A 57,671-nucleotide genomic window follows, 5' to 3' on the forward strand; every position below is an offset into this window, starting at 1 on the left:
TATTAGGCACGCCGCCAGCGTTCGTCCTGAGCCAGGATCAAACTCTCCATAAAAGAAATTTGATTAGCTCAAATTGTTTTGCTGGCATCATGTTTGATGTCCAAAATTTTGTTTCGTTCACTAACTCGAGGTTAGTTACTAAAAACTTTATTGATTACGTTTTGCTTGTTCAGTTTTCAAGGTTCATTTTGTTGCTGTTTTCTCAGCAGCGACTCTTATATAATATCATGTCGCAACCTCAATGTCAACTACTAATTTATTTAACTTATTTGTTTTTTAGTAGATGTCTTAGCGACTTGTATAATACTACACCCATAATCTAAGAAGGTCAACACTTTTTCTGAAAAAGATTGAAAGTTTTTCATTTCATCGAGAAACTTCCTATATAAATAATTAAGAAAACATTTTTAATATAGACTCATAATTTGAAGTTAATTTAATGTTTTATTGTTATCCAAAATATAATTTATCATATTTTCTATACAAAAAGAGAATGGCACATAATTATTGTTTAAAGCAAAAAAAAAATTCACATTAGAAATGCGCGAGAAATCAACGTTTTTAAAATTGATTTCTCTTGCTTTTCTGATGTTTTGATCAGTTCTGTCCCAGCCTTCTTTTTAGAATGCAGTCGCCCGATAAACGAAAAAGCCGAAGCTCATATCCGTTTACTTGGAGCAGAGTTAAAACTTCTAAAAAGCATGGAAAGATAGACGAAGAACAGACATGTTAAACTTGCTGAGAAATACCACACGAGTAGCGAAACTATTCACTGCTATACAAATAAAAAATCTGACATGTTATCTTTGTGAAGCAGCAGGGTAAGTTCGGATGATTACTAAAAATGAGTAAGACGAAGTGAGCAGCACGCACTTAGAGAAGAATCAGATTATCGAGGTTACCTGTTACTGAAGCCGATTTACGACATAGTGAAAGGTAAAACCTGTTATAGTGGTTTTTTTATAGCTTTAGCAATGTACTTGAAACACCCGAATCATTTAAAGAGTAACTTCCTAGTTTTAACTTTATGTTTGATACACCTTCTTTATTAGCTTTCAAAACTTCACTAGATTTATTGATTGGGCGGTACATCCTGAAGTACCCATCTGATTGTTCCTTCATAAGCATCAGCCTTTGCGGTCCCGGCTCTCACGTCTAAGTAAAGTCCATCCCCATCCGGATTCCATGTGTCAGAAATATTGACTACTTCACTGTTTGTTGTTTCCTTTATATATATCTGTGCGGAAGCATCTTCAGTAAGGATTGAAACATTTCCATCATAGTTATAATGTAAGCTATCCAATAATCTAGAACCCGTCTTCTTCCCTGTTAGCTGCTTATCTAGCTTAGCTGTCATTGCCCAAGAAGGTTTTTTCGATAGCGAACGATTGTCTTTTACCGCTAAAGGCGTATCCAATTTGATAGGATAATACGTTTTATTTTTAGGTGAAATTGACAGTTTTTCTCCAAAGTCAATTTCTTGAGGTACCGAAACGAATTTCAACACACCCGTAATGATGATTTTCACTTCATCTATTGTCTTGTTGAATGTGTCACCTGTACTATAACTCCCTATTGCTGTCACCTGGCTTACAACATATTCTTTTTCTGCTGCATCTTCTTTCACTTCAGCATTAAAAGTGAGGTATATTTTCGTAGAGCGCGGCAGAGGAGGTGCTGGATTGAGGATTGCATCAATCCTATTTGAAGAAGCATTGTATGTTGCTTTACCGATTTCATCACCATTTTCATTAATTACTTTAAGGTCAGTTGGTGGTTTCAAATGTTTATTATCATATTTTTGCATAATTATACCTTGACCATATGTGACTGTATCTTTATAGCCGGAATCTACTATAGTCTTATAGTATAATGTTTCACCTGGTGCTATTTCTGTTAGCGCATTTCCATCTTTATCAAGCACTAGATTTTTAATGTTTAATTTTGGACGTATTTTTATACTTTCAATATTAGATTGTGACCCCTCTGAGTCTATCGCATAGACAGTAATATCATGATCAAATCCCTTTTGCATTTCATCACTCAGAATCGTATACTCCCACGAAACATCTGTATCGAAATTCGGATTTTCATAATCCCCGATCTTCTTAGGCTCACCGCCATCTACCGTATAATAAAGACTAATATACTCACTGTCTTTATCTTTCCATTTCCCTTCAATATGATAACCATTATCTGTATATTCACCATTATTGTCTAACCAAATCTCAGGCGGAACATTCGGTTTGTTAGTTATTGCAATCTCAAGATTCTCTTCTCTAATTTCGTTTGGCATTTGAAGTTTCATCTGCCATCTGAGTGCGAAGCCTGGATGCTCAACGTTGGGATACATATCACCCTTATCAGGATCATCAGCACCTGGGGAATTCATTAGGTTAAAGTAGTGATAGGTGTTGAATGGTTTGGATGTCGGAAAGTCAGTCGTTTGCAGAGCAACTGGATTATTCGCATAACCTTCACGTAAGAAATAAAGGAAATAATCTTGACCGTCCCCCATGTTCTTCTCATGAAAATAGAGCCCTTCATTATTTCCTAGCGAAAACAAGTTATCATCTCTATTCGTATGTGGCGTGTTAAGTATATCCTTATGAACTGAATATCCTAAATTTGTATAAGAGTTTACTGAGCTTAATTTCAAATATTTCATACTGACATTAATACGCCCTGCACTTTCATCCACAAGACTCATTTTGATTTTTACATATCCATCTACATATCGACCATTAATAACAGCTGCATAAGCAATCAATTGGTGTGTGTTTTCATTTTTATATAGCTTTAGAAGTGGCAAACGTGTAGATTGAAACATTACTCTACCATCTTCTCCACCTTGAGCAATCACAAGTCCATTACCATCTGCATTCACCGGATTTAGACGAGCTTGATAAGCCGGTCTTCCACTATTAAAATAGTATGTTATAATACCAGTATTTGGTACACTCGGGTCCTGAGCTAGAACTGTTGCTAGCGAAAAATTTTGCGCCTCTATATACGTATCTCCATCCACTAAACTTTTAAGTGTTGTATCCATGTTAGGTAACGGACGGCCCCAGTCATCATGGTATTTATTATAAAGATTCATATCTTCCAATGAGTTTACTGGCCGGCTATTGAAAATATCCCCGAAATACATGTAATGAGTTCTGCTGTTGTTCTCTCTAGTAGGAAATTCTAGCCCCTCATTTCTTGTCATTTGTGTAAATCCTGCTAGTTCATTCGGAGAATCATCCAACATCGAAAAATCAATATTGCCAATTCGACCAACGCTAGATATCAAATTTCCTAGAGCAGCACGAGGAGCAATACATTTAGGTGCTGATTTTTCTTTACTGTTAGACCCTGGCTTTTCCTCACTTTCAGTTACAAGCTCTTCTTCGATGTTAGACTCTAGCTGTCCCTCATCTTCAGCTGCCAGCTTTTCTTCGATGTTAGACTCTAACTGTCCCTCATCTTTAGCTGCTAGCTCTTCTTCGATGTTAGACTCTAGCTGTCCCTCATCTTTAGCTGCTAGCTCTTCTTCGACATTAGACTCCAGCTGTTCTTCACCTTCAGTTCCTAGCTCTTCTTCATTGCCTAAATATTCACCCTCCTCACATTTAATTTTTAGATTTTCGTCTTTTTCAGTATCTTCCGCTTCCTCACATTCAATTTCCATATTTTCTTCACTTCCAGACTCTAGCTGTTCCTCACATGCAAGTGTTAGATTTTCGTCTTTTTCAGACTCTGGCTGTTCCTCACCTTCAGTTGTTGGATTTTCTTCATTTCCAGACTCTGGGCGTTCTTCACCTTCAGTTGTTGGATTTTCTTCTTTTTCAGACTCCGGCTGTTCCTCACCTTCAGTTGCTGGATTTTCTTCATTTCCAGACTCTAGGTGTTCTTCACCTTCAGTTGTCGAATTTTCTTCATTTCCAGACTCTGGCTGTTCCTCATCCTCAGTTGTTAGATTTTCTAGACTTTCGGACTCTGGCTGTTCCTCACATGCAATTGCTGACTCTTCTTCCCCAACGGACTCTGCTTGTTCTTCACATTCAGTTGTTGGATTTTCATAACCAACAAACGTATCCGCCACATATACATTCAGCTCAGAAAAAACGAGGAGAATGACCATCATCACCACTGCTATTTTCTTCACTTTTACACCTACCTTACTACGCATATTCTTGATAGTTAGATTATTTTTATCAGGCATGTTGTTAGGAAGAATTACAAGTTTCTTAATGCCCAATCAAAGGTTATTGAATATCATATATATCTATTTTTAACTGATTTTACGAAGGACTCAGTGCTTCTGTCGCTTTGCTTAGGGCAAAGCTTCTCGCGGAAAAAGTGAAACATATGATACCCTGCACGGATCGATTGTTTTCTGTGCAAAAGCAAGAGCCCTTAGCTGAAAACAGCATTTTTCATAAAAGTGGATAAAATTATTTGTAGAAACGCCTGGAATTTTATAATGAGTAAACACATCTCAGAAAATATAAATTTTACCAAGATGGGGTAATGAGGGTTAATTCACAACTTCCAATAGAAAAGATTATTTTTACGTCAACTAATCATTTGATTTTTGTTCTTTTTCTTTTCCTATCTTCTTCTTGCTATAAAATATATACACTAGTAGTCCTATTACTAGAAAAAGTAGTAACCCTACCATATAAGCTAAATAACTCGGACCATCAATTGATACATCCTTTGCATTGAATTGCTTCGCTTCTTCTCCTTTGATGGTAAAATCCTTTGTGAATTCCCATGATTCTTTGCTAGACTTAGCCTTAACATGTAAAGTATATTTTCCAGATTTAAATTTTTCCCCATTCAGTTGAATAGGATAATCAAAGTTTGAGTTCGGTGCTACTTGCATGTCTTGTTTTTTCGATTTGTAGAGCACTTCTGTTTTCCCTTTTTCCGTCACTTCCGCATCCACTTCAAAGCTGTTTAAATACGTTGCCGTTGGATTTTGAAGCGTAGCATTAATAACATTGCGTGCATTCACTTGCCCTGCTTTAACATCATGTAATTTCAAATCTTGCTTCACTATTTCATCCGTCTCTTGTAGAGTAATTCCTACTACATAAGCATATTTATTTTCAATACTTAAACCTGTATTTGTGTCCTTCGTCTTTTCGGGCGATTCTTTCTTCTCTTCTAATGTAATACCGCCCGCTAAAACCCCATTAAATTCCTCTTCTGGCATAGTTATATTTAAATGCAACTCTTTACTACCTTTAGCTGGAATCCTAATTTCCTTATCTGTTTGAATTAAATCCCCTAGCTCATAAGGCAGTGTAGAATCACGTTCAGCTGTTGTAGGGCCATACTCTACAACACCATTAATGTTTGTCGTAGCTGAATGAATTTTAGGCTCAATGATAACATCATCTTCTGTATCATTTTTTAATTGAATCGTTAATGTTTGCTTTTGACTAGGCTCCATCTTTAAATTAAAATAAGATTTTTGTTTGTCAATTTGATTCTCTGGAATGACGGTATACACACCAAAATTAAATTGTGATGCAGAGGCAAATGGTGTAAACCATATTAGGCTTACTATCAATATTCCAAATAGGGTCCATAAAGTATTTTTGCGCATAATTTTCTACCATCCTTACTATTAACCTACTCTTATTATTTGATGGTAAAACCCGTTATGCTCTCTTCTAGTAGTATAGGAGCCACACGGGTTTTACCTGTATATCTATAATGTTACGAAACAATAACTACTTTTTTAGTACCTACTTTAAATTCTTATTTCCCATCTTGTCCAGGTACATCAGTCAGTGTCCATGTGAACGACGTAGAATATTGTCCTGCATACTTTGTAGTTTTACCTGGGACTTTAAGTTCAATACTTTTTGCTGCTACATCTTTGTTACCAAATACTAAAACGAAAGTACCGTTACCTTCACCTGCTTTAGCAGACATCATATTTTCAGCTTTTCCTGGAGTTAATGTATAGCTTTCTTTTACAATAGATGGTTTTTTCGATGAAGAGGCTGTATTCACCCAAGCATTTTTAAAAGTAATTTCAGCACCATCTAGTACCTTACCTTTCTCGGTCTCGAATTGACCATCTTGTATCACTTGCAGTGACCAGCCTTCTTCTGTTCCACGACTATCTGTCACTTGAACATAGTTCGGACCGTCGCCACGACCACCCTTAAATTTTTGTGCTTCTGCAAAGTAAGTTTGGTCTGTAGAAGTGATTTTTTGCTCACCAAAAGTTAAGCTAGAAGCATAGTCAATACTTAATGGACCCTTCGTTCCTTCCGGTATCTTACCATCTGGATCAGTTGGATCTTTTGGGTCTACTGGTTTACCTGGTTCTTCTGGATCTACTGGTGGTGTGAAGTCATCACTTGCTTTAAATTGGATAATTGCTTTACTTTTATATTCGCCACCATGCTTGTCTTCATCTTCTGCTGCGTAAGAAGTTACGCTTCCTCCCAATACGAAACCTGTTAACATTGTTGTTGCAACGCCTAGTGCTTTTAAATTAGTAGTAATCTTCATTTTTCATCATCCTTTTTTATTATTTGTTACTTGGAACGTCCGATAAGTTCCATGTTAATTTTGTGCTGTATTTAACGGCATCTTTTGGTATTTTCCCTAGAATAGTAAGAGAAATCGCATTGTTTTTTTGAATTTTTTCACCTTGGGTACCAGTCATTTCATCTACTGTCCCCCAATAGTTCACCCAAAGTCCAGCCCCCTCAGTTGGCTTTGCTGACATGATAACTGACTCAGCTCCATTTGGATCTAACGTAATTTCTTTCGTAGCTGTTGGTGGTGTCACCTCTGTTTTACCTTTGACAATCGGCTTAACAAATTTAATTTGCGACCCAGTTAGTTCTTTATGTTGTGTCATAACATTAGAAAGCTGACCTTCTTGTTTAACAGTCAGTGTCCAACCTGCATTTGTTCCACGAGTATCTGAGATTTGGACATAGTTTGGTACATATCTACTTTTCCCATCAGAACGTAAATCTAGTGCTTTGGCAGAGTAAGTCATATTTTTATTTGAAATTTCAATAGCATCAAAATCAAGTTTGGATGCGTAATCAATGCTTAGCGGGCTACCAGTTCCTGAGTTAGGCGAAACTACTGGATCCACTGGCTTTTCTGGATCAGGGTTTTCCGGATCTACTGGACCTGTCGAATATGAACCTGGATTAAATTCCACTGTTCCCGTTGATCCATAAGTAATTCCTTTGCCGTCTGCTGAAGCAAATGATGGTGTGATAACCATCCCGCTTAGTACCGCGGCAATCGCTGCAACTTGAATAGTTTTGTTATTCATAAGCTAACCTCCCCTCTCATTTTGTATTTTTTATATTTACGTGTCAGATAAAAATTCTGATACGGTAAATAACACTCCTAAAATTAGTTACATCACTGGTTGTGGATCTTCACAGCCGAGTAATCCTTTTTTTATAAAAATTGTAATATTATTACATTTTTTGAGCCGAAAAGGGCCCTTCACTTTAAAACATCTACCCATTTTTCATATTTTTATATTTTCGTATCAGATATAATACTGGTACGGTAAATATCACTCCAGAAAATAGTATTTTTAAATAAGATAGGTTCCTGATTTTTGGATTTTTTTCTTGGTCCATAGACTATGGATTTTTTTCCGAATCAAGAGCTTGCTATTGAGCATTAGAGATTTAGAAATATTTAGAAACCTGTTTCTCACTATCACAAATACAAATTTGTTTACTTTTTACACTTAACCTATACCTCAATTCGAACTTCTTTAAACCTATTTTTTCTTTTTTACTTTTCATCTCTTGCAATTACAGACTCTATCGCATCTTACAAAAGAATAAAAATCAACTTTTGTTGCTTTCTTAGCATAATTTGATAAAGATAAATTTTAAGTGAATTCTCTTTAAATCCGAACTTCGTTTAATGATTTTTTAATGAATACTATCGAAAACTATTATTCATCTGGTTATTGTATAATAATATGACGCTATAGATAGCGATGCTACCAACCTTTGTATTACTTGCAATAGTCGGATTATCAGAAACTATTTCTAAACTTCTTTTTTTAAAATATTCATTATTAAACCAAAACAAAAAGGATTCCTTTTATCAAGCAACCTTTTATCTCTTGCCGATTGTTGACTCTTTAAGGTTAGAACTTTCCAGAAAAGGATGCAAATCAATCTTTGCTTACTTTTGAACATATTTTGATAAACTTTTTATTTGCATTATTATGATTTTTATTTTTTAACCTTATATTGTGGGAGGCGAATAGTGTTTCCTTAGGATTATCTATCAATGATGCGTCCGAAATCGGCTTGTGCTTAGGCATGCATAAGGGCCGACACGATGTCAGTCATTTCAGTAATGCCACAGGACATGGCGTTTTTACCGATGAAGGTCAGTTAGCCGTTATCGCATGAATACGATAACGGCTAAGAAATCCTTTCTGACTAGGCGTTTTCCTAGGGGCGTCCTATGAGCCGCTTCGCTTCAAGGTCTTAGTATCGAAAAGCTGCGTAAAAAAGTTCATATACCATTCCCAAGAAGTCGCCCAGCCTCCACTCCAATCAACTTATATACAAGGCATACATTTTAACGAATATTCTTCCAATTTTGTGTTAAAAAAAAGCGAAGGACTATGGATTCTACCACATTCCCTCAAATATATATTATAAGCTTACAAAAAAACTGCTGGACTTCTTCATTAATATACCATCATTAGTTACTCCTCATTTTTTCTCTTCCTTATTAAGCATTAAGTGCCCTCTCCCGATTTATTAAATACACATAAAAACACTCTACTTTTAGATTAAAATTTTATCCGAAAAGAGATGTATCAAATTACGATACATCTCTCTTCATAGTAAGACTTATAAACCAAGCGCTCGATACATTAATGCTGTAAATTGTGCGCGTGTTAAGTTTTCATTTGGTCTAAAATTGCCGTTTTCATCACCTAGCGCAATGTTATGATCTGCTAGAGTGGCAATATAGCCACTCGCCCAGTGCGATGGATCGACATCCTTGAACGTACTATTGCCTTCTGGCGATAAGCCAAATGCAAGCACCATCATTTTTGCCATTTGGGCACGTGTTATTTTTGCATCTGGACGGAAAGCTCCGTTTGAACCATCCACGATACCCGCTCGTTGTAGTCGTGTAATTTGTTCATAATATATATGGTTTTTAGGTACATCCGAAAATGATATAGCCTCTCGAATTGGTGCTGGTCGTAACGCACGGTCAATCATAAGTACTACATGCTGACGTTTAGCCATATCATTTGGTCGGAAAGTGCCATCTGGATATCCTATAATAATGCATCGCTTGGCAATTTCTTCAATCATTTCTTGCGCCCAGTTATTGTCAATATCATTGAAGGTAATGTCACAGCCATTACTCTCCTGCATCCAACGAGCATATAATGTTAAGTCTTCTGTGACTACATCTTTTGCAAAATCCCATGCTTTTGTGAAGTCTTTATTTTTATACCAACCGATAAATATGTGGCCTTCCTTCGTTGGTTTAGAAGGGGCTTTCACTAAAGCTTTATGCGCCACTGTTTGCGAAGGGATTTTACTACCTCCATTGGAATCAAAAGTAACAATATAGCTACCTTCTGACACATTATCCTTTGTCCATTTCGCATACAACGTTATGTCCGCTGTTACTTTATCTTTCGTAAAGCCCCATGCATTTTTAAGCTCCGCATCCTTATACCAGCCAGTAAATTGATAGCCATCCTTCACTGGGGTAGATGGGACCTTCACTAGGTCATTAAATCCAACTGTTTGTGGCGGTACTTCACTCCCACCATCGGAATCGAAAGTGACAGTGTTTAGATGCGTCCAGCCAGATCCTCCACCGGAACCTCCACCCGATGTATGATCCTTTGTCCATTTCGCATACAATGTAACATTTTTAGTCACTACGTCTTTTGCAAAATCCCATAACACTGTTAATTCTTTATCTTTATGCCAGCCGTCGAATGTATAGCCTGCTTTTACTGAAGTGGATGGAGCTTTTATCAATTTACCATATTCTATAGATTGGGATGGAACTTCGCTTCCGCCATTGGCATCAAATGTAACGATATAGCTTTCTTTCGACCATTTAGCATATAGCGTGATATCTTTTTCTACCCTATCTTGATTGAAATTCCATACTTTTGTCAGCTCGTTGTCTTTATACCAACCTCCAAATGTGTACCCTACTTTCACTGGAGTGGATGGAGCTTTTATCAATTTACCATATTCTATAGATTGGGATGAAACTTCGCTTCCGCCATTGGCATCAAATGTAACGATATAGCTTTCTTTCGACCATTTAGCATATAGCGTGATATCTTTTTCTACCCTATCTTGATTGAAATTCCATACTTTTGTCAGCTCTTTGTCTTTATACCAACCTCCAAATGTGTACCCTACTTTTACTGGAGTAGATGGTGCTTTTACTAACTCTTTATATCCCACTGTTTGCGATGGAACTTCGCTTCCTCCATTAGTATCGAACGTAACAGTATAGCTTGAGCTTACTTTCGACCATTTAGCATATAGTGTAATATCTCTTTTCACTACATCCTTATCGAAGTCCCATACTTTTGTTAACTCTTTGTCTTTATACCAACCTTCAAATGTGTAGCCTTCTTTTACAGGGGCGTCAGGAGCTGTTACTAATTCTCCATATACTACCGGTTGAGTTGGGACTAAGCTTCCTCCATTGACATCAAACTTGACATACATCCTCCACTTAGTATAAATAGTCATTGGTTTAGTTACAGAGTAATCCCAGTTTATCGTATAAGCCTTATCCTCAAACCATCCATGGAAATATTTCTCACCCTCCTTATACACACCAAAAGGATGCGCTTCTTTATCCCATTGGAATTTATGTTCTCCATTAAAGGTTACAAAATCAAATGGATTACCATTAAATGCGTCATTTTCTATTGTTGTCACGCTTGCCGGTATTTCTACATTTGCTAATTTATTCATATTAAATGCATAACTTCTTATCGTTGTCACTTCGTCGTGGATACCTATACTTGTTAATTGATTACGAGAAAATGCGTTTTTTTCTATTGTTGTCACCTTGGGCGGGATTTCTACACTTGTTAATTTATTTTTAGAAAATGCGTCCTCTCCTATTGTCATCACACTTGGTGGAATTTTTACACTTGTTAATTGATTATTAATAAATGCTTGGTCTTCTATCGTTGTCACTTCGTCGTGGATGTCTACACTTGTTAATTGATTATTACCAAACGTCCCATATTCTATTGTTGTCACCTTTGGTGGGATTTTTACGCTCGTTAATTGATTATTTGCAAATGCCCCACTCCCTATTGTTGTCACGCTTCCAGGGATGTCTATACTTTTCAATCGATTTTTTGAAAATGCACCTATTTCTAGCGTTGTCACGCTTTCAGCGATTTTTATACTTGTTAATTGATTATCAGTAAATGCTCTCATTCCTATTGTTGTCACGCCTGAGGGGATTTCCACACTTTCTAATTGATTATGAGAAAATGCATATTCTTCTATCTTTGTCACACTTGAGGGTGAGGATATTTCTACACTTTCTAATTGATTATATGCAAATGCAAATTCTCCTATCGTTGTTACGTTTGACGGAATGGTTACACTTGTTAATTGATTATCTCTAAATGCGTATCTTCCTATCTTTGTCACACTTGAGGGGATTTCCACACCCTCTAATTTATTATTATAAAATGCAAATTCTCCTATCTTTGTCACGCTTGACGGAATCGTTACATTTGTTAATTTATTATGAGCAAATGCACTGTTTCCTATCGTTGTCACACTTGGCGGAATCGTTACATTTGTTAATTTATTATGAGAAAATGCGTCTTTCTCTATCGTTGTCAGGTTTGAAGGTGTGAGGAATTCCACACTTGCTAATTGAGTATCTCTAAATGCACTGTATTCTATTTTTTTAACGCTTGACGGAATCGTTACACTTGTAAAATTTACTTTTTTAGAAAATGCATTGTTTGCTATTTCTATAACCGGTAGATCCTCGATCATATCAGGAATAACAACATCCTGTGGAGTTTGATCTCCTTTCCACCCTGTAATACTGATACCAGGAATATCAATAAATGCCTTTATATAGACAAAATCATCGGCACTATTGGGGACACTAGCCTTCTTTTCTGCGTTCAAAGAGGTATCTTCATCCTCAGTAGATGCTTTATCGTCTTCTATATCGCTATTTAGTTCATCTTCTGTATTACTTTTTAATGAATTATTATCAGTATCGTTATCATTCGGTTGTACTATACTACCGTCACTACCGCTCATAAGTTCATCATGCGTGCCGGAATCTTCACTACTACTTTCATTATTACTTATCGCAGAAACAGAATAATAACTCAAAGATAATTGGGAAAAAACTAAAAGAATAATCATTAAAAGTAAACTTACTTTTTTCATGTTCGAATCTCCTTTCACCATAATTTAAAAAATAACAAAGAGCATCTACCTAAATAGATAATCTCCATTATTTACTTTACAATCATTTACGCTAACAATTTTCATAAAAGCAATCAAATCAACATTTTCTGGTTTTTGAACATATTTTGATAATCATTTTTCTTGAAGTTTCACGCTAGTTATGTATGCACTTCGTATTCAACTATTATTGCACAATTATGCCTCGGCATAATTGTGTCCGGAATCGGAAAGGAGTTGAATAAAAGTCTTATCTATCCTTTTATGTAGTTCGCCTATCTCCATCTGAAAATTCTCCGCTTCTGCTGAACACAAAAAAAGTGAGGAGCGATGCATAAAGCACACTCCTCACACTCTTCACTTATTGTTTTACATAATAGTCTATTTGTTGAGCCTTCATAAAGCCGGCTTTCTCATAAACAGAAAGCGCCTTTCTATTGTCAATTTCTACATCTAGCATGACGAATTTCGCCCCAACTTTACTCGCATAATCTTTGGAAAACGACAGCATCGCAGTACCAATTCCTTGCCCCTCACAGTTTGGATGGACTGCCAATGCTGTAACCCATTGAATTTCATTTTCCAGGGCAGTCGTTACTGTTCCAACAATTTCGCCATCTTTACGCGCTACCCATAGCTTTCTTCCTGTCGTTGATGTATTAAAAGCGATTAGCTCTTCAGACTCTTCAGGTAGATCTCCAAACGCCGTACTATAAATGGCAATCAATTCTGCCTGTTCATCTGTATATGGAATGATTTCGATATCATACTTTAATTCTACTGACTCTGCTCTTGTTTCTAAAGTGGCCTCTGAAAAGCTGTATGTAAAGCCTTTCTTTTCAATAAATGTGTGTCCAAAAGGGGTTCCATCTATCACTACCGCCAATTGACCTTCTGCCCCACGCTCTTCGAGGCCGGCCTGTAAAGCTTCCACTAAAGCGGTACCAATTCCCTTTTGACGGTACGAAGGTGTTACAACTAAAGACCACTCATATGTATGCAGCCCTATTAAATCTATTGCACTAGCTGCACCAACTAGTACATCTTTATCATCTTCATATGCAAGTACCATAAAGCCCTTCGATTCAAAGGAATTCGCCATAGGCAAACCCATAGCAGTTTCATATACACGATAATCATGTGTAGTCGCTTCTTCACACAATAATTTTAATTCATTTAATGTTTCCCCATCTAACGGAAAAGACACTGTCATCACTGAAATATTCATCATTTGCTCCGTTCTTCTAACAGACTATTGCCCTATTGTAGCAAGAAAGAAATTAAGCTGGCAACAAATTATACTAACTACTTCTGACTGCTTCTAATTATTAACAATTTTACTCCAAATATAGTGAAATTAAAAGGTTTTTATAAGATTTTCGACGATTTTAGACTGAAAATTACTAGAATAATGTATGTATTTTTTTACACTGTCTTTCATTTAGAGTCCCCATCTCCGCTGCTGGTAAACTTCTTATTGCTCCCCTAAACATTAATTATAGATAATATCCATAATTATACTATTTTTATAAATAAATTACATTTAAACTTTGAGATAAAAGTAATATTACAACTAAAAAAAGAGCGATCCGATAATTTCGAAATCGCCCTTTCTTCTGTTTGTAGAATGTGATTTATACCTACATTGTTACTTTCATACTACTCATCAAGATGGTGAGATGAAGATTGTAACATCTGCGCATAGATACCACCAGATTCCATTAATTTTTGTTGGGGGCCTGCTTCAACTAACTCACCTTTGTGCATAACAAGCACAATATCGGCATTGTGCACTGTATTTAAACGGTGCGCAATAACAAAGCTTGTGCGTCCCTGCATTAGCACATCAAGAGCCTCTTGAATCGCAAGCTCCGTAACAGTATCAATACTACTTGTCGCCTCATCCAACAATAAAATTTTCGGGTCAGCAATTAATGCTCTTGCTATTGACAATAACTGCTTTTGGCCTTGCGAAATTCCACTGCCATCTGCGGCAAGTACTGTGTCATAGCCATCCTTTAGCGTCATAATAAAGTCATGTGCATTTGCACGCTTCGCCGCTTCCTCTATCTCTGCATCGCTAGCATCTAATCGACCATAACGAATATTTTCACGTACAGATGCTTCAAACAAAAACGGATCCTGTAACACAAAGGCCATTTGTGAGCGCAATGCTTGTCGTTCTATTTGCTGAACGTTTACACCGTCAAATAAAACCTCACCTTTTGATACTTCATAAAATCTTGCAATAAGCTGCAAGATCGTAGTTTTTCCTGCTCCAGTAGCCCCAACAAGAGCTACCGTTTGTCCAGGCTCTACGTTAAAATTTATGTTCTTCAAAGTGTAAGCTTCCTCTGCTTGTTCATATTTAAAGTACACATGCTGAAAGCTCACTTGCCCTAATAGCTTATGCTTCTGCGCTAAAGCAACTTCCTCTTCAGGCTGTTCATCCAGTAATGCAAATACACGCTCAGCACCAGCAATCGCTGACAGCACGGTATTAAATTGATTGGCCAAATCATTTAACGGTCGTGTAAATTGCCTTGCGTATTCTGTAAAAATAACAATTACACCAATTGACACATGCCCATAAAAAGCAAGCACACCTCCAATACCAGCTACAATTGTAAAGCTCATATTGTTTAAAAAGTTCATGACCTTTGGAATATACCCAGAGTATGTTTGTGCCCAAAAGCCAGTACATTTTAAGCGTAAACTTTTTTCGCGAAACTCCGCCTTCATACGCTCTTCTTGTGAAAAAGCTTTGACAATTCGCTGTCCCGAAATTGTTTCTTCAATCATGCCATTCAGAGCACCTATGGCTGCTTGCTGCTCCTTAAACAATGGTGCGGTTCTCCGTGTAATCCAACGCATCGCCCAAAACATAACCGGTATAATGGTCATCGTTAATACCGTAAGTAAAGGACTTAAACTTAGCATGATGATCACCGTTCCCGAAAGCGTTATTACACTAGAAAACACTTGAATAAAGGAGCTATTTAATGTTGAGCTAACTGCTTCAATATCATTCGTCATCCGACTCATTAATTCTCCATGCTGACGACGATCGAAAAAGGCAATCGGCAGACTTTGGAAATGAGCAAATACACTCGTTCTTAATCTATAAATAGTTTGTTGGGCAACGCCAATCATCCAATAGTTTTGCAAAAATAATGATACGGCTAATAGAGCATAAATGCCGATTAATAGCACAATTCCCTTCTCTAGTCCTGCTAGCTCTCCATGCGTTACGTACATGTCAATCATTTTACCGATTAAATATGGCCCAAGAAGAGACAAAATGGAACTCGCCAAGACAAGTAACAGCACAATAATTAATAGTACTCGTTGTTCATCGACTATTTTCCATACACGAAGTAGTGTGCTTTTCCAATCTGTCGCGCGAGGTCCCTTCTTTTTCTTAACAACTTGCTTCACATCATCTTTCGTCAAAATCGGCTCATAGCCAAAAGGCTTTTGGAAAAATCCCATTATTCCTCCACCTCCTGTTGAGAGATTGCGATTTTTTTATACAGCACTGACGTTTGTAAAAGCTCTTCATGCGTCCCGTATGCGACCACTTTTCCTGCATCAATGAGTAAGATGCGACTTGCACCTTTAGCTGTTCGAATTTTTTGAGTGACTACTAGCATTGTTGCTTGTTCCTCACTCAATGCCTCCCATAATGCCCGCTCCGTTTTAACATCAAGTGCACTTGTACTATCATCAAGCATTAATATATGCCCTTTTCTTAATAACGCTCTTGCAATCGATAATCTTTGTTTTTGACCGCCTGAAAGATTGACACCTTTCTGACCGACTTTTGTCTCGTAACCATTCGGGAAATCCTCCACAGAAGCGTGGATTTGCGCTTGTATTGTAGCCTGTAGCACCGCATCCATTTCAGCCTCTGCATTACCCCAGCGAACATTATCAGCAATGCTTCCTGTAAATAATAAAGATTGTTGTGGAACATAGCCGATGATTTCACGCAGTTCTTGTAAATCCCATTGCTGTACATCTTTCCCCTCTACTATTATTTTACCTTCAGTCACTTCGTAGAAACGTGGAATAAGCTGTAACAGCGTTGATTTCCCTGCACCAGTTGCCCCCATAATGGCAAGCTTTTCACCAGATATCACTCGGAAGCTTACATCGGATAGTACAGGCGAGTCTTCCCCAGGATAAGTAAAGCTCACATGCTCAAAAGCTAATTCTCCAAAGCTCAAGTCTTTAGACGTTTTCTCTGAAGATGATGGTAGCTCAATCTCATTTTCAGTTGAAAGAACTTCTGCCATACGCTCTGCGGAGGCTTTAGCACGCGCATAAAAAATAATAATAAAGGCAAACATCGAAAACGAGCCTGTCATACGCATTGCATAATTGACAATGGCAACTACATCTCCAAGCGGTGTTGTACCTGAAGCTATTTGTTTTGTCCCAAACCACAGTACTGCAAGTAGACTCATATTCATGATGAATAACAGCACAGGCATAATATACTCCATTGTGCGTAGAGCCTTTACAGTATCTATTTTTAAGCGTGAGGCAACTTCATCAAAACGAGAGGCTTCATATGCACCACGTAAATAAGCCTTCACTAATCGAATAGCCTGTAAATTTTCCTGTAGTACACGATTCAAACGATCCATTCTCTTTTGCACAAGTCCAAAATAAGACACGCCTTTTGCCACCATAAAAATAAGAAATATCAAAATAATCGGCGCGCCAATCACTAAAAACAATGCTAGTTTAGCATTGACAATAAAAGCCATAACGATGCTACCAACAACGGCAAGTGGTGCACGAAGCATAATACGCAAACTCATAAACAGCACTGTCTGAACTTGCGTCACATCATTCGTTAACCTTGTAATAAGAGAAGCTGTTGAGAATTTCTGATAAGTAGCTAATGTAAAGGATTGTATTTTTTCAAACAATGCATTTCGTAAATCATAGGAGAAACTCTGTGCTGTATGCGATGAAAAATACGAATTAACGACACCGGCTATAAAGGCTACGAAAGATAGGCCCAGTAAAACAATTCCCCATTGCCAAATCATCCCTTGATTTTGTGCCCGTACTCCATCATCTATGATTTTAGCCATGATAAGTGGCTGCGCGAGCTCCACAAATAATTCCAACAGCATTAAACTAAACGCGATGAATGCCGTCCATTTATAAGGCTTTACATAGGAAAAAACTTCTTTCATATTCTTCCCCCTTGTTCTCAGCAAAGAAGTTCCATAAATTTCAAATATAGTATAGAACTCCTGTGCAGATAGTATTTTTATGCTTTTCCTCCCACCTACAGAAAGCCATGTTACACAAACGAGCATAACGAAGATACCAACTAATTTCCAAAAAAACTAATGATGTACCAAACACGATAACTGAAATAACGATTGCTGTTAGCGGTTCTATACTAGAAAGGATACTTGTCTCTACTTAAAAATAGCACGAAAACCACAGATTTGACTCCAAATGCAACAATTATTCTCTAATGGAAATCCTCCTATAAGCATTCCTCATCCGACAACAAGTAGTACACTCTATACTTTCATCAAACGTGCGGTACAATGTGTAGAAGGCAAACGTAAGACCAAGCGCTCCTCCTCACAATAAGGCTTTACTACTAACTGAAAAATCGTCGGATTAAGTGTTCGTTAGTAGGAGAGGAAAATCCACAAGTGTATCAATAATCCCTATCACTTGATATTTCGATGGCCATTTCTTTAAACTAAGAGAGAACAAATATCGGTGCTAGAAACTGTAATAAGGTAGAAAATACATAGAGGAACTCAGTCTAAGAAAGCCACGTCCTGTGGCAATTTATCAGTAGGTGTTAGGACACCCACTGAATGAAGATAAATATGTAAGTAATAAAATACCTGAATTGTTAACAAAGGAAACTGTCAATGGCGTATGGTTGAGTAACCACTGCATTAAAGGTCCGGTTTCTCCCCCATAACATCGCACCTGAGACGATAAATACTATTTTTTTCAACCTTTCACATAATTCAGGATTCCTATATTCATACTAAAAAATGTTATTTTTCTTCAATTTTTTCCTTATTCCTAACTAAAAAAGTCCCGAGATTTTTTATTATCAAATATTTACAATCATATTCATAATGACTAATTCCCGATAATTAACTATAATAATAGTATATATAGATTACTCAAGGAGATCGAATAATCATGAGTCATATGCATAAATCATTTACGATCGATGAACATTATTTAAATTCACTTCCTTTTCCTGCTATTGTCATGAATCAAGATGGACAAGTTATAAATTTGGGAAAGCTTGCTGAACAGCTATTTGATTTTTCAGCTACTACTATTAAAGAACATACCACTTCATTCATTCATGAAAATTTACTAAGTCAGCTTTCATTAGAGACCTTTCAAGCCATTTTGCAAAATAATGACAGCACGTACATTAATCAAATTCAATTGCAAACGTATACAAATGAAGAAATTACAACAGCGCTACTAGCTAAACCATTTACTGAACAAGGAGAGCATTTCGTTCTTATGATGTTCATGCTACCAGAGTTAATGATTAATACTGTCTCAAGTAGCAGCACTTTCGTAGACTTAAAACAGGGATTAGACTCGACATTTATGACAGTAACACTTGATCATGATGGGTTCATTTTAGAATGTAATAATGAATTTCTAAAAACGAGTCAATGGACACCAAAACGCGTGATTGGCAAAACATTTTGGCAGTTATTCCCTGAAAATAAAGAAAGTGAAAAAATCACAAATACCATCTGGCGGAATTTAAACATTGGCCAAACGTGGCAAGGTGAAATTGAAAAAGTTACAAAAGCTGGCCAGTCTTATTGGGTACTACTTACAGCTATCCCAACGTTTAACATTGAAACAAATGAGCAAGAATTTTTATTAATTGAAAAAGATATCACGAAGTCCAAGACAATACAACATCAGCTTGAAAAAATCGCTTATATCGATACAGAAACAGGCCTTATGAATGCACATCGACTCGAAAAAGTGATTTCCAATATGATTGAGGACGAAAGAAACTTTTCTTTTGTCTATTTAAGTATTGATAAATTTTATACATTAAAAGAGTTACATGATCAGCAAATCGGTCAAAGTCTTATTGTAGAGTTTACAAATCGTATAAAAATGTACTTCCAAGATAGCACAATGGCACGTATTAACGAAAATGATTTTGTCGTGATTACACCATTAAGTGAGTGGTTTATTCAAGGCTTCCTGTCTTACTTACAACAACATCCAATTTATAACAGTAATGTTGCTGTCCCTATTTCTATTAGTGGCGGGATTACACGTTATCCAGAGGATCAAACTACATTCTCCCAACTAATGAAGGCATCCATTGCTACTATTACAACTGTCCGTGAAGCAGGTGGCGATAAAGTCGTCTCACTATCCAAAGCAACACATAAAGCATTAAATCGTAAAGCTTTAATTGAAAAACGTTTACTTCAGGCTCTTGACCAAAAAAATCTAAAAGTCCTCTATCAGCCACAAATTGATGTTACTTCTGGTAAAATCACAGCTGTAGAAGCACTAGTTCGTTGGGAAGATGAAGTAATAGGCGTTGTCTCACCAGATGAGCTTATTCCAATTGCTGAGGAAACTGGTCTTATTAATAATATCGGTTCCTTTATGCTAGAAAAGGCTTGTGAACAGGCACTACTCTGGAAAAAAGCTGGTCTTGATTTAAAAGTATCCATTAACTCTTCTGTACGCGAATTCCGTGATAAAAACATGGCAAAGTCAATCCTTGGAACTTTGGCAAAAACCGGCTGTCCTGCAAGCCTTATTCAAATCGAAATTACCGAGAAATTTGCGCTAGAAGCAGAAGCTGCTACCTCTATCACACAGCAAATGCGTAAGCTTGAAAATGAAGGTATTGCCTTTATCCTAGATGATTTTGGTACCGGGTATGGTTCATTTAGATATATGCAAATTCTACCAATAGATACATTGAAAATCGATAAAACATTTACAAGTTCTTTATTAAAATCTGAGAAAACCCAAAAGCTCATGAACGGTATGGTGCAACTCGGAAAATCTATGGAACTTAAAGTTGTCGCAGAAGGTGTTGAAACGGCTGAACAAGCAGATCTTTTGACTTCTTATGGCTGTGATGCCATTCAAGGTTACTATATTAGTAAGCCAATTCATGCTGAAGAAATTGAAGCATTACTAGTAAAATAGTTAATTTGAAAAAGGAGGTTACGTTTAAGAACGTAACCTCCTTTTTTGTTGTTGGGAAACTATTATGTCAATGAAAGTAAGTTCTCTTACACAAAATGAGCTTTTGATTTCTGTTGAGCACAGCTTATCAAACAAATAGAATCATCACCGTAATGTATGATTGATTTTACATTGCTTCCACTTGAGATAGCTCTCTGTTCCGTATAGGAATCTTTTCTTGATGCAACCTAAGTTTATCAAAATATGATTATTCATTCAGCGGTCCATCTTGAAGTACCCATCTGATCGTTCCTTCATAAGTTTCAGCTTTAGCGGTTCCAGCTCTGACTTCTAAGTAAAACCCGTCCCCGTCCTCTTCCCATGTATCGGAAATATTGACAACTTCACCGTTTGTTGTATCCTTTTTATAAATCTTTGCGGAAGCTTCTTCCGTAAGGATTGAAACATTTCCATCATAACGGTAATGTAAGCTATCTAATGTAGAACCCGTCGTCTTCCCTGTTAATTGCTTATCCATCTTAGCTGTCATTGTCCAAGATGGTTTTTTCGACAGCTCACGATTATCTTTTACCGCTAAAGGCATATCAAAGTTAATAAGTTGATACGTTTTATGTTGTGATGAAATCTTCAGTTCTTCTCCAAAGTCAATCACTTGAGGCGCAGAAACAAATTCCAATATTCCAGTTTTCGACCATTTAGCATATAGTGTGATATCTTTTGTCACTACATCCTGATCGAAGTCCCATACTTTTGTTAGCTCTTTGTCTTTATACCAACCTTCAAATGCGTAGCCTTCTTTTACTGGAGCGTCAGGAGCTATTACTAATTCCCCATATCCTACCTTTTGAGCGGGAACTTCGCTTCCTCCATTGGCATCAAACTTGACAAGCGAACCATACTTAACATAAATAGTCATTGGTTTAGCTACAGAGTAATCCCAGTCTATCGTATAATCTTCATCTTCAAACCATCCCATGAAATATTTACCTTTTTTATACGTACCAAAAGGATACTCCCCTTTAGCCCATTGGAATTTATGTTCTCCATTAAAGGTTACAAAATCAAACGGATTAGCATTAAATGCGTCATTTTCTATTGTTGTTACGCTTACTGGGATTTCTACACTTGCTAATTGATTTGAACCAAATGCTAAGTATCTTATCGTTGCCACTTCGTCGTGAATGCCTATACTTGTTAATTGATTCTGATAAAATGCTTTTTTTTCTATTGTTGTCACCTTGGGTGGGATTTCTACACTTGTTAATTTATTTTTAGAAAATGCGTCCTCTCCTATTGTCATTACATTTGGTGGAATTTTTACACTTGTTAATTGATTATTAGTAAATGCTTGGTTTTCTATCGTTGTCACTTCGTCGTGGATGTCTACACTTGTTAATTGATTATTACCAAACGTCCCATATTCTATTGTTGTCACCTTTGGTGGGATTTTTACGCTCGTTAATTGATTATTAGCAAATGCCCCACTCCCTATTGTTGTCACGCTTTCAGGGATGTCTATACTTTTCAATCGATTTTTTGAAAATGCACCTATTTCTAGCGTTGTCACGCTTTCAGCGATTTTTATACTTGTTAATTGATTATCAGTAAATGCTCTCATTCCTATTGTTGTCACGCCTGAGGGGATTTCCACACTTTCTAATTGATTATGAGAAAATGCATATTCTTCTATCTTTGTCACACTTGAGGGTGAGGATATTTCCACACTTTCTAATTGATTATATGCAAATGCAAATTCTCCTATCGTTGTTACGTTTGACGGAATCGTTACACTTGTTAATTGATTATCTCTAAATGCGTATCTTCCTATCTTTGTCACACTTGAGGGGATTTCCACACCCTCTAATTTATTATTATAAAATGCAAATTCTCCTATCTTTGTCACGCTTGACGGAATCGTTACATTTGTTAATTTATTATGAGCAAATGCACTGTTTCCTATCGTTGTCACACTTGGCGGAATCGTTACATTTGTTAATTTATTATGAGAAAATGCGTCTTTCTCTATCGTTGTCAGGTTTGAAGGTGTGAGGAATTCCACACTTGCTAATTGAGTATCTCTAAATGCACTGTATTCTATTTTTTTAACGCTTGACGGAATCGTTACACTTGTAAAATTTACTTTTTTAGAAAATGCATTGTTTGCTATTTCTATAACCGGTAGATCCTCGATCATATCAGGAATAACAACATCCTGTGGAGTTTGATCTCCTTTCCACCCTGTAATACTGATACCAGGAATATCAATAAATGCCTTTATATAGACAAAATTATCGGCACCATTGAGGACACTAGCCTTCTTTTCTGCGTTCAAAGAGGTATCTTCATCCTCCGTAATAGTAGATGCTTCATCATCTTCTATATCGCTATTTAGATCCTCTTCTGTATTACTATTTAATGAATTATTATCTTTATCTTCTTTATCATCCTCCGTAGGAATCGATGGTTCTTTATCTTCTTCTGTATTACTATTTAGCGAATTATTATCTTTATCTTTATCATCTAGTTGCACTTTGCCATCAGCACTCAGGCTAGAGTCTTCACTACTATTTTCACTATTACTGACTGCATTACCCAATGATAATTGAGAAAATACTAAGAGGATGATCATTAAAAGTAAACCTGCTTTTTTCATGTTCAAATCTCCTTTCACCATATTAAAAAAACAGCAAAGATATCTATCCTTAAATGGATATTCTCCATTATTTCCTGTATAGTTATTAACACTAACCATTTTCACAAAAGCAAGCAAATCAACATTTTCTGGTTTTCGAACAAATACTGATTATCGATTTACTTGCAATTTTCGCTAAGTTATGTAAGCGCTAACTGATTACAACCTAAAAAGCGCGCGAAATCAATTTATAAACGTTGATTTCGCGCGCTTTTCTGATATGAATTTTTTATTTTGCTTTGATTGATGAAGAGCCTTATTTCTTGTAGACCTTTTGGAATTTCGCCTTACCGTTGCGTACAGAACGGAAAATAAGCTGTATTAGTACCTCTGCAAATACAAGTCCTATAACGATGGCACCTGTAATTAAAAATGCCTTTAATCCGTACTGTAGCCCTTGTACATAATCATCTTCTACAACATTTCTCATTGCATTATAAGCCATACCTCCCGGAACTAACGGGATAATACCTCCGACAATAAAAATAATCATCGGCATTTTGAAGCGTCGTGCATACAAATGGGAAACGATAGCAATTACGAAAGAGCTAAAGAATGAAGCATTTACTACATCCATGCCATGCTCTGTTAGGACGAAGTAAATCATCCAGCCTACTACTCCAACAAAACCACAATAAATGAGGGTTTTTCTAGGTACATTAAAAATAATGGCGATCCCTGCAGTCGCAAAAAAGCTAAGAATCAACTGTATGATATAGTCCATGTCATCTGCCTCCTAAAACGATAGAGTGACGGCAATAGCTGCACCGATTGCAAAAGCTGTTATAAAGGCCTCTACGCCCTTCGCCATCCCCGACATAAAATGACCTGCTATTAAATCCCGAACTGCATTCGTGATCAAAATACCTGGTACTAGTGGCATAACGGAGCTAATAACAATTTTATCTATTTCCGTACCATGGCCATATTTCACTGAAAAGACAGCAATAGACCCTACTACTAATGAAGCTGTAAATTCTGCAAAAAATTTCACTTTTGTTAAATCATTTATCAATAAAAGCACTAGGAAGCCTAACCCCCCTGCTAAACAAGCAAAAAGGAAATCAGACCATCCCCCCTTAAACATTATAAGGAAACAACCACTCGCAAGAGCCGCTGATATGACTTGAATATATGTTGGTAAAAAATAATTTGTTTTTTGTATCGACTTTAGCTCGTCATAAGCTTCTTCTAATGTTATCATGTGAGATGTGAGTCTCCGAGATACTGAATTTACCAAGGCTATTTTTTGTAAATCTGTTACCCTGTTGGAAATTGATGTAATTCTCGTCGGCTGTGTCTTGCCTAACGAAAAAATGATCCCAGTAGGTGTAGCATAACATTGCGCATCTAGCATATTTTGAGAATGTGCCATGCGTAGCATTGTATCCTCTACACGGTATGTTTCTGCACCACTTTCAATCATAATTCGACCTGCAAGCAATAAGCAGTCAATCGTAAATTCATTATCCACTTCATGTAAAACCATTACAGTTATCTGCCTCCTTTAAAAGGTTCCTTGCCAATAGTATCGAACTGCAAATAAAAACTCAACAAAAAAATTTTTTTAACTTTTAACCAAAGTACTTTGGCTTTCATATGTTAGAAATGGTAAGCAAATGGGTAATTTATTCATGAAAATGGGTTTCCCATAAATTGATAGCAAAACTTTATAGATTCGTATAACTTTTTCAAAGACTAACACGTCTGATTTTATAAGCAGTATAGAAAAATAAATATGGAAAGGAGCGTATCCACCAAAATGCCGGAACGCAGAAAAAGACGCGGCCCAATGATTGATTTCCTATTAATTGGCCTCATCATTACATTAACAACTATTATTTTAGTCATTGTCCTATCAAAGGATGACTTTAAGTTTCAAAAAATTAGTGCCTCTAAAGAGACAACTTCAGATTCAATAAAGAGTAATCTATCAACAGAAAGCTCTGCGTTTCCAGGTATACGTATTGTAACAGATGTCTCTAATGACAAGCGAACTCCTTTTTCTATTCACTATCCAGAAACAGATAATAAAGCTTTTAACGATGCTGTATTACAGTACATAACGGATTCAAAAGAAAACTATCTGTCATCTATGAAAGAAAATAAAGATAAAGAGGTAATGGGTGAGCTTAATATTAATTTGGAACCTTTCCCATATCAAAAGCATTACTATTCCTTTGTACTAACAAAAATGTTGTATACAGGCGGCGCCAACCCTGAGGTTTCAACAAAAACATTCTTCATCAATCAAGAAACTGGTGAACTAATCTCCATTAAAACATTGTTGAACAACGATAAAAACAACTTATCAGCCTTAGCTACTCATGTACGTAACGACTTACAACAAAACCTCAAGTTAAAGGATGAGCTTTTCAAGGATGATTTAATAAAGTCAACTGAACCGAAGTGGTCTAACTTTAATCGCTTTGCTATCGTTGATGATTCAATACAATTCTACTTTGATGAGTACGAGATTGCTAGCGGAGCAGCTGGTTCACCAATTGTGAAGCTCCCACTATCACTTATTAATCCGTTGTTAGCTTCTGAATTCCAGATCGCGATGGAAAAACCGGTAAAGCCAACTAATACAGGAGATCCAAACAAAAAGCGTATTGCCTTAACTTTTGATGATGGCCCACATCCAAAGGTTACAGAACAGATTTTAGATACGCTCGATAAATATCATGCAAAAGCTACCTTCTTTATGCTTGGTAGTCGTGTACAATATTATCCTGATATCGCAAGAGACGTTCTTGCACGAGGACATGAAATAGGTAATCATTCATGGAACCACCCTGTATTAACAAAACTGTCACTAGAGTCGGCAGTAAATCAATATACATCTACAGTTGCGGAGATAGAAAAGGCCATTAATCAAAAGCCAACTGTATTTAGACCACCATATGGAGCAACAAACAAGGCTATTAACGCTCAAATTCCAATTCCTGTTGTTTTATGGTCGATTGATACATTAGACTGGAAGCATCGCAATGCACAACAGTTACTACCTAATGTTAAAAATAATTTACACAATAACGCCATTGTCTTAATGCATGATATTCATCAATCAACTGCCGATGGTCTTGATTCCGTTCTTGCTTATTTACAAGGGCAAGGCTATGAATTCGTGACAGTATCAGAAATTCTTCCATATCGTCAAAAATAAAAAAAAGTCCAATAAACCTTGAGTTTATTGGATTTTCTTTTGTTAAAAAACTTATTACATCAGTGAACTTCGGCATAACGAGAGGTTAATCACTCGCTTTCCTATGGGCCTTTCGCACAGATAAAAAACATTGTTGCTGTCGCTTCTTCGGGAGGTGGATGTCGATAAAAAGTAAAAGTTAGTAGATAAAATGCGAAAGTTAGTAGATAAAACGTGAAAGTTGGTAGATAAAAAGCAAAAGTTAGTAGATAAAACTCAAAAGTTGGGTGATATTTTATTAAAACGTATGTCATGCGGATAAGTTGATTGGAGTGGCACCCCCAGGAAGCTTTGCTCTGTGCGAAAACGAAGCGTCAGCACCAAAGCGCCCAGCCGGAACGAAAATCAATCCCTTGCTGTGCAGAAGAGCCTTGTCAACAACATGAAAAGTCCAATAAACTCCACCTTGAGTTTATTGGACTTTCTTTTTATTTGATCGTTAATGTATCAAGCGGTTTGAAGTCTGTTAGCTGATAGCTTTTTACTTCATTGTTAGCTACTGTGTAAAGAGCGTCATCTATATAGACTACTCGCTGTACACGCTGTTCCCAATTTTCATATTGGTCGCCAGTGCTTTTATGAACAATATTTCCTTTTAGGATGATTCCTTTATCTGCAGTGATTTCATAGATTTGTGCGCCTTGACCTTTGTAGACGATTTCATCACCCTTCCCTGCATCATATAAGACAACTGGGAAACCAAAGTAATTGTATTCCTTGTTGCGGAATAGCGCTTTAGGATTGTATTGAACTTCGGAATATGAGCCTTCTCCACCGATTTTTACTGTTGATTGTTCCCTAGGATTTTTGAAATCTGAAACATCAAACAATGACATTTTCATATTAGTTGTAACCGTAAAATTACGCTTCGAATATGCATCATAGCGTTGCTCGGTATCATAGCCGATGCCGATTAAATGCGTATCGTCTAATGGATGCAAATAGTTACTAAAGCCTGGAATCTTTAGCTCACCTAGCACCGTTGGCTTTTTCGGATTTGCGACATCAATAACAAACAGCGGATCCACTTGCTTAAATGTTACTACATATGCTTTTTCGCCCATAAAGCGTGCAGAATACACTTTTTCACCAGGAGCTAAATTTTTTACTGCACCGAGCTCTTGTAAATTTTTATCTAAAATAAATAGGTGGTTTCGTGATACTTTTTGTTCATCCCATGCATTTCCTTCAGTTGTAACGATGCGGAAATTGTCTTCATACTCATCCATTGAGTATTGATTTAACACTGTTCCTTTTACTTCCGTAGTACCAACAAAATTCATGACAGTTCCATCAACATTCCATTTAAAAACTTGTGTATTTGTTGTTCTTGGCATCCAGATTCTATCCATAATGAGGCCAGCAGCAGGCACTGGATTTCCATCATAAATGGGTGTTGTTAAATAAAGAGCATTCTCCGACATATAAAGTCCACTACTACCGCCTAAGTATCCCTTAGTATTCGCAGCTGTCTTTGCGCCATTTTTTAAATCCACTGCTGTAATTAAGCTATATGTTCCATCCATTGTATTTGGTAAAATAGAAATTTTCTCTAGAGGTAAACTTTTGTACTCATTTCCTTCTACACTATCAAATATTTTCGGTTTTAAATCCGGCGTTTTTTGCTCTCTCAGCATCCAATAATTCGGATACATATTACCGATTAAATATAATGTGTCATTTGTAATTCGAATATCTTGTATATATCCCTCTTGCCCCACTTCACGTATGAGCTTCGGTTTCTTTTGGTTTGAAATATCATACAAAGTAGCTGTCGACATGCTTGTGCCTACTTTTTCTAAATATTCATCCCCTATCGCTATTAATAAATTGTCATACAATGCTAGCTTCGAAATATATTGTGACTCCTTCAGCTTGATTGTTGTTACTAACTTTAAATTTTTTGGATCTTTAGCATTCACTACAGTAATGCCATGATCTTTTACAGCATAAATAAAGCCATCTTTGACAACAACTACATCGCCTTCCTCCACTCCTTCGACTTGATTATTCGTTGTAGAGGATTTGTCTGCACTCGCTTTGTTATCGCTCTTTTCCAATTCTACGGTTGCCTCATTCAGTTCTTTTTGTGAGTTAGCTAAAAGTGTTTCGAAATATTGTTGTAGTTCTTTTTCTGATTTTACAGCTTCAAGCTTTTCAATGATGGTAAATGCTATTACTTGCGATGTTGTTTTAGGTCCATCCAGTACAAACGCTTCTTTTTTCACATGTAATTTATAGCTTCCAGGTGCTACATCGCTTACGATAATTGTCTTTTTATCTTCACCCAATGTTACTGTTGCTGTTACCTTTTGATTTTTGCTATTTGTTACGTAAACATTGTCTTTCGCTATTTCGTTTTCTTTTAGTGCCTCCGTAAAGGATACTTGCCAACTATGGGTTGTCATACTCGCACTCGCTGTCTGTGCCTCTACTTTCGGGGTCGAGACCAGTATAATAATTCCTGGCAAAATAGCTAGTACTGCGATGAGTAAAATTGCTAACCACTTCTTTTTCATTATTTTTCCTACCTTTCATAAACTTGTTTATTAATTAGACTGTCAAAGCGTAGGAAAGTTACAGTATTCTGAATTTTTTCTCAGTAAAAAACGAGAGGAAGTGAATCCCTCTCGGCTTATATAGACTATAATTACGAGCAGCAGCTAATGTATTCTACGTTAGCTGCTGCTCTTTTTTATGGTTAGACACTTGATATTTTAGAGACCAGATCAGCCTCTACTAATTAAAAATATAATTATTGTACATTTACTGTATATGTCCCGTTTTCATTATCAAATTTATAAATATATAAATAATACTTTCCTCGTTCTGCAGTAAATTTACCTTTTATAACATTTCCATCTTCCTGCCCATAGGATGCGTAATTTTGCATATCAGACTCATGATAAAGCACCCATGTCATTCCGATTTGATTTTCATTTACGACAGAAATATCTATTTCTTTTGGAGACGTAACATCGAATGTGTATACATCCGTATGATCATCATCAAACAAACTACCTTTTAGGGGCATATTAAATGGAATCACATTCGCTTCTTCTGGACGATTATTTGGTTCTATATCTGTTTTTACTTCATTCTGTACATTTACTGTATATGTCCCATTTTCATTATCAAATTTATAAATATATAAATAATACTTTCCTGGTTCTGCAGTAAGTTTACCTTTTATACTATTTCCATCTTCCTGTCCAAATGATACGTAATTTTGCATATCAGACTCATGATAAAGCACCCATGTCATTCCAATTTGATTTTCATTTAAGACAGAAATATCTATTTCTTCCGGAGATGTAACATCGAATGTGTATACATCCGTATCATTATCATCAATCAAACTACCTTTTAGGGGCGTATTAAATGGAATTATTTTCGCTTCTTCCGGATGATTATTCTCTGTTTGTGCTCCCTTACGTACAGTTACAATTGCATGATCCTTACTTTCTATTCCCTTATCATTTTTCACTGTTAATGTCACATTATATGTGCCTTCTTTTTCGTAAGCATGAGTAGGGTTTGCCTCTTCACTTGTTTTTCCATCACCAAAATCCCAAAGGTAAGAAACTATTTCTCCATCATTATCTTTTGAACCATCGCTCTTGAACTGGATTTCTTCATTTTCGATTCCAGCGTATGGACCATTTATATTTACAATAGGTGCTTGATGATCTCCTTCATCCGTCGCAACGCCGTGGAAAACAATATCATATTCAAACTGGTTTGCTGCATTCACACGGTAGTTTACAAAATACGCTGTCACAGTTTTATAGCCGCTCCACTCTTTTTGCGACAGTTGATCTAGTACTTGGTTCACTTGTTCACTCATCGTTTTCCAGTCTTTAGATTCACCTTTTGTTTCACCACCTACATACGTACCTTCGACTGTAAACGTATTAAAAAATTGAGACTTATGTTTTGTAATTTTTGCATCTTTTACATGAGCAACATCGGCAATTTCTTGGACTACTTCATTTAACGCTTTTGGTTCATGTTTCACTAAATAATCTTCTGATACTTGTGGCACCTCGTATTTTTCTTGATTATCAATCAATTGCTGCATATAAGCTTGGTATTCCGAATTCAGTTGTGGATCTTTACTTAATACATCGCGATACGCATCATAATTTTTCACATCGTTCGCTCGAATTAAATCTTGAATCTTAACAAATGTATCAAATTGATGATTATACATATAAGACTGCAGTGCAAATGAATAATTATAAAAATCCCAGGATCCATATTTTGCAAACATTGTTTGTTCAGCTGTGTAGCGTTGTGATGGTTCATATGATAATCCACTAATAATACTATTACGTGGAACCACATCATTTGTACGTGTTGATCCTGCAAAGAACTCCGCATTTCCTTCCTGGAACCATGTTAGTCGTTCATTCTGATACATATCTCCCGTTCCGAATAAACCAGGAACCTCGTATCTTCCCTGTAAATAATGTGTAAATTCATGGCGGAACAACTCTTCTAAACTATAAATACTTTGCTCCGGCGTACGTTCATATGTAAAGAAAGTTCCCTTCTCTTCAATATAAATACCACCATTATTTGTTTCATACCCGTACAATTGACGATTTATTCGATATTGATTTGGAGAGTCATAAATGACAACTGTTAATACATCGTCAGCATTGCCTGGTTCTAATGCTTTATCATTCCCAATTACACGGTGATATTGTGCTTTTACTTCTTTTGCAGCCCAGTATAATCTTTGAATTTTGTCTTCTGTTACGTTATTTCCCGTCTTAAATACAATCGATCCATTATCAAATGTATATGTTTTCGGTAAGTACTGCTTCTTTCCCTCTTCACGCATTTTCTGTAAATCTAGTGTATTGCCACTATAGTCTTTTCCACCATAATTTGTAGTAAGTTGCTCTACTGCCACAAAATAAGCTTCACTTAAATATGGATACATATGCAACGCTTGTGTAACTACTTCTAAACCTTTATCCGGATTACTATGGAATCCTCCTAAACGCCCTGCATAATAAATGCCATTATTGATTAACCAACTATTGTTATCTGTTACATTATGTATAAGAGCAATTTTATTCACTTCATTGATGAAACTATCCATCTTTCCATACCACATCGTCGTATTAGCCTCTTTACCTGTCTCATGCAAATACGACTGTAAGTCATAATCAATTCCATGTATTAAATCATAGATAGCTTGCCCTTTTAAAGAATCGCTTTCATATGTAGAGAGATTTTCGTTATACTGTTTTAAAATCTTCGCAGCATACTGAACTGTTTCTGCATCACTAGAAGCATTACCTATTAATTTCCCATAGGCGGATACTACTTTATCTTGCTCATCTGTACCAAGTTTAAAGTTCGGATTCTTAGCCATTTCCTTTAATGCTGGTAAACACTTATCATGGAAACTTCGCTCATTTAAATAACCTAGTTCCTTATTATAAAATCCAACATAAAAAGCAGAACGCAATAGCTCAACAAATGTTTCAATACCCTTTGAATCATCTTTCGTAAAAGAACTTCCTCTTTTCCCTAATTCATTGATAATAACTTGCATGCGTTCTTTATTTTGATAAAAAGCTTTTGTTTCATCATTGAATTGGAATAGGTCTGTAATTTGATACCAGCGAATATTTCCTAGCGTATCAATTAGCTCACTATCGCTCATTCTATTAAGCTCTGCCATCGAGTACTTTTCCTGCAATTGCTTCGTTTCATCAAGCTTTATAGTTGGAGCTGGGTGTTCCGAAAAATCTCCCATTTCCAAACGTTTTTCAAATGATAATGTTTCATCAGCCGTTGTAGAATGTGCATTTACATCTTTCGGAGTATCTATGCCAACAGGCTTCATTTGTAATACATTATAAGGCGTTTTTTCTGCTGCTGATACTTCCGCTTGTAACGCTCCAAACGACAGTGCCATTGTACTTACTCCAATTAACACTTGATTGAGTTTTAATTTCTTTTTCACAACAAATCCTCCTATAGTACTAGCTTTACATAGTGGTAATATATTGATTATTTGGAACTATATTGCCCATCTAAAAATAACATATTATGTGAATAAAGCAATATAAAATGTTATTTTTAGTAATATTTTCTTGCATAATTTGAACGTTAAGACACAATTAGACGATAAAACCATTATTTAACATAAAAAAAAGAACCCGAAATTCGGATCCCTAACTAGAAAGCAACTGTATCATTTATACTTTCTACGGCCACTAAGACCACTAGTAAAAAGCCGATTATCCCTTTAACGTTTAGGAAATCGGCTTTTTCTTTATGAATTTCACATTTTGTAGATGCTACCTCCGAAAGAAGTTAAAAGAAGCAAGTCTAATTAACGTCGAATCAATCAATAAAAAGTCACCATAAAACGCTTATTCTTCAAATGGCCATTTTGGTAGCATTTTTGCCAATGACTTATCTTGACGTTTTCCTAATACATAGTCAGCCTGCATAATTGTATGAATTTCACGTGTACCCTCATAGATAACCGGTGCTTTCGAGTTACGTAAATAACGAGCGACCGGATATTCATCCGAATAACCATATGCTCCATGAATTTGAACAGCATCATCCGCAGCTTTATTGGCAAAATCACAAGCCTGCCACTTTGCTAATGATGTCTCTCGCGTATTACGGACACCTTTGTTTTTTAACTCTCCAACACGATATACAAGTAAGCGACTCATTTGATAGCCCGCTTCCATGTTAGCAATCATCTGTCCTACTAGCTGGTGCTCGCCAATGGGTTTACCAAATGTTTCGCGTTCATGACAGTATTTCACACTTGCCTCGAGACACGCTTGAATAAGACCAACAGCACCTGCAGCTACTGTAAAACGACCATTATCTAACGCAGACATAGCAATTTTAAAGCCTTCTCCCTCTTCTCCAAGGCGATTCTCTATAGGTATACGTAGATTTTCAAAAAAGAGCTCGCCCGTATTACCAGCACGGATTCCGTATTTACCTTTAATGGCCTTCGATGTAAAACCCGCCATGGAACGCTCTACGATAAATGCGCTAATGCCATGATGCTTCTTCGATTTATCAGTGTAGGCAAAAACGATAAAATGGTCAGCTATATCACATAACGAAATCCATGTTTTCTGTCCATTTAACACGTAAAAGTCTCCATCCCTTACAGCGGTGGTAGACATTGCGGCTACATCTGACCCTGCTCCGGGCTCTGTTAAACCAAATGCCCCAATCCGAACTCCTTTTGCCTGTGGAACAAGATATTGCTGTTTTTGCGCCTCTGTTCCCCATTGCATTAAAGTCATGCTATTCAAACCTGTATGAACTGAAACAGCTGTGCGAAACGCTGTATCTCCACGTTCAAGCTCTTCACAAACGATGGCGAGTGCATTGTAATCCATTCCACTACCACCGTATTGTTCTGGTACACAAACACCCATTAAGCCTAGCTCAGCAAGTCTTGACCAAATCTTCGGATCGAAGCCACCCTCAGCATCCCACTTCGCAATATGTGGAATAATCTCGGCATCCACAAACTGCCTCACTGTTTTACGTAGCATTTCTTGCTCAGTGGTAAATTCGAAATTCATAACCAAGCACCTACCATTTCACAATCATTGCTGATATATGAGACGTCTCCTTAATGACAACACCACGTTTTGCCATCTCTCGAATATAAATGTCGCCCGGTACAATTGATTCAGGTGCAAATACACCGCGCTCTGTAATTTTATTTTCCCCAATCATTTGGGCAACGACAGAAATTGTATTTGCTGTCGCACGAGCCATAGCCGTTTCATTAATCGTCATATCTTTACGCACAACCATTTCGAACTCATAAGTCACTTGTTGTTGCGCTTTTTCACCCGCTACAATTACGCGCAGTAGCACTGCATCTGGTTTTGTACCAAGCTCAAGTTTCTTTTTAAGTGCCTCACGAACAACTGGGCGCACAGAAACTTCTTGATCTTCTACCTCTACCTTATTACTAGCATCGAGGAATCCTAAATCTGCTAATAACTTAAATTTCTCTGCATGTCCTTTATAACGAATCGTTTTATATTCTAGTGTTTGGACATTTGGGAATGTCTTATCCAACGTCGATATACCGCCAGATGTATAAAATGCCTCAAGCACACCAAAATCTTTGAAATAAATAGGTTCAACGCCTGATAACGACGGAACTTCTTGAAGTTTACCTTTTAGAATCACTTTTGATGGCTCTGTGTAATGATCAAAGACACCATCTAGAGAAAATACGCGTGTGTAGTGAAGAGGTGGTTTCGGCTCTGTAGGAATACCGCCTACAAATAGTTTAATAGATTCTACCTCATCTAACTTCGAAGCACCGTAACCCGCTAAAATGTTGACCATACCTGGAGCAACACCCAAGTCTGGAATAATGGTTACACCTTTTGCTTTTGCCTCTTCGTCAAGATCTAATATTTTTTCTGTTACACCGCCAATATGACCACCTAAATCCACGGAATGAACACCAGCTGCGATTGCCGCTCTTGCTACACGCTCATTAAAGGAATAGAATAATGCATTAACGACTACATTGCCTTTTGAGATAACTTCCATTAACGAGTCGTCGCACTCAGCATGAAGCTCTACAACCTCAATCTTATCTGTATTTAATGAGTCCACAAAGTTCTGCGCTATATTCACGTCTATATCCCCTAAAAATACACGCTCCACTTTGCTATTTTTTATTAAATCACGAGCTACCTCTTTCCCCATTAAACCTGCACCTAATACAACAACTTTCATCAAGAACATCCCCTTTCATTGATCTGTTATTCTGTATCGATTTGTGCTCTTTGTAATTTACCGCTATAGTCCACATAAATACTTTTCCATTCTGTATAGACATCTAAAGCAGCTACACCCGAGTCACGATGACCGTTCCCCGTGCCTTTTGTGCCACCAAATGGCAAATGGATTTCAGCACCTGTCGTGCCAGCATTCACATAAACAATACCTGTATCTAAATCTCGTTGTGCGCGGAAAATCGTATTCACATCTTGTGAGAAAATTGAACTGGATAAGCCAAATTTTACGCCATTGTTTACTTCGATTGCTTCATCCAAACTTGCTACTTCAATTAAAGAAACGACCGGACCAAAGATTTCTTCCTGTGCAATAATCATGTCAGGCTTCACGTTGGTAAATAGTGTAGGCTCATAATAAACCCCTTTATCATAAGGAGGCTCAGATAAAATTCTACCTCCAGCTAACAACGTTGCCCCTTCCTGTTTGCCGATTTGCACATAGTGATTAATCTTTTCTAATGCGGCTTTGTTAATCACAGGTCCAATTTTCACACCTTCATCCAGGCCGTCCCCAATTGTTAGCTTTTGCATTTCGTCTAATAGACGTTTTTCTAGTTCCTCTTTTACATCTTTATGCACGATCACGCGACTACATGCTGTGCATCTTTGTCCAGCAGTGCCAAATGCACTCCATAAAATGCCTTCAGTGGCTAGCTGTAAATCGGCATCATCCATAACGATGACTGCATTTTTTCCACCCATCTCTAATGAAATCTTCTTTAGGTGTTTACCGCCTAGCTCTGCTACCTTGCTGCCTGTTGTTGTAGAGCCGGTAAATGAAATGACCTTAACATCTGGATGTTCAATCAATGCTGTCCCAACTGTTGGCCCCGTACCAAAGACGATATTTGCTACCCCGCCTGGTAAGCCAATCTCTTCAAAAATTTTGCCCATCTCATACGCCATCATTGGCGTCTCATTCGACGGCTTCCAAATGAACGTATTGCCAGCAACTATTGCAGGGAATGACTTCCAAGTAGCAATAGCTACAGGGAAATTCCACGGAGTTATTAAACCTACAACGCCAATTGGTGCCCGTACACTCATGGCAAATTTATTAGCTAGCTCTGACGGTGTTGTCTCCCCAAATAACCGTCGCCCTTCACCAGCCATATAATAGGCCATGTCTATCCCTTCCTGTACTTCACCTCTAGCTTCCTCAATAACCTTCCCCATCTCTTTTGTTAAAACGGTCGCCAAATGTTCCTTCTTCTCTTTCATTTTTTGACCGATGGCATATAAATAGTCAGCACGTTTAGGTGCAGGTACTAATGCCCAGCTTTTTTGTGCATTTTTTGCAACCGCTACCGCTTCATTTACCTCACTTGCAGTAGATAACGGTATTGTAGCTAGCTGCTCCCCATTTGCAGGGTTGGTCACTACTATACTTTGTAAATGTGAATGTGTTACCCATTCACCGCCGATATAGTTTTTGATTTCCACTACATACACCCCCTGAACTATCTATTGTGCCTCTGCCTCAATGTTACCAATTGCATTGCTTTCAGACAGATTCATCTATTACTCTATAGTATATAGAATTAGATATGTCAAAATTCCGAATTTTTAATATATGGATGTCTGGAGAACATGCTTTTGAATTAATAACATCGGTGACAATCGTCAGAGGCTTTATTTTCTTTAGCTGAACATTGATGTCATCTGATTCCGTGACATCCGCTAAAAGAAGTTAAAACAATCACAAATTTTCAGCTGAATGAAAATAAAAAATACTCATTCTAGTTTTTTATATTCGACATTTACTAGCTTATTCCCTTTTTTTCTAAAATATTTAATTGTGCAATGAAACTAATGCAACTTATAATCGTATATAATAACAAAATTAATTTTTGGAGGAATCCTTAATGAATAATCACGAAATTGACTACAAATTATATGGCGATGATATGCAATACGTGCAAGTGGAGCTTGACCCTCAAGAAACCGTGGTAGCTGAAGCTGGAGCTTTAATGATGATGGATGATTCCATCCATATGGAAACGATCTTTGGCGATGGTTCAAGAGAAAGCCTAGAAAGTGGTCTTATGGGTAAATTATTTGGAGCTGGAAAACGTTTAATTACAGGTGAAAGTTTATTCATGACGACATTTACGAACGTTGGTTCAGGTAAACGCCATGTGTATTTTGCTTCTCCATACCCTGGTAAGATTATTCCAATGGATTTAAGCCAATTAAACGGAAAGATTGTTTGTCAAAAAGATGCATTTTTAGCTGCCGCTAAAGGTGTTTCAATCGGTATTGAATTCCAGAAAAAAATCGGTGTTGGCTTCTTTGGTGGTGAAGGCTTCATTATGCAAAAGCTTGAAGGAGACGGCATGGCTTTTGTACATGCAGGCGGCACTATTCACGAAAAGACACTAGCACCCGGTGAAGTATTACGTGTTGATACAGGCTGTTTAGTTGCTATGACATCTGATGTAGATTACGATATCGAGATGGTCAAGGGCGTAAAAACTGCTTTATTTGGCGGTGAAGGTATCTTCTTCGCTACTTTAAAGGGTCCGGGTAAAGTATGGATTCAATCATTACCATTTAGCCGATTAGCAAGCCGTGTCTTCGCTGCAGCACCAATTTCTCAAGGCGGTGGCGGTCAATCTAAAGGTGAAGGTGGCATTGGCGGTTTATTTGATATGTTTAATAGATAATGGACGCTATTTATTAAGAGGCTGGGACAAATGTGTTTCAGCCAACAAAAATACCGAACTATCCAATGAAACTCTCATGACGTGTTTCGGAATAGTTCGGTTTTTCTATTTATCGTGTTTTGTTAATTTAGAGATTATTCGGCTTTATGAAGGAACCATTTAGTTATGTCCCAGCCCCTTTTCTTATAATCACAGCTGATTTATACATTTATTTCAGATACAAGCAAGTCTTTGCTGCTTTATCGCAAAAGATTCTCCTACTTCTATTAATCTATTCGATTTGTTACAGCCTTGCCCTGCCCATATGCGGTAAGCTCTTTAACGTTCAGCATCAGCATAGCAGTTCTAGTTTGAAGCGAGGCACTACCGATATGCGGAAGTGCTACAACATTAGGAAGCGTCAATAAAGGATGATTCAATGCAATAGGCTCTTGTTCAAAGACATCTAGCCCTGCTGCCCACAGCTTACCATTTTTCAACGTATCATACAGTGCATTCTCATCGATAATGCCACCACGTGATGCGTTAATTAATACTGCGTCATCCTTCATCAAAGCAAGTTCCTCAGCTCCTATAAGTCCTACAGTATCATTGTTAGAAGGTGTCATAATCACAACAAAATCCGATTGCTTTAAAAGATCCTCCAACGATACATAGTGAAAGCCATACATTTCTTCTACCTCATGGCGACGTCTACGATTGTTGTATAAAATTTTCATATCAAAACCTTTTGCTCGTCTAGCAACAGCTTGGCCAATACGTCCCATACCAATAATTCCTATAGTGGATCCTGAAACATCTTTACCTACTAATTGCATCGGATACCAGCTTTTCCATTTACCTTCACGCAAATATCGTTCACTTTCTGGAATTCTTCGAGCAGTCGCAAGCAATAATCCCCATACTAAATCTGCAGTCGTATTTGTTAAAACGCCTGGAGTATTAGTCGCCATTATTCCACGCTTACGCAAAGCTTTGACATCAATGTTATTGTATCCAACGGCTAAATTAGTCACGAGTTTTAGATTGGGTGCGTGTAATAATAACTCTTCATCGACTTGGTCAGCAATCGTTACCCACAATACTTCACAATCTGCAACAGCTACCAATAGTTTTTCCCGTGGTATAACAATTTCCTCCTCCTCCCATTGTTCGATATCATAATACTCTTTCAATGGCTCAACTATATGCGCTGGGAACTTTCGTGTAATAAATAATTTCTTTTTCATATTCCGAACACCCCTCAATTCAATTCGCCTATAGCGTAACACTTAGAACGCTCATTTTCTAGGGATTTCTTATCTCTACGTGTAAAGTGTACCCTTTGTAAAGGACATTTTGAAAAAAAGCTAGGCTACCTTTTGAAGCTGCTGTCTGTATTTTGCAGGCGGCAGCTTTTTCAAGTTCCATTGCCCTCGATAATGGTTGTAATACATCATATAACTTTTCACTTCTCGTTTTACTTCTTCTAATGTTTCGCACGCTTTCAGATTGGTTTCGTCTTTAAAATGACCGAAGAAGGATTCTTGAGGGGCGTTATCCCAACAGTTTCCTCGCCTTGACATAGATTGCCCTAGTCCCATTTCCTTCACAAGTTTCTGGAATTTTGGATTCGTATAATGGATTCCTTGATCTGAATGAATAAATGCATCTTTCGTTAAATGGTGGTGATTTCGCTTCAATTTACGAAGAGTATTGAGCGCAATATCCATACTTAATGAAGCAGATACTTCATACGCTAAAATTTCGTTTGTCTCAGCGTCCTTAATCGTTGATAAATAAGCACGTTTGCCGTTTCCATACGTCAAATACGTGATATCTGTTAATAATACTTTTCCTGCTACACCTTGTTTGAAGTTACGTTGTAATTCATTTGGACATGTACGATGTTCTTTTGTTGCTTTGGCCATTCTACGTGCAGGATTCGCTTTTCGAATTGGGCATACAATCTCGAATTTCTTCATAATACGGCGAATACGTTTTAAGTTATATGTAATCCTATATTGATTTTCTAACGTCATTTTAATTTGACGTGCACCTTTCCTACGCCCACGGAAATGATACGCTTTTAAAATGATATCTTTGATGGCTTCATCTGCTAACTCATGGGTTGCACGCTTTTGTGCTGATTTTTCTGTGAAATAATTATAGTAACCTGAACGAGATACACCCATGATTTCGCATAGATAACTTACTAAACGTTTTAGTTTATATTTTTGAATCGTTTTACTGATTAAATCAAATTTTAGTTCTGTTGTAATTGTTATTTCTTCTTTAACATCTGCCTTTCGAGTAGATCGAGCTTTTTTAAAAGTTCATTCTCCGCTTGTAATAATCGATTTTTCGCTTCTAATCGTGCAATTTTTTCTTCTAAACTTAATTCCCGTTCTATTGGACGACCTGAATTCGTTTTACGTGTATCTTGTAGACCAGCTACTCCAGTTGTACGATAAGCTGCACGCCAACGCTTTCCCGCTGAACTAATGCGCTTCAAACCAATCAGTTCAACATCTAAACCAGCCTCTTCAAAAATCTTTCTTGGGAGTTTTCCTTTTTCATTTTCTGCAATAAAATGGCGTTTGAATTCCTCAGTATAGGTAATCGCTTTATCACTAATAGCCTGGACATTAGGATTACATTTTAGTTGTTCTTGCTCTTTTTTAGTAAATAATCTTTTCGTCATTTATTCCGCTCCGACATCTTTTTTCTCATTATAAACAAAAGTACCCTATAGGATAGACTTTTTTTAAATTGTCTATCTTATAGGGTACAGTTTAGTGTGTGATAGCTTTTCTTTTCTGTCACTCTTCAAACTTCATCCATCTATTTATTGTTTTATCCTTCAAAAAGACGATTTCGTCCTATTATTTATGAAAAATAAACAAGGCCAATCAGTTGAGAATGGCATTTTATTTAAACGATTTGTTCATGAGATTAAGTTGCAACTCCTTGAGGATCAGCGATAAAGGAACGAAGGCTAAAACCATCACGTCCTGTGATAACGCCTTCGTGCTGGCTCGAGATCCTGCAGCGAAGCCGATGTTTTCTGTGCGAACGTGAAGTGCTAACGAAGCGACAGCAATAATGTTCTTTCTGTGCGGCAGCTTGTGATGAATTCATTTTTTTATGAGTACTTTGAAGATTTATCGGAACAAAATCTCATTTTATCGGAACTATTTTTGCTTTTATCGGAACATTTTCTCGTTTTATCGGAACAATTTCAGTTTTTATCTACTATGGGCAACTACTTGGAGATCAGCACCACAGACGAGACCATGCAGCGACAAAGCGCCCATTCAACCACACGTTACGTTAAGGTGATAAGCAAAAAACTATGCATAGTCGTTAGAAATCTCTGATTGTTGTATCTAATCGATTGGCAACTTGTTTTAATTCCTCGGAAGATTCTCCAATCGTTTCTATAATTTTCGCCAGTTCCTTTATTTTTAGTCCGACGTTTTGGAAGTTTGAGATAGAACCGTTTACTGAGCCAGATATTGCATCGAATGCTTTTAAAGATTCCTCATTTTGCTCAATACTATTGTTCACCAGTTCTTGAATCTCATGAATTGCTTGAACAACTTGTTGTGTAATTCCATTAGACATAGTTATGAGATCCGCAATTTGTTCAACCGAAGTTTTCGTCTGGTCAGCAAGCTTACGAACTTCGCTCGCCACGACCGCAAAGCCTTTTCCATGCTCTCCTGCACGTGCAGCCTCAATAGCCGAATTTAGCGCAAGTAAATTTGTTTGACCAGAAATATTTTTCACTATTTCAACAACAGCATTAATTTTGGAGGAAGAATGATCTAATTGCTCCACCATACCCGACATTTCAACGGTCTTATGATGAATTTTCCCTGTTTGCTCATTAATTAATATTATTTTAGAATAGCCTTCAGACGATACCTCTTGCATTGTTTTTGCCTCATCGATACTTTCCTTCAAGTATTCATTCACTTCCTTGGCGTTATAAACAAGTTCGGTCACTGTTTCATTGGTATTATGAGATTGAGACTCTAGCTGCGTAGATATCCCACCTATAATTTCCTTAACATGTGCTCGAACACTATCCTGTTGCTTCTCAATTAATGTATTAGCATAATTATCATATTCCTCTAGGACAATCTGTTGTTCGAAATTACAAATTTTACTGATGGCATTACAAAACTTTTCTTCTTCGTCCCTCGATAATTGAAGCTTATAAACAATCTCTCTTAAAAATTTTTCAATGTTTTGAAAGGCTGCTAAATACCACTTAGGATACAAGTTAATCTTCACATGCATTTTCGCTACTCGCCTTCTCTTCTCCAAAAATGCATCGTCTATACGCCCTTCGAACATTTCTATAATATGATGGCGTAATGTTTGGCGTAACTTCTCACTAGAGCTATACTTTTCAATAACCTCACGTAACGCTGGCACACTCTCAATCGCATGATAAAATGCTGCTACTACCTCTTCAACATTTCGTTCAATATACGGTTTTAAACTTCTAATTAACTTCAAATCTTCTCTAGTTAAATTTACTAGATTTAACTGTAGTAAACGTTCCTGATCTTGAATAAAAACCCCTATACTTGATTCATCAGTAATCTCAATTGTATTCTTCTTAGACTTATTTCCAATTTGAAACAATTTATCCACCTCGTTGTGTCTATGTCTATCCTACCGAATATAATCCGAAAACAAAAAACTCTCTGAATTCATTATAAGTTCTTTACAACTGTAATGACAATATATAGGAAAAAAATATCTATTTTCGCAATCAGCAATAATCTATCATACTCTCTAACAATACTTATTAACCATGCAATTCTCCCTAAAATTAAGGTCAAACACAAAAAAAAGCCACTCATTCCGCAATAGAAGAGTGACTTTATTATTTACATAAAGATAATAACAGCTAGTACAGCAGCTAGTACTATACGATAAATAGCAAATGGCATTAATTTAACTTTTGAAATAAGTGCTAAGAAGAATTTAATTGATAGTAATGCAAAAATAAATGAGCTAATGAAGCCCACTGCATAGAATCCAAAATAATCCATAGATAGCGTATCCCAGTTTTTCAGTACAGATACTAAACTAGCACCCGCCATAATTGGTACTGCCATAATGAAAGTAAAATCTGCAGCCACGCGGTGACTCATGCCAAATAGTACACCACCAGATATCGTTGCCCCTGAACGGGAGAATCCTGGCCAAAGTGATAAACATTGTACTAACCCTACTTTAAAAGCTAAACCATAAGAAATTTTATCTAGAGAATCCACTTTCGGTCTTTTCGGTGCTAATTTATCTGCAGCAATCATTAAAAGTGCTCCAGCTACTAAAGCATAAATAACATGCTCTACTTTAAATAAATGATCATCGATAAAATCTTTGAACGCAAAACCTAATACAACTGCTGGCAACATACCTACAATAACATGTAGTAAGTTGAAGTGACCTTTCACTGATTTCGATTGGCCATCAATTTTATAAAGTCCAACCAAATTTAACATTCGCTTCCACATAACAACGACTACGGCTAAAATGGAGCCAAGCTGTACAACGATTTTAAATGTATTGGCTGGATACATCCCTAAAAACTCTTCTGTCTTTAGCCACATATCGTCTACAATAATCATATGACCTGTCGACGACACCGGTGCAAACTCTGTCATTCCCTCGACAAAGCCCAAAATAAGCGCCTTTAATAATTCAATGATATCCACGTTTTCACCTTACCTTTTGTTAATTAAATACAAACATATTATAAAATACACTTTTTCATAAACTATGACTATTGCATTCAGTTATGAGACATCACCATAATATAGGGATTATTTTGAGCCTCCAGCGCCATTTACCAACTAACGAAAATTTATATCCACAACCCATATTTCAGAACGGCTACCTATTCGCATTGGCGGACCCCAAAAGCCAAAACCTGATGAAACAAGTGTATGCATTTTCTCCTTCATCTTATAACCATAATCGAGTTCAAATACACGAGCAGTTATATACTGATTTGGCCATAGTTGACCTTTATGTGTATGCCCTGACATATGGAAGTCTACGCCCATTTTTGCAGGCGTAATTAAATCATTTGGGGTATGATTCATGACAAACCAAGGCAAGTCATCTGCTGTCTTCAATGCATCTAGTGGCTTTCTATCCTTGTTTGTAATATCCTCTTGCCCCGTTAATACTATCACATTATCGATTCTAATAGTTTCATCACACAAAACTTTTACATTAGCATTTTCCATTTCTTTGATAAATTCAGGGATTTTCTTGCCATAGTACTCGTGATTGCCCAGCACACCATACACTCCATATGTAGATGTTAATTGCTTCATCACATCTGCCATTCCCTCTTTAACAAACCATTTAGGGTCGTCATCTACAATATCCCCAACTAAAAAGACGATATCCGGCTTTGCTTCATTCGATAAAGTAACAAAGCGCTGTAAATGTCTTTTATTTGAGAGAACCCCTAAATGAAAATCTGATGCAACTACAACTCTCATCGAATCTAGCTCACTACTCTTTTTATCCATCGTTATTTCTAAATAACGGACAACAGGTGAATATGCTAAATAAGTACCTACAATACTTAGTACAAAAAACATAGCAATTGCTATACTTCCAATGATCTGTACACTTTTAAAGGGGCTTAGCCAAATAATCAGGTGTGCTAACAAGCAAAGCGCTAATCCGTATTCAAATATAAACATCCAATAATTATGGATTATTGAAAACATTCGTAAGGATTCATGCAATCTACTAATAACAATACTAAACGCAATGCTATACAGTACTATCCAATATAAAATTGGAAATCGGAACCACCCCATTGCCACAAGCCACTGTCTCAATCCCCATCCTAAGTAAAAAGTTAATGCACTATATATACTTATTAAAAGAATTCCACCGATTACTTTAGGCATTTCAGTTCCCTACTTTCATATAGTCTTAGTTGATTATAGCATTATACTTAACTTGCACATTTGCATTAAGTATTTGTTATTGAAAGTATGTGTAAAAGGGCAACCCACCTGCTCATGATATTAAGTGTACATTTTCCTTGTCATTTAATCGTATGATTTACATGACGATCTAATTAGGTAAGTGACAATTATCGTAATCTAGGCAAATGATTGGACCTCTTCTGGTTTACAGATGAGACATGGGAGCGCTCATCGAATGCCTCCAAAAAGGGCCTAAGAACTCAAATTATGTAATGTAATATCCCTCCTTACAATTCACTATAATTATAAGAGTATGTAGAAAATCTATGCATAATATACTTTAATTTTTCTGAATCTTTCGGTAACATTATGTTTGCAAGAGAAAATTTACGGATGTATGGAAGAAAAAGGGGTGTCGTTCATATGGCAAAATATAAATTTGAATCAACAGAACATGAGTTATTTCGTAAAACCTTACGTAAGTTTTTAGCAGAAGAAGCTGAGCCACACTATCCACAATGGGAGAAAGATCATCTTATTCCACTTGAGTTTTGGCGTAAGCTTGGGGAAATGGGCTATCTATGCCCACAAGTAGAAGAGCAATACGGCGGACTCGGACTCGATTTTAGTTTTGGCGTTATTATTCAAGAAGAGCTTGAGCGTGTAGGTTCGAGCCTAATTGGAGTTGGTCTGCATAACGATATTGTCGTACCTTATATCGAGGCATACGGCTCAAATGAGCAAAAATCACGCTGGCTGCCGAAATGTGTTACAGGCGAAAATATTACAGCAATTGCTATGACAGAGCCAGGTACAGGTTCAGATTTGGCAAACATCCAAACAACTGCTATTCGTGATGGCGATCACTATATCGTCAACGGACAAAAAACATTTATTACAAATGGTATTCATACAAATTTAGCAGTCGTTGCTGTAAAAACAAATCCTCAGGCAGAAAAAAAACATCGTGGCATTAGCCTCCTTGTCATTGAAGACGGGACTCCAGGCTTCACGAAAGGTCGCAAACTCGAAAAAGTCGGCATGCACGCGCAGGACACAGCCGAACTGTATTTTGAGGATTGTCGCGTACCTGTAGAAAATCTCCTTGGCGAAGAAGGCAAAGGCTTTATCTATATGATGGAAAAGCTACAGCAAGAGCGTCTAGCAGTAGCCATCGCTGCGCAAGCGGCCGCTGAGGACATGTTGGCTTTAACAATTGATTATGTCAAATCACGCGAAGCTTTCGGAAAATCAATTAGTGACTTCCAAAATACACAATTTAAAATAGCTGAAATGGCGACAAAAATTGAACTTGGCAAATCATTTTTAGAATCTTTAATAGAGGAACATATCGCTGGAAATGATGTTGTCACAAAAGTTTCGATGGCAAAATACTGGATAACTGAAAATGCACGTGAGCTTGCTGTCCAGTGTATGCAATTACATGGCGGCTACGGTTATATGGAGGAATACAAAATTGCTAGAAGATATCGAGATATTCCTGTCATGTCCATTTATGCAGGTACCAACGAAGTCATGAAAGTGATTATTTCCAAGAATTTAGGCTTATAACTAAGTATTAAATAAAGTATGGTTCTTCGGCGAAACGAGGCGTTGACTTTCGTTCCGACTGAGCGTTCGCTTCGTACCACTTTACTGCGATAATACAAAATTCCAGCACAAATGTGTATGTGTGAAAGTGTAGCGCTAACGAATTGGCAGCGATTTAAAACGAAGATCCGAGGTGGCGGATTGGGGACCATAACGACGGATTGATGAAACGAAGAGACGGAACGAAGAGGCGAAGCGACGGATGAGAGCGCTGTAACGACGGATGTAAGTGCCGGAACGACGGATGTAAAAACCTATGTGACGGATTGAAGTGCCATAACGACGGATTGAAACCTAAGCGACGGATTGAAGTGCCGGAACGACGGATGTAAGTGCCATAACGACGGATGTAAAAACCTATGTGACGGATTGAAACCTAAGCGACGGATGAGAGTGCTGTAACGACGGATTAAAAGCCTATGCGACGGATTGAAGTGCCGGAACGACGGATGTAAAAGCCTATGCGACGGATTGAAGTGCCATAACGACGGATGTAAAAGCCTATGCGACGGATTGAAGTGCCATAACGACGGATTGAAACCTATGCGACGGATGAGAGTGCTGTAACGACGGATTAAAAGCCTATGCGACGGATGTAAAAGCCTATGCGACGGATTGAAGAACCGTAACGACGGATGAAAGCCTATGCGACGGATGTGAGTGCCTTAACGACGGATGTAAAAGCCTATGCGACGGATTGAAGTGCCATAACGACGGATGAAACCCTAAGCGACGGATGAAAGTACCGGAACGACGGATGTAAAAGCCTATGCGACGGATGTAAGTGCCGGAACGACGGATGTAAGTGCCTAAGCGACGGATTGAACCGGCAAAGTCGTGGATAGAACTGCCGAAATCGTGGATAGAACAGACAAATCTGTTTTCAAAATAAAAGAACAGCGGCAAATTGTTTGCCGCTGTTCTTTGTCTATGCTGTTGGAATTCGAACGATTACTTTAAATAAATCTCCATCTACCTCAATACTCATACGAGCACCATGCAAATCTACAATGGATTGTGCAATGGCTAAGCCTAGCCCTGAGCCCTCTGTATGGCGTGAAGCATCCGCTCGTTTAAAGCGTTCAAATAACTCATCAGCATCCTCGCTAATTTCATATTTTGCAACATTCTTCACCGTAAATTCAGCATCACCTTCTGCCGTACGTTTCAATGTTACATAGACACGTGTGCCTTCTAATGCATATTTCAATACGTTAACGATTAAATTATCGATCAGTCTCCACCATTTTTGTCCGTCCACATACGCGTAGATTGGCTCATGTGGTTTTGTTAGGCGTAAATCTAAATGAGCCTGTACTAAATCTTCCTCATGCTCCCCTACTGCCTGCTGTATAAGCTGGGTTAAATCCACTCGAGTGCGATGAAGCTCCATATTACCACTCGCCATTTTAGACACTTCAAAAAGATCCTCAATCAGTAATTTTAGACGTTCTGATTTTTTATCAAGGATATGAATGTATTGCTTACGCTCTTCCTCTGTAATATCAGGATTTTTTAGTAAATCTGTATACGTAATAATGGATGTTAACGGTGTGCGTAAGTCGTGACTAACATTCGTAATAAGCTCTGTTTTTAAACGCTCACTTTTTGCCTGCTCATGCATAGACGTGCGTACGCCTTCTCTTAAATGATTAAGATTTTCGGCATGCTCCGCGAGTGGCGATTTGCCCATGACCTTGACATCTCGATTTAAACGCCCTTCTGCCATGTCTTTTGTGTCCTTCATAATTCGGTTTAAATAGCCCATTCTCGAAAGGAAGAGAATCAGGGCTGGTATTCCGACCATTGCACAGATGCCCAATACTAGAACGGGGAATCCGCCACCTCTAAACATTGAAGCAACAAGGCTTCCACCACCGAAAAATGCTGCCCCAATCATCACTATGGAATGTAATGCAATGGAACGATTTATAAATAAATCTGTGATTGATCCACCTAGTGACCATAAATAGCTAGCTTTTAAGTTCTCCTTTAATTTCTGTGCTGTATTCACTCGATCATACAACCAAATAAACTGTACAAAGAACGTCGTTGCAATAATGATTAAGACACCTATTTTAAACAGCAAACTAATTAAGTAATGTACATAGTTGGATTGATAAGCAACAAACTCAATCGATTCAAAAGCAATTTGAGATGCTACCAAATATATGAATGCACTTATTAATAATAATCCAATTTGGTAATCAATTTTCATCTTTGCAAGCGCTTCTTTTTCCTTTAAACCTTGTACCATCTGCAGTACTTCTTTGCGCCCTTTCCATGCAAAAATAGCTGCCACAATACTCGTTAACCATATAAAGTAGAACATGTATTGATTACGTGTAAACTGGTCATATCCTCCCGAGATGTCGACTGCTTGTGCTGATTTTTTTGAAATGGTTATGATACCAGTGTAATCAGAATTTTCCCTTAAATCCTCTATATCCACGTAGGAATCAGCTCGGTAAACGAATTGATTTAAATTACCACTTATATTCCAAGTAGTTAATGGGTGTTGTCCGTTATACTTAATTTTGAACGCACTACTATCCGAAACATCACCTGAACTATATGTTTTGCCTGTTTCAGTGTTCGTTAATTCATAAGACCAATAATTATAATTTTTCACAAAACTCTTTGCTTCTTCATTTGCTTTCTTTATATATTGATCAACAAGCTCTTCCTTTTGAGCCAGAATTTTTTTACGGACATGCTCATCATCCTCGAAATTAGTCGTAATATCTTTAATTTTTGCATCTCGCTCTTTCTCAAGCTTTGTTTTTAATTCCGGTGCATTTACATTAGCAGCGTCTTGAATACGCCCTTCATATTGAGCTTTAATATTACCTATCTGTTCTCCTAATGTTCCATAGCGATCACGATGTTCCTCTATTTCACTTTGCGTTACCACAATTTTACTTTTTAAATTCTCAGTTGTTGGTAAATTCAACACTAATGGTCCTAATTCTGACTGAAAATTATCTAGTTCATGCTGGAAATTTTCAGATTGAAAATATGACTTGCCAATATATTGATACCCGACTCTAGAGAACGTAAATATACCGAAAATTACCCAAATTAAACATATAAGAGCGAGAAGAGGTTTCCACTTTTTTAACATACTTTTAACTCCTCTCTAAAAAATTCTCTCGAGCAATTGTAGCATCCCCGAAGAGCGTGCAGTTACTATTTGATAGGCATACACACCGAAATAAATTAGTCCAATAACCCCTGCTACAAACCCTGCAATTGTAGCATACTGCTCTATTTTATTTTTCCATTTTATAGCCAACGCCCCACACCACCTTTAAATAGCGTGGATTTTTCGGATCTGCTTCGATTTTTTCACGTATTTTTCGAATGTGTACAGCCACAATATTTTCTGCATTGTAAGCTTCCTCATTCCACACACGTTCATAAATCTCTCTTATCGAAAATACACGCCCTGCATTTTTCATTAATAATTCCGTAATCTTATATTCGATTGGTGTTAATCGAACAGGCTCGCCTTCTAAAATGACTTCCTTTGCATCTTCATCTAATACAAGTCCGTCGATTTCCACCTTTGCTACTCCCTCGTTGTACGTCCCAAGTTGTACATAACGTCGCAGCTGAGATTTTACTCGAGCCAACAGCTCTAACGGATGAAAAGGCTTTGTGACGTAATCATCAGCGCCTACAGACAAACCATGAATTTTGTCGCCATCCTCCGCCTTTGCACTAAGCATAATAATTGGAATATTGCGCTCTTCTCTAATTTTAAACGTCGCTGTAATTCCATCCATATTTGGCATCATAATATCTAAAATAATTAAATGTACTTCATTGTTTTCTAATTTTTCGATTGCCTCTAAGCCGTCAGCAGCTTTAATGACATTGTAGCCTTCATTCTTTAAATAAATTTCAATACCATCACGAATATCTTGATCATCGTCTGTTACAAGAACTGTTAGTTTCGTCATGATATACACCTCGCTCTCAATTAATAGTGTACCTTTTAAATCTTAAAAACCAGTTATTATAAAAATGAAGAATTTCTTAAGGTTTTAACTTCTTTAAGCGGGTGTCCAAACAACCGCTTAAATAGAGGAACTCAGTATAAGAACGCCCCGTCCTATGATAACGCCTTCGTGACCAACATCCTATTGCCCCGACGCCCCAGGAAGCTTTGCTCTGTGCGAAAGCGAAGCGTCAGCGACAAAGCGCCTAGCCGGAACAGAAATCAACTGATATACAAGACATATGTTTCAACATATGTAAATAAGCAAAATAGCAATAAATCATAATTATTAACACTACATTTTCTTAATCAAAAATATTTAAGATTATATTGTTTTGACTTGCTCTCAAATCGTTTTTCGTCCGCCTAATGTTAGGGCGATAATGCCACCTAGTAACATGGCAACACCTATCCAAGAAGCCATACTTAAATATTCACCAACTAAAAATACACCTAACATTGCTGCAGTCAAAGGCTCTGCTAGTGATAGTGTAACAGCTGACGATGAACTTATTTTTTGAAGCCCCTTTAAAAATAAAATATAGGCAACGCTTGTACAAATAATCCCCATGAAAAGCATTGTCCATAAGTTATGTGGGATAACTAACCAGCTAAAACCCCCATTTATCGAAAATGGCAGTAAGAATAGCGCACAAATTGAAAAAGTCATTGCTACTGCAGGTAACGCCTCTTCTCTTCTCATTAACTTTTTACTAATATTTGTGTACAGTGCAAAGGAGAGACCTGCACAAAGAGCTAATCCAATCCCTCCCATATGGACTGCCTCTTCCCCATTATTAACGAATAATAAAATACAGCCTAGTGTTGCCATTACAGTTGCTATTCCCCACACCTTTGTCGGCTGTGATTTCCATAATATCCATTCTAAAGCACCAAAAAAGATAGGAGCGCTACCAATCGTTACAACGGTTCCAATAGCTACATCTGTTAGACGAATTGATGAGAAAAAAAGGCCTTGGAACAATGCAATGCTCGCCGCAGCTAAAATTGTCCATTTCCATGACCATTTCAGAAAGTTTATTTTACCTAGTAAAATAGTAATAGCTAATAATAGTCCACCACCAATTGCAGAACGAATTGTTGCTACAGCTATCGGAGATATTCCTACACCCAAAAACGTTTGTACAGTTCCTGTCATGCCCCATAATATAGCCGCTAGAAGTACGAAAAATGGATACATCATTTATTGCCTCCTTGAACGTCACCACTCATTAACATTAATAATACAGATTTATCCAAAATCAAACAATTACCATTTTCCTTTTTCTTTCATTTATTAACCCATAGTAGGCTTTCTATTAAAGGAAGGTTATAATAAAAGCAACAAAAGGAGCGAAATTTATGTATAAAACAATTGAAGAAACAGCCATCGAACTTGGTATGCCAGAGGATCAAGTACTTCGCCTAGTTTACGAGGGCCGTATTCGTTCAGTATACGACGGAGACCAAATACTAATTAATAGCGGGCAGTTCAGCACTTATTTTGAGCAGTTAGATCGTATTAAAGAGGAAATAGAGATTTGGCGGAATACACCTATTCCAGAGGATATCGATGTTAAAGATGAGGATTAAAAAATGCCTATCATTCAAACAATTAGAACATTGTTGAATGATAGGCATCTATTATATTGTTACGACAAATCCAGCTCGCTTACCGATAATTTCCGCATAATCCTCAACCATTACACTAGCTGTTGGATACATGCCTGCTCCAGGTCCAATTAGCGTCAATGTGCCAATATAATTAGTATCCAATGCCACAGCATTATTGACATCATCAACTGGGTAAAGTGGATGTTCTTTATCAACTAATTGCGGGCCAACCTTTGCGATCACTTTACCATCTGCTAGTTTCTCAACCTCAGCAACGTGGCGGTAACGCAAGCCTTTTTCACATGCTTCTTTTACTTCTTCTGCCGAAATACTATCAATACCTACTACTTCGACGTCAGCCCAGTCTGGTTGTTCTCCAAATGCCAAAGCACTTAAAATCATTAATTTTTTAAAGGCATCCTGTCCTGAAATATCATTATATGGATCTGCCTCTGCATAGCCTAAATTTTGCGCCTCTTTTAATGCAGTTTCGAACGACCAGCCTTGTGAACGCATTTTCGTTAAAATATAGTTGGATGTCCCATTTAAAACACCCTGAATACGACTAACATCATTAACAAGCAAAATGTTTTTCATTGTTTTAATAACTGGTACACCGCCAGCAGTCGTTGCCTCAAAGCCTACAAAAACACCGTTTGCTTTTGCAAGATCCTGTAGCTCCAAGCCTCGTTTGGCAAACATTACTTTGTTAGCTGTGATGACATGACATTTATGTTCAACAGCGCGCTTTAGATAAGTAAAAGCTGGCTCCTCATTGACGATCGCCTCAAAAACAACCTGCATACCTGGTTCTGCTAAGACTTCATCCATACTAGTTGTCATTAAATGCGCTGTGCCTGGTACACGTTCACGGCTAGTATCTGTAACTAAAATTTTTGCTACTTCTAGCTCAATTCCTAATTTATTTTTAAGCTCTTCTCGCTTTTCGTTTAATATATGGTAAATTCCTTGACCTACCGTTCCAAATCCTAATATAGCTGCCTTTATAGTTGCCATTGTTGTTATTCCCTCCAACTTACATTCCGCAGTTTCATTAAATTTATTTCGTCTCAGCTTAATTCGTACATATTTTGAATTGTGCGCTGACTTTACAAAGCAGGTCAATTTGCCGTGTTTCTAACACTTCGTTTTCAAACAGATATTTAGAATAAGTCATCTGAATGAAGATAAATAAACCTTTGAAACACACACAAATTCAAATAATTCAAAATTCAACTTAAAGAAAATTGTAACGTAAATACTTACATTTCACAAGAAAAATCTTTCTAGGACGGACATTTGTTTTCTGTAGACGTGCAAAGGAAATCGTTTTCATTCCTTTTATTATTTGATTTTTCACTTGAATCTATAATAATTGAACAAATATTGACGAATCTTTATTAATGCCTTTCTTCTATTATATATATGTATGTAAAGACATTCATAAAAATTGTTCTTTTGAAATATATTAATAAAAATTTTTCTGTATATCTTCATCGTCTAATTGAAAAAGCTCATTCCCTGTAGCAGCAGAGAATGAGCCAAAAATATGAGGGATAATTAACTAGCTTTGGCTAGCAATTTATAGCGATATTGTGTTAAAGCTTGTTGTACAAGTCTTATTTCCTCTTGCGTAAAATTTGGTATTGCATACGTACGTTCAACCAATTGAAATGTGCCGTATTTTAAATAGTACTCTGTCGCAGGTAGAGGAATATGATTTGCTCCATAGCTTTCATAAGCTTCGAAAACTTCTTTTACTGTATAGCCTTCCTCTTTGACATAAACCATTTCCTTAAAAGCAGAATGACCAAAGATCTCTTGCCATATACGCTCAACTGACGCAAGTATGTTTTGAATGGACATGTTGTTCACAAACACATGACCTTCATTTAATTCATAAATAAGATAAGATGCAATGTTTTGCGCACTATACACATTTCCCATTTAAAACACTCCTTTATCATCAGTTTTGTAGATAAGAGTAGCTACTGGCTGAGTAACTACTCCTCTTCATATATTTCAAAAGTGGGGGAGCACTTATGAAAACTTAATTAAATTGGTTCTAGGTCGGTAGCCTTTCGAACACTTTTCTTATTCCCTAGTATAAAACAAGGATTTAATTAAGTCAATAATACTTATAAAATTACTAGGTATTAATTTCAGTTATTTCACCAAATGAGGTGAGCGGTTGATGTAGCAACGTTTGACGCATTACCAAATGAGGCCTATCGAATGAGAAAATACGTAAACGCTACAACATTCGCCAATGTATTTTATTTATTAAGCTTCTACTTTTTGTTGCGAAGCTGTTACTTGTTCAATAGCTTGTTCTAAATCTGCAATGATGTCCTCTACTGCCTCTAAACCGATGGATAAGCGAATGAGCGACTCGGTTACGCCAGTTTGGATTAGCTCTTCAGCAGATAGCTGTTGATGTGTAGTAGATGCTGGATGAATAATTAATGATTTCGCATCCCCTACATTTGCTACGTGCGAGAATAATTTCACACTATCGATTAATTTACGCCCTGCTTCACGTCCACCTTTAATACCAAATGTAAGCACTGAACCGAAGCCATTTTTCAAATATTTTTTAGCTAAATTATGAGTAGGGAAATCTTCTAAGCCGTTGTAATTTACATATTCCACAGATGGGTGGTTTCGTAAATATTCAGCTACCGCTAATGCATTTTCATTGTGTTTAGGAATACGCAAATGAAGCGTTTCTAAACCTTGTAATAAATTAAATGCTGCATCTGCACTTAATGTTGGACCAAAGTCGCGTAGTAATTGCACACGCAGTTTTGTGGCGAATGCTGCCTCTGCTGTGTCAATACCATAACGTAAACCGTGATAAGAAGCATCTGGCTCAGTAAAGCCTGGGAAACGTCCACGAGTCCAATCAAACTTCCCTGCATCTACTACAACGCCACCTAAAGTTGTTCCGTGGCCACCAATCCATTTTGTTGCGGAATGAACAACGATATCTGCACCGTAGTCAATTGGTGTAGAGCCATATGGTGAAGCAAATGTGCTATCAATAATTAATGGCAAGCCGTTTTCATGTGCTACGTTTGCTACTGCTTCAATATCGAGTACCTTTAAACTTGGGTTACCGTAAACTTCAGCGAACACGGCCTTTGTTTTATCAGTAATAGCAGCTCGGAAATTTTCTGGATTTGTATCGTCTACAAAAATCGTTTTAATGCCGTAGTTTGGTAGTGTGTTGGCGAATAAATTATAAGTACCTCCGTATAAAGAGCTACCTGCAACGATTTCATCGCCTGCCCCTGCAAGATTTAAAATGGAAAACGCGATAGCTGCTGCACCAGATGAAAGTGCTACTGCTGCTGTACCGCCTTCTAATAAAGCAACGCGTTTTTCAAAAACATCTACAGTTGGGTTTGTAATTCGTGTGTAAATATTGCCGGCTTCCTCTAAGGCAAAAAGACGTTGCGCATGAGCAGTGTCTTTAAAAACGAAAGCCGTTGAGCGATATACCGGTACTGTACGTGATCCTGTTACCGGGTCTGGCTCTTGGCCACCGTGTAACAGCAATGTTTCTGGTTTAAATTTTGTCATTGTATACCTCCAAATGGTTATTTTTTTACGATGGTACCGGAGATGAGGAGGATTTTTTCAGTAGAAAACAAAAACCCTCTTCAGCTAAGAAGAGGGTTGCGGTTGCAAGTTTTCCTCCCCTTATCTGCCAGATCCAATAAGAATCTGTAGGAATTAGCACCTTAGCAAGTTCATCACTTACTGGTTGCCGGGCATCATAGGGCCTATCCCTCCGCCGCTCTTGATAAGAGTATGAGATTCAATTTCCATCGTTGTTACACAGTATAAACATAGACTTTTTCTCTGTCAACACTAAAATTTTATTTTTTCCGAAACTTCTGTCTGCTTTTTTACGTATTACGAACGCATACACTATTTTAGGTATTTAATTGGTTTATCGCCAAAATGTGGGGTTGATTTCCGTTCCGACTGGGCTCTTTCTTAGGGGCGTCCGATAAGCCGCTTCACTCGCGGGTCTCGGGCCAATAGATGTTTTTTGCGCGAAAGCGAAGCGGCAGCGGCAGCGGCAACAACACGATGTTGGTCACGAAGGCGTTATCACAAGACGTGATGGTTTTAGCCTTCGTTCCTCTATCGCTAATCCCCCAAGGAGTTGCCCAGTCTCCACTCCAATCACTTCATGGCATATGTTATAACAAACATCATTCCTAACTTTTAATGATGAGCCTATTTTATTTTGAAAGGAGGACTTTTATGTTAAAAGCCATTATCATTTTTCTTCTTGTTGGTTATTTGATTGGCTGTATTCACGGCTCTAAAGTTGCTCAGTTTTTATCTGGGGTAGATTTAAAAAAGACTGGTCATGGCAATGCAGGTGCCTCTAACGCAACACTTTCCCTTGGTTGGAAATACGGCGTATTAGTTGCACTGATCGATATCGGCAAAGGCGTTGCAGCTATAATCGGCGCACATGCTTATTTAGCAGATATCACACAATTAACAGAAGTACAAGTTTGGCTCTTCACGTATATTGTAGCTGCCGGTGTCATTCTAGGTCATAATTTCCCATTTTATATGGGCTTCAATGGCGGTAAAGGAACTGCTTCAATCATAGGAATATTACTTGCGATTGATTGGAAAATTGGCTTATTTGCACTCATTTTATTTGTTATTTTATCTTTCGTGACGAACTATTTAATTGTCGGTGTACTTGAGTTTTATCTCGTTTTTTGTGCAGCCACATATTTATGGATTCCTGGAACAGTCCCAACGACTATAGCCCTATTACTTTTTGCTATAGCCATCATTTTGCATATCGAAAATATTAAGCGCTTGATGCTAGGAACTGAGCCTAAAGTAACTTCAGCATTCAAAAAGAAAAAATAATATCTTTTTGGATATTTTTGTATTTTCTTTGACCGTATATTTTCTCGCAACTGCCCATTATCGCTATAAACAGAGGGTATTTCACATACTAGTTCTTTTTACAATAAATAGACAAATTAACTTTTCTTAATAAAGCATTTTACTAGCCGATGTTATAGAAAATTACAGTCACGTTTGTAGAAAGGATGAAAGGTATGTCTACTTCTGAACAAGCAAAACCGAAACGTAATTTGAAACCACTCTGGATTGGGTTAGCCTTCGCTTCATTAATCATCATTATTTTTTTACCTAACAACGGCGATTTACCTGTAGCTGGACAACGAGCTTTGGCTATTTTAGCTTTCGCGGTCATCCTTTGGGTTACAGAAGCAGTATCCTATCCTGTTAGCTCTGCCATGATTATTGCTCTCGTAACAACCTTACTAGGGCTAGCTCCGTCAATGGACGATCCGACGAGAGAGCTAGGAA

The 57,671-nt window shown here is 37.3% G+C and carries 38 protein-coding genes, 1 pseudogene and 1 riboswitch (1 of these 40 running past the window's edge); of the genes and pseudogenes, 8 read left to right on the forward strand and 31 right to left on the reverse strand.

Annotation, left to right across the window (positions count from 1 at the left end):
• Positions 1–1,072: 1,072 nt before the first annotated feature.
• The 4 genes from ACYQ73_RS17345 to ACYQ73_RS17360 all read right to left on the reverse strand — a co-directional run bounded on the left by ACYQ73_RS17345 (position 1,073) and on the right by ACYQ73_RS17360 (position 7,312).
• Complete coding sequence (locus ACYQ73_RS17345) at positions 1,073–4,153, reverse strand: WxL domain-containing protein (RefSeq protein ID WP_460013647.1); 3,081 nt, start codon at positions 4,151–4,153, stop codon at positions 1,073–1,075.
• A gap of 414 nt (positions 4,154–4,567) precedes the next feature.
• On the reverse strand, positions 4,568–5,605 hold the full coding sequence (locus tag ACYQ73_RS17350; RefSeq protein ID WP_460013648.1) for a DUF916 and DUF3324 domain-containing protein: 1,038 nt from the start codon (positions 5,603–5,605) through the stop codon (positions 4,568–4,570).
• Positions 5,606–5,760: 155 nt separating this feature from the next.
• The gene (locus ACYQ73_RS17355) at positions 5,761–6,525 is read right to left on the reverse strand and encodes a WxL domain-containing protein (RefSeq protein WP_460013649.1); all 765 of its coding nucleotides are present in this window, start codon (positions 6,523–6,525) and stop codon (positions 5,761–5,763) included.
• Positions 6,526–6,544: 19 nt separating this feature from the next.
• Positions 6,545–7,312, reverse strand: coding sequence for a WxL domain-containing protein (locus tag ACYQ73_RS17360; protein ID WP_460013650.1), 768 nt, complete (start codon positions 7,310–7,312; stop codon positions 6,545–6,547).
• A 949-nt stretch (positions 7,313–8,261) separates the two neighbouring features.
• Between ACYQ73_RS17360 and ACYQ73_RS17365 the strand changes: the two genes are divergently transcribed.
• Entirely contained in the window at positions 8,262–8,426 is a 165-nt protein-coding gene (locus ACYQ73_RS17365) for a hypothetical protein (protein ID WP_460013651.1), read from the forward strand.
• A gap of 450 nt (positions 8,427–8,876) precedes the next feature.
• Here ACYQ73_RS17365 and ACYQ73_RS17370 read toward each other — a convergent pair whose 3' ends face one another.
• From ACYQ73_RS17370 to ACYQ73_RS17390, 5 genes and pseudogenes are all read right to left on the reverse strand, one after another.
• The gene (locus tag ACYQ73_RS17370) at positions 8,877–12,461 is read right to left on the reverse strand and encodes an InlB B-repeat-containing protein (protein ID WP_460013652.1); all 3,585 of its coding nucleotides are present in this window, start codon (positions 12,459–12,461) and stop codon (positions 8,877–8,879) included.
• A gap of 379 nt (positions 12,462–12,840) precedes the next feature.
• Positions 12,841–13,710 (reverse strand): GNAT family N-acetyltransferase, encoded by an 870-nt coding sequence (locus tag ACYQ73_RS17375; RefSeq protein ID WP_460013653.1) that lies wholly within the window; start codon positions 13,708–13,710, stop codon positions 12,841–12,843.
• A 428-nt stretch (positions 13,711–14,138) separates the two neighbouring features.
• Positions 14,139–15,971 (reverse strand): ABC transporter ATP-binding protein, encoded by a 1,833-nt coding sequence (locus ACYQ73_RS17380; RefSeq protein ID WP_460013654.1) that lies wholly within the window; start codon positions 15,969–15,971, stop codon positions 14,139–14,141.
• Positions 15,971–17,692: an ABC transporter ATP-binding protein gene (locus ACYQ73_RS17385; RefSeq protein WP_460013786.1), complete on the reverse strand. Its 1,722-nt coding sequence runs from the start codon at positions 17,690–17,692 to the stop codon at positions 15,971–15,973. The genes ACYQ73_RS17380 and ACYQ73_RS17385 overlap by 1 nt, the downstream gene beginning before the upstream one ends.
• Before the next feature lie 81 nt (positions 17,693–17,773).
• Positions 17,774–18,453: pseudogene (locus ACYQ73_RS17390) on the reverse strand (DMT family transporter); the annotation flags it as partial.
• A gap of 227 nt (positions 18,454–18,680) precedes the next feature.
• Here ACYQ73_RS17390 and ACYQ73_RS17395 point away from each other — a divergent pair.
• Positions 18,681–20,702, forward strand: a complete 2,022-nt coding sequence (locus ACYQ73_RS17395; RefSeq protein ID WP_460013655.1) for an EAL domain-containing protein — start codon at positions 18,681–18,683, stop codon at positions 20,700–20,702.
• 247 nt (positions 20,703–20,949) lie between these two features.
• Here the strand turns inward: ACYQ73_RS17395 and ACYQ73_RS17400 are convergent, their stop codons facing one another.
• From ACYQ73_RS17400 to ACYQ73_RS17410, 3 genes are all read right to left on the reverse strand, one after another.
• Positions 20,950–23,355, reverse strand: coding sequence for a leucine-rich repeat protein (locus ACYQ73_RS17400; protein ID WP_460013656.1), 2,406 nt, complete (start codon positions 23,353–23,355; stop codon positions 20,950–20,952).
• Between the two features lie 295 nt (positions 23,356–23,650).
• Positions 23,651–24,118 (reverse strand): threonine/serine exporter family protein, encoded by a 468-nt coding sequence (locus ACYQ73_RS17405; protein ID WP_460013657.1) that lies wholly within the window; start codon positions 24,116–24,118, stop codon positions 23,651–23,653.
• 12 nt (positions 24,119–24,130) lie between these two features.
• Entirely contained in the window at positions 24,131–24,883 is a 753-nt protein-coding gene (locus tag ACYQ73_RS17410) for a threonine/serine exporter family protein (protein WP_460013658.1), read from the reverse strand.
• A gap of 273 nt (positions 24,884–25,156) precedes the next feature.
• Here ACYQ73_RS17410 and ACYQ73_RS17415 point away from each other — a divergent pair, with 273 nt between their 5' ends.
• Positions 25,157–26,563, forward strand: coding sequence for a polysaccharide deacetylase family protein (locus ACYQ73_RS17415; RefSeq protein WP_460013659.1), 1,407 nt, complete (start codon positions 25,157–25,159; stop codon positions 26,561–26,563).
• Positions 26,564–27,030: 467 nt separating this feature from the next.
• On the opposite strand, the gene ACYQ73_RS17420 is transcribed toward ACYQ73_RS17415, so the two are convergent.
• The 5 genes from ACYQ73_RS17420 to ACYQ73_RS17440 form a co-directional block, all read right to left on the reverse strand.
• Entirely contained in the window at positions 27,031–29,121 is a 2,091-nt protein-coding gene (locus ACYQ73_RS17420) for a beta-propeller domain-containing protein (protein ID WP_460013660.1), read from the reverse strand.
• A 236-nt stretch (positions 29,122–29,357) separates the two neighbouring features.
• Positions 29,358–32,588, reverse strand: coding sequence for a collagenase (locus ACYQ73_RS17425; RefSeq protein WP_460013661.1), 3,231 nt, complete (start codon positions 32,586–32,588; stop codon positions 29,358–29,360).
• 412 nt (positions 32,589–33,000) lie between these two features.
• Complete coding sequence (locus tag ACYQ73_RS17430) at positions 33,001–34,194, reverse strand: acyl-CoA dehydrogenase family protein (protein WP_460013662.1); 1,194 nt, start codon at positions 34,192–34,194, stop codon at positions 33,001–33,003.
• Between the two features lie 10 nt (positions 34,195–34,204).
• Positions 34,205–35,377, reverse strand: a complete 1,173-nt coding sequence (locus ACYQ73_RS17435; protein ID WP_460013663.1) for a saccharopine dehydrogenase family protein — start codon at positions 35,375–35,377, stop codon at positions 34,205–34,207.
• 26 nt (positions 35,378–35,403) lie between these two features.
• The gene (locus ACYQ73_RS17440) at positions 35,404–36,882 is read right to left on the reverse strand and encodes an aldehyde dehydrogenase family protein (protein ID WP_460013664.1); all 1,479 of its coding nucleotides are present in this window, start codon (positions 36,880–36,882) and stop codon (positions 35,404–35,406) included.
• Between the two features lie 422 nt (positions 36,883–37,304).
• Between ACYQ73_RS17440 and ACYQ73_RS17445 the strand changes: the two genes are divergently transcribed.
• Positions 37,305–38,105, forward strand: a complete 801-nt coding sequence (locus ACYQ73_RS17445; protein ID WP_460013665.1) for a TIGR00266 family protein — start codon at positions 37,305–37,307, stop codon at positions 38,103–38,105.
• Between the two features lie 266 nt (positions 38,106–38,371).
• On the opposite strand, the gene ACYQ73_RS17450 is transcribed toward ACYQ73_RS17445, so the two are convergent.
• The 6 genes from ACYQ73_RS17450 to ACYQ73_RS17475 form a co-directional block, all read right to left on the reverse strand.
• Entirely contained in the window at positions 38,372–39,334 is a 963-nt protein-coding gene (locus ACYQ73_RS17450) for a 2-hydroxyacid dehydrogenase (RefSeq protein WP_460013666.1), read from the reverse strand.
• 120 nt (positions 39,335–39,454) lie between these two features.
• A protein-coding gene (locus tag ACYQ73_RS17455; protein WP_460013667.1) for an IS3 family transposase occupies positions 39,455–40,788 on the reverse strand; the annotation gives its coding sequence in 2 pieces (ribosomal slippage) (positions 39,455–40,407 and positions 40,407–40,788; 1,335 coding nt in all).
• A 251-nt stretch (positions 40,789–41,039) separates the two neighbouring features.
• Complete coding sequence (locus ACYQ73_RS17460; RefSeq protein WP_460013668.1) at positions 41,040–41,225, reverse strand: hypothetical protein; 186 nt, start codon at positions 41,223–41,225, stop codon at positions 41,040–41,042.
• A 225-nt stretch (positions 41,226–41,450) separates the two neighbouring features.
• A complete protein-coding gene (locus ACYQ73_RS17465; RefSeq protein WP_460013669.1) occupies positions 41,451–42,752 on the reverse strand; it encodes a protoglobin domain-containing protein in 1,302 nt (433 codons plus the stop codon).
• Positions 42,753–42,991: 239 nt separating this feature from the next.
• Positions 42,992–43,825, reverse strand: a complete 834-nt coding sequence (locus ACYQ73_RS17470) for an undecaprenyl-diphosphate phosphatase (RefSeq protein ID WP_460013670.1) — start codon at positions 43,823–43,825, stop codon at positions 42,992–42,994.
• Positions 43,826–43,963: 138 nt separating this feature from the next.
• On the reverse strand, positions 43,964–45,043 hold the full coding sequence (locus ACYQ73_RS17475; RefSeq protein ID WP_460013671.1) for a metallophosphoesterase: 1,080 nt from the start codon (positions 45,041–45,043) through the stop codon (positions 43,964–43,966).
• A gap of 444 nt (positions 45,044–45,487) precedes the next feature.
• Here ACYQ73_RS17475 and ACYQ73_RS17480 point away from each other — a divergent pair, with 444 nt between their 5' ends.
• Positions 45,488–46,636: an acyl-CoA dehydrogenase family protein gene (locus ACYQ73_RS17480; RefSeq protein WP_460013672.1), complete on the forward strand. Its 1,149-nt coding sequence runs from the start codon at positions 45,488–45,490 to the stop codon at positions 46,634–46,636.
• 642 nt (positions 46,637–47,278) lie between these two features.
• On the opposite strand, the gene ACYQ73_RS17485 is transcribed toward ACYQ73_RS17480, so the two are convergent.
• The 5 genes from ACYQ73_RS17485 to ACYQ73_RS17505 all read right to left on the reverse strand — a co-directional run bounded on the left by ACYQ73_RS17485 (position 47,279) and on the right by ACYQ73_RS17505 (position 51,882).
• Positions 47,279–47,581 (reverse strand): hypothetical protein, encoded by a 303-nt coding sequence (locus ACYQ73_RS17485; protein ID WP_460013673.1) that lies wholly within the window; start codon positions 47,579–47,581, stop codon positions 47,279–47,281.
• Between the two features lie 22 nt (positions 47,582–47,603).
• Positions 47,604–49,799, reverse strand: a complete 2,196-nt coding sequence (locus tag ACYQ73_RS17490; protein WP_460013674.1) for a HAMP domain-containing sensor histidine kinase — start codon at positions 49,797–49,799, stop codon at positions 47,604–47,606.
• Between the two features lie 15 nt (positions 49,800–49,814).
• Entirely contained in the window at positions 49,815–49,970 is a 156-nt protein-coding gene (locus ACYQ73_RS17495) for a hypothetical protein (RefSeq protein ID WP_249076186.1), read from the reverse strand.
• A complete protein-coding gene (locus ACYQ73_RS17500; RefSeq protein WP_460013675.1) occupies positions 49,948–50,640 on the reverse strand; it encodes a response regulator transcription factor in 693 nt (230 codons plus the stop codon). Before ACYQ73_RS17500 ends, ACYQ73_RS17495 begins: the two co-directional genes overlap by 23 nt.
• A gap of 384 nt (positions 50,641–51,024) precedes the next feature.
• Positions 51,025–51,882, reverse strand: coding sequence for a DMT family transporter (locus ACYQ73_RS17505; protein ID WP_460013676.1), 858 nt, complete (start codon positions 51,880–51,882; stop codon positions 51,025–51,027).
• A 158-nt stretch (positions 51,883–52,040) separates the two neighbouring features.
• Between ACYQ73_RS17505 and ACYQ73_RS17510 the strand changes: the two genes are divergently transcribed.
• A complete protein-coding gene (locus ACYQ73_RS17510) occupies positions 52,041–52,271 on the forward strand; it encodes a MerR family transcriptional regulator (protein WP_049667308.1) in 231 nt (76 codons plus the stop codon).
• A gap of 51 nt (positions 52,272–52,322) precedes the next feature.
• Here the strand turns inward: ACYQ73_RS17510 and ACYQ73_RS17515 are convergent, their stop codons facing one another.
• From ACYQ73_RS17515 to ACYQ73_RS17525, 3 genes are all read right to left on the reverse strand, one after another.
• Positions 52,323–53,309 carry a homoserine dehydrogenase gene (locus tag ACYQ73_RS17515; RefSeq protein WP_460013677.1) on the reverse strand — a complete coding sequence of 329 codons (987 nt, stop codon included), beginning with the start codon at positions 53,307–53,309 and terminating at the stop codon, positions 52,323–52,325.
• Positions 53,310–53,852: 543 nt separating this feature from the next.
• On the reverse strand, positions 53,853–54,239 hold the full coding sequence (locus ACYQ73_RS17520) for a hypothetical protein (RefSeq protein ID WP_460013678.1): 387 nt from the start codon (positions 54,237–54,239) through the stop codon (positions 53,853–53,855).
• Between the two features lie 336 nt (positions 54,240–54,575).
• Positions 54,576–55,877: an O-acetylhomoserine aminocarboxypropyltransferase/cysteine synthase family protein gene (locus ACYQ73_RS17525; RefSeq protein ID WP_460013679.1), complete on the reverse strand. Its 1,302-nt coding sequence runs from the start codon at positions 55,875–55,877 to the stop codon at positions 54,576–54,578.
• A gap of 117 nt (positions 55,878–55,994) precedes the next feature.
• A riboswitch (SAM riboswitch) is annotated at positions 55,995–56,107 on the reverse strand.
• A 463-nt stretch (positions 56,108–56,570) separates the two neighbouring features.
• On the opposite strand from ACYQ73_RS17525, the gene ACYQ73_RS17530 reads away from it, so the two are divergent.
• Both ACYQ73_RS17530 and ACYQ73_RS17535 read left to right on the forward strand, forming a co-directional pair.
• The gene (locus ACYQ73_RS17530; RefSeq protein ID WP_460013680.1) at positions 56,571–57,203 is read left to right on the forward strand and encodes a glycerol-3-phosphate acyltransferase; all 633 of its coding nucleotides are present in this window, start codon (positions 56,571–56,573) and stop codon (positions 57,201–57,203) included.
• A 194-nt stretch (positions 57,204–57,397) separates the two neighbouring features.
• Positions 57,398–57,671, forward strand: partial view of a DASS family sodium-coupled anion symporter gene (locus ACYQ73_RS17535; protein WP_460013681.1) — the 5' end (the start) only. Its footprint extends 1,208 nt past the window's final position; the window shows 274 of its 1,482 coding nt (coding positions 1–274); its start codon is at positions 57,398–57,400; its stop codon lies beyond the right edge, outside the window.

Source organism: Lysinibacillus sp. CTST325, from assembly GCF_054665055.1.

Bases quoted from the DNA above. Each gene is read 5' to 3' on its own strand.
- ACYQ73_RS17350 (WP_460013648.1), bottom strand. From the start codon at position 5,605: ATGCGCAAAAATACTTTATGGACCCTATTTGGAATATTGATAGTAAGC.
- ACYQ73_RS17355 (WP_460013649.1), bottom strand. From the start codon at position 6,525: ATGAAGATTACTACTAATTTAAAAGCACTAGGCGTTGCAACAACAATG.
- ACYQ73_RS17360 (WP_460013650.1), bottom strand. From the start codon at position 7,312: ATGAATAACAAAACTATTCAAGTTGCAGCGATTGCCGCGGTACTAAGC.
- ACYQ73_RS17370 (WP_460013652.1), bottom strand. From the start codon at position 12,461: ATGAAAAAAGTAAGTTTACTTTTAATGATTATTCTTTTAGTTTTTTCC.
- ACYQ73_RS17375 (WP_460013653.1), bottom strand. From the start codon at position 13,710: ATGATGAATATTTCAGTGATGACAGTGTCTTTTCCGTTAGATGGGGAA.
- ACYQ73_RS17380 (WP_460013654.1), bottom strand. From the start codon at position 15,971: ATGGGATTTTTCCAAAAGCCTTTTGGCTATGAGCCGATTTTGACGAAA.
- ACYQ73_RS17385 (WP_460013786.1), bottom strand. From the start codon at position 17,692: ATGAAAGAAGTTTTTTCCTATGTAAAGCCTTATAAATGGACGGCATTC.
- ACYQ73_RS17395 (WP_460013655.1), top strand. From the start codon at position 18,681: ATGAGTCATATGCATAAATCATTTACGATCGATGAACATTATTTAAAT.
- ACYQ73_RS17400 (WP_460013656.1), bottom strand. From the start codon at position 23,355: ATGAAAAAAGCAGGTTTACTTTTAATGATCATCCTCTTAGTATTTTCT.
- ACYQ73_RS17405 (WP_460013657.1), bottom strand. From the start codon at position 24,118: ATGGACTATATCATACAGTTGATTCTTAGCTTTTTTGCGACTGCAGGG.
- ACYQ73_RS17410 (WP_460013658.1), bottom strand. From the start codon at position 24,883: ATGGTTTTACATGAAGTGGATAATGAATTTACGATTGACTGCTTATTG.
- ACYQ73_RS17415 (WP_460013659.1), top strand. From the start codon at position 25,157: ATGCCGGAACGCAGAAAAAGACGCGGCCCAATGATTGATTTCCTATTA.
- ACYQ73_RS17420 (WP_460013660.1), bottom strand. From the start codon at position 29,121: ATGAAAAAGAAGTGGTTAGCAATTTTACTCATCGCAGTACTAGCTATT.
- ACYQ73_RS17430 (WP_460013662.1), bottom strand. From the start codon at position 34,194: ATGAATTTCGAATTTACCACTGAGCAAGAAATGCTACGTAAAACAGTG.
- ACYQ73_RS17435 (WP_460013663.1), bottom strand. From the start codon at position 35,377: ATGAAAGTTGTTGTATTAGGTGCAGGTTTAATGGGGAAAGAGGTAGCT.
- ACYQ73_RS17445 (WP_460013665.1), top strand. From the start codon at position 37,305: ATGAATAATCACGAAATTGACTACAAATTATATGGCGATGATATGCAA.
- ACYQ73_RS17450 (WP_460013666.1), bottom strand. From the start codon at position 39,334: ATGAAAAAGAAATTATTTATTACACGAAAGTTCCCAGCGCATATAGTT.
- ACYQ73_RS17460 (WP_460013668.1), bottom strand. From the start codon at position 41,225: ATGAATTCATCACAAGCTGCCGCACAGAAAGAACATTATTGCTGTCGC.
- ACYQ73_RS17475 (WP_460013671.1), bottom strand. From the start codon at position 45,043: ATGCCTAAAGTAATCGGTGGAATTCTTTTAATAAGTATATATAGTGCA.
- ACYQ73_RS17480 (WP_460013672.1), top strand. From the start codon at position 45,488: ATGGCAAAATATAAATTTGAATCAACAGAACATGAGTTATTTCGTAAA.
- ACYQ73_RS17490 (WP_460013674.1), bottom strand. From the start codon at position 49,799: ATGTTAAAAAAGTGGAAACCTCTTCTCGCTCTTATATGTTTAATTTGG.
- ACYQ73_RS17500 (WP_460013675.1), bottom strand. From the start codon at position 50,640: ATGACGAAACTAACAGTTCTTGTAACAGACGATGATCAAGATATTCGT.
- ACYQ73_RS17505 (WP_460013676.1), bottom strand. From the start codon at position 51,882: ATGATGTATCCATTTTTCGTACTTCTAGCGGCTATATTATGGGGCATG.
- ACYQ73_RS17510 (WP_049667308.1), top strand. From the start codon at position 52,041: ATGTATAAAACAATTGAAGAAACAGCCATCGAACTTGGTATGCCAGAG.
- ACYQ73_RS17515 (WP_460013677.1), bottom strand. From the start codon at position 53,309: ATGGCAACTATAAAGGCAGCTATATTAGGATTTGGAACGGTAGGTCAA.
- ACYQ73_RS17520 (WP_460013678.1), bottom strand. From the start codon at position 54,239: ATGGGAAATGTGTATAGTGCGCAAAACATTGCATCTTATCTTATTTAT.
- ACYQ73_RS17525 (WP_460013679.1), bottom strand. From the start codon at position 55,877: ATGACAAAATTTAAACCAGAAACATTGCTGTTACACGGTGGCCAAGAG.
- ACYQ73_RS17530 (WP_460013680.1), top strand. From the start codon at position 56,571: ATGTTAAAAGCCATTATCATTTTTCTTCTTGTTGGTTATTTGATTGGC.